The organism is Ruegeria sp. CDSC052, assembly GCF_059610685.1.
In genome coordinates, this window is sequence record NZ_JBXWOB010000010.1 from 1 (window position 1) to 53,203 (window position 53,203).

The following is a 53,203-nucleotide window of genomic DNA, read 5'->3' on the forward strand; positions in this document are numbered from 1 at the left end:
ACTGGATCATCGAAGTGGTCGACGGTCTGGCCGCAAATGGCGAGGACGGTAACGGTGAGGTCGAGGCCAAAGTCAAAGCCGAAGTCGCAAACCTCTGCGCCAGATTCCCTATCTATCCAAACTTGTAAGAATTCAGTCATCCAAGAAACAAAACGGCGCCAATCCGGCGCCGTTTTTTTGTGGTCAGATAAGCCCCTGCCACAACATGAAGATCAGCAACAAAGCAGAAAAGGCCAACAGGTTAAAAGTCAGCCCGCCCAGCATTCCCAGAAACCACCCCATCCGCCGATCCGCCAAATTGATGCCCCCCAGATGTTTTTGAACCTCTTCCGAGGCCTGGATCAGTTTTGGATTGTCCAGCACAAGTCGCAGTTTTGGATGGGCCGCCATCTGCTCTGCTTGAGCCAGGACCATTGCCTGTTTGTATATCCGGCGCGGCAGTTGCCTTTTGGCCTTTTTGACCGAGGCGGTCAGCGTTTTGTCGCGCACACCCAACTTGTCACGCAACAGCTGTATGGTCTGCGCAATTTGGGTTTGTATATCTGTGTCTTGCGGCATGCTGCGGCCTCCTGAGCTGACAGTTTACCCATGTGGAACAGGAGCCACAATGGGGCTGGCCGTTTCAGATTGCGGCGGGTATCACGGCTATATGCTGAACACGATCATACATGGTGAACCTACCGACAAGCCCCCTTTGCTGATCGCCCATGGCCTATATGGCTCGGCCCGGAACTGGGGGGTCATCGCCCGCCGGCTATCTGACGAGCGGCAAGTTGTGGCGGTTGATATGCGCAACCACGCAAACAGCATGTGGACGCATGACCATGGGTATTCCGATCTGGCGAATGATCTGGCCGAAGTTATCGACCAGTTCGGCGGACAGGCAGATGTCGTCGGACATTCGATGGGCGGCAAGGCATCCATGACTTTAGCCCTGCTGCACAGCGCAAAGCTGCGCAAACTGGTGGTGGCAGACATCGCCCCGGTGGCCTATAGCCACAGTCAGATTCAGTTTATTGAAGCAATGCGCGCGGTGGACCTTTCCCGGGTCGAGCGTCGCTCGGACGCTGAACAACAACTGGCCGACAACGGAGTCGAAAAAGCCCTTCAGAGCTTTTTCACGCAGTCACTCGACATCAACGGACAGCGTTGGCTTTTGAACCTGGATACTTTGGCCTCTGAAATGCCCAAGATCATGGGCTTTCCTGAAATAGACGCATCCTGGGGTGGTCAAACACTGTTTTTGTCCGGGGGGGAGTCCGACTATGTGCTGCCTGAACATCGCTCAGTGATCCGCGGAATGTTCCCTTCGGCACGTTTTGCAAAAATACCTGGTGCAGGACATTGGTTGCATGCGGAAAAACCGCGTGAGTTCGAGGCCGCCGTCAGGACGTTCCTCAACGCCTGACCTGACCTTTCGACCGATCACAGCTCGGGTTCTGGCGTTTCCTATTGGCTAGGCGACTTCGCCCCCGCCATTCACCCAATCGACCAAGCCACCCAGGTTATAGACCTGCTCATACCCCATGTCCTGCAACAGCTTTCCCGCAAGGGCAGCGCGGCCACCCGAGGCACAATACAAGACAATTGGGCGATCTTTGCGAAGCTCTGGATCATGTGATTGCAGAGTGTCATCGGCCCGAAATTCCAACATACCGCGCGGGATATGATGTGACCCCGAAGCACGCCCTGTCTGCTGCAATTCCGCTGCATCGCGGATGTCCAGAAGCAGGCCACCTCGCTCCAGGATCTCGACCGCTTTGGCTCTCTGGATTCGCTCGACGGTGGAGTTCGCAGCTTCCATCATTTGTTTTACGGTCAACGGCATATGGTGTCTCCTGAAGAATTTTACGGGATGCTAACATGCAGGAACTGGAAGGTGTAGCCTGACAGGCCCTCACCTTAGGCTGGATAGATATTGGACATTTAATGCACGACACCGATTTTTGCGCTGGACCAATCCCGGTATTCAATTCCCGCCGAACCCGAACCAAAGCAAATCGGGAGAGGTTCCGCTGCATCGAGACTTGAAAATCAATCAGGGTGTTAGAGGTGGTGCGGGCGGTGGGACTCGAACCCACACGGGCATACGCCCTTCAGATTTTAAGTCTGATATGTCTACCATTCCATCACGCCCGCACAGCGCGTTGGGCCAGTTTTTAGGCTGAAAGCACCAGTAAGGCCATAAGGCTATGAACACAATGCGTTTCGCCGATGCAACCTGCGGAAATTCAATCGCCGCCTTTGACCACCACCCCATTTACGCAGGCCATCAGAAAAAGTCCTCGGAGAAACTCTTCGTTGCGCAAAGCGCCTGCGCTGTCCCAAACATTGTGACTTTAGCAAAATCAAGGAACAGAAGGAATCTTAGAGTGAAATGGTGCCCCCACACGGACTCGAACCGCGGACCTACTGATTACAAATCAGTTGCTCTACCAGCTGAGCTATAGGGGCACTTGGTGTCGATTAATGCCTCTCGTTACGGACTTCAAGACAGAATTTTGCCGCCGCTTAACGATTTTCTGTATTCATGGCACTGGGTCTGGCCCAGAGATTTTACTCCGCCTGGTTTGACTGTGCGGAGTACAGCCTGTAACCCAGCAGATAATATGCACGAACGCGAGGGTAAAAACCGAATATGCAGGTTGCAATCCACGCAGGTGCTGCGTTCACCGATGAAGGTCTCATATTGCGGTCCCTTCAACGCAACACCGGCGCGTTGCATCAAAATGGTGCGTCCGTATTTGGCCCGCGCCGTTATCGGCAAATTTTCGAACCCGCCTTTGCTGCCATTGAAAACCAGGATGAAATCGGTGCCGCAATGGAAATGCTTCGGGCTGGGTTGCGATCGGCTCCGAAGGTCGATCGTTTGATTTACTCATGCGCCAGCTTTGCAGGCGATGTTGGAAATGCGCTGGACGACGGGCAGCTATACCCAAATGCGGGACGCCGAATGGAGTTGCTTGAAAAGTCCTTTCCTGACCACGAAATTGAGCTTTGTATGGGTTTTTTAAGCCCTGGCAGATTTATTCCCAAAGCTTTGATGTCGCTACCTGAACAGAGTCGCCTCGACAAAATGCGAAGTACCGATATCAGCTGCCTCAGCTGGATCAGCATGGTCGAGGACATCAGAGATCTTGCGCCCAATGTCAAAATCACACTCTGGAGCAACGAGGACGCACCACTGATCTGGGGAGATATAGTCCGTGCAATCGCGGCCCTTCCCTCGGACAACACGCTGGTTGATGAGTTTGATTTACTGCTGTCACTTCTAGACGATTCAGGCAAATCCAAAGGTCTGGCATTGATTGATCAAAGCCTGGAACAGGACGAACATTTGCGTGACGACCTTGCCACGGTTTTGGAGGAACACGCCAAAACCGAGCTCACAACAGAAGAGCTTGATCTGCCAGATTGGAGCACGGAAATCGTCGACGCGTTTGCAGAATTATATGCGCAGGACATGGACCGACTTGAGTCCATGCCCGGAGTGCAGGTTCTAAAACCTTGAGTCTATAGCGGGAAAGCAGCCGTTACATTCCCAACGCTTCCTTGTACATTTCCAACACCGCCTCTTCCTCGGCGATGTCGTCTTTGTCACGTTTGCGCAATGCGATCACTTTCCGCATGACCTTGGTGTCGTAGCCCCGCGCTTTTGCCTCGGCCATCACTTCTTTTTGTTGCTCCGCCAAATCTTTCTTTTCCGCATCCAGACGCTCGATCCGTTCGATGAACTGGCGCAACTCACCCGCGGTTACACGGTAATTCGCGGCGGCCTGATCTTCGGTATTCTCTTCCATCTAAGTCTCTCCCAGAGGCTGGTTTGTCATGCTGAAAAGGTGGGCAACAAGCGGGATACATCGGTGCGAGCCAAGCCGCAAGCATGCAAAAAACCAGTCTCGCTTGTGCGGGCCAGCGCGATCAGTTAAGCGCTCATGTCAGACGCTGAAAAATGGAAAACGATGTTCGAATTCATCACCTGGGGCGGTGCCGCCCTGTCACTTATCGGTCTGGCTGGGCTGGTTTGGTGCATTCTGCACGTAATGAAAGCGCGCAAATCCGGCCTGTCTGACGATGAACTGCGCGCCGTTGTCCAACGGGTGCTGCCCTGGAACATGGGCGCGCTCTTTTTGTCGGTGATAGGTCTTATGCTGGTTATACTTGGAATCTCGTTCGGTTGACTGCGGCTATCAAACCGGCAGATTGTCGAAACGCGCTTCCATAACGTCCTCGCACAGGGCCGCATCCAGACGGCGCAGGCGCGCAGGAACCTCAACACCCTGCAGACGCATCTTCTCGATGACCTTTGTGACACTGGGCTGAAGGGCAAGGCGGGTATCAACACTGGCGCCCTTCAGTTTTTTCTCAAGTTGTTCGGCTTCGGAATACAAATCGATCCTCGGCATATCCATCCTCCCAAATGTCATCAGTTACCTATAGTTTAGTAACGGTTTTAAGACTTACATCACTCGGTTATTCTATCGCGCGAAAATTCGCCCGATCGCCCCCAAACATCGGCGCGCTTTCGCAGGATGCCAGAATTTTAGCCCAACTTTGCCGCTTTTGCCTTGACCGGCATCAAATCACCAAATGTTGATTGCTTCACATTCCGTTATTAATATATGACTAAGACCTAACCGGCGGAGGAAACCATGACGCCCAAAGTGAAAGCATTTTTTGACGCAGAGACATTCACGGTGTCTTATCTGGTTCAGGATCCTGAAGGCGATGCCTGCGCGATCATAGATAGTGTTCTGGATTTCGATCACGCATCCGGCCGGACCAATACGCGATCTGCGGATGAGATCATCAGATATGTCCAATCCAATTCGTTGCGAACCGAATGGATTCTGGAAAGCCATGTCCATGCCGACCACCTTTCAGCAGCCCCCTATTTGCAGCAGAAACTCGGAGGCAAGATTGGCATCGGTGATCAAATCGTCGCCATCCAGGAAACTTTCGGGAAAATTTTCAACGAGGGTACCGAGTTTCAGCGCGATGGTAGCCAGTTCGACGCCTTGTTCCGCGACGGCGACGGATTTCATGTCGGTCAAATGAGAGGTGACGTCTTGCACACCCCCGGGCATACGCCCGCCTGCATGACCTATGTCATCGGCGACGCGGCATTTGTCGGAGACACGCTGTTCATGCCGGATTTTGGCACTGCGCGATGCGACTTTCCCGGCGGATCGTCCGGAGATTTGTACAACTCGATCCAGAGGATCCTTTCACTGCCGGATACGACACGCATCTTTGTCGGGCATGACTACAAAGCTCCTGGGCGGGACGAGTTTGCGTGGGAAACAACTGTTGAAGAGCAAAAATCCTTGAACGTGCATATCGGGCAAGGTCGACCTATCGAGGAATTCGTTGAAATGCGCGACGCCCGCGATGCCACTTTGGCCATGCCGCGGCTGATCCTGCCCTCTTTACAAGTCAATATGCGGGCGGGTCAGATGCCGCCTGAGGATGAGAATGGCGACGTGTTCCTGAAACTACCAGTGAACAAACTTTAGACGGCTAGAGCCGAACTTCTTGGGGGAACAAATCAGTGTATTCAGAATGGATATGGGGACTGGTAGGCGGCCTGTTGATTGGTCTTGGCGCAGCAGTTTACCTGCTTGGAAACGGTCGTGTAATGGGGGCGAGCGGTATCCTGGGAGGGCTTGTCGATCGCTCTGACCGCTCGGCCGAGCGGCTGTATTTCCTCGCTGGGATGATTGGGACGCCGTTGATGCTAAGCCTGTTTTTGTCGCCGGGGCCGCAGACAAACCTGACCTCGAATTTGACGGTTGTGATCGGGGCTGGGCTGCTTGTCGGTATCGGGACACGAATTGCCAACGGGTGCACCTCTGGACATGGGGTGTGCGGCATTTCCCGGTTTTCGGTGCGCGGGATCGTGGCAACGATCCTTTACATTGCTGCCGGGGCAGTGACGCTGGCCTTGTTTCGCCATGTTTGGGGGTTGATCTGATGCGCAATCTGATATCGCTTTTTTCGGGCTCTTTGTTCGGAGCAGGCCTGTTGATTTCCGGCATGACTGACACAACCAAGGTTCAGGGGTGGCTGGATATTTTCGGCAACTGGGATCCGACACTCGCATTTGTGATGGGGGGAGCCATTGTGCCCATGATGATCGCATGGAGGCTGGTTCCAGATCGCAAACCGCTGTCGGGTGGGAAATTCCCGACGATGGTTCAGCATGAACTGGATCGCCGCCTTATCATCGGATCGGTCATGTTTGGCATGGGATGGGGATTAGCGGGACTGTGTCCCGGTCCAGCCATAGCGTCTCTTACGTATGGCGGGACCGGAGGCGTTGTGTTTCTGGTTTCCATGCTCGCAGGGATGTATGCAGCTCCTGCCGTAAGTGCTAAACTGGACAGAACCGTAAACGCGACCTAAGCAGTAGCCATGGAGATTCGACCGATAACCCCCCGCTATGCCGTCTCGCCGCAAATTTCGGTCGAGGATGTTCCCACTATTGTCGAGGCAGGCTTTGTCAAAGTGATCTGCAACCGGCCGAACAGCGAAGTTCCCGAGGATCTCCAGTCAGATGCTATCGGACAGGCCGTGCGTGCTGCCGGGTTGGAATACGAAGTGCTAGAGCTGACGCATCAGACCATGACGCCCGAAAACGTCTCCTTGCAACGTGACCTCGCAGAATCCTGTGCCGGTCCGGTTCTCGCATATTGTGCATCGGGCACGCGTTGTTCTGTGATCTGGGCATTGGGGCAGTGCGAAAGCATGAGCACCGAAGACATCCTTCAGGCGACGACCAAGGCAGGCTATGCGTTGGACAACCTGCGTCCAACCTTGGAAGAAATACGCAGATCAGTGACTTGAGCGTCTGCTAACTGCCTTTCAGCGCGCTTTCATCCCCGGATAAACCAGCCAGTTGAGATATCTCGGCAACCATGTGTTCCGAATTCTCGAGGTTCAATTCTGTCCCCTCTTGGCCCAGCGCGCCGGGGGAAAATGGCATTATTTCCTGCCCGTGTTCGGTTGGCCCCTCTTCGTGTATACTGGCTGAACTCGCCTCAAGGAACTCATTTGCTTCGGGCTGGGAAAATGTCTGAGTTTGGTAGGTTTCGTTCAGGCGCACCGCACGCAATCCTCCGCATTGGCCGAGCCGTCCGATCGCGGCCCGGCTGCGGTCGATCGCCACAATCTCGGTACGATCCAGCCGCGCCCCGATCAATGGCAACACATCCCCCACCACCAGTTCTGTCAGCGTCGCCAGGGACAAGGGCATCCGGCAGACCACCGTATTCAAATCTGCCCTCAACACGCCCGATGCCTGATCAAGCCTGCCCTCTGGCTCATCATGAATCACCTCCGTCTCGGCCGTTTCAGCCGGTCGGATGGGCAACAGTACTGAAAGCTGACCTTGTCTCAGCCCACCGCCAAGTTCGACTGTCAGTTCAAAAACTCGGTATTCCTCTTCCACCATCGCCAGGGTCAAAGTTCGCAGATCCGCAAGGCGCGAAGCATATTCAAAACCGATCAGGCACATGCGGTCACTCGCCGTTTCGACAAGTGATGCCGCGCGGGACAGCCCCTCTTCGATCCAAGGGGACACCATGGCCGCGTCCGTATCGGTGAACCCCCGCGCAGAAGGCGCTCCCGGCATCACCTCGCCTATTGTCTGAGCCTGCACGACAGCCGACACTAACCCTATATCCATGCAGATCGCAGCCAAGCTGCTGTCAGAGCCTGAAAAGAGCAGCAATATCCATTCCTCATCCAAAGACTGTGTCAGCCCACCTGGTGGCCGACAGGATTGTTTGGCGCCGATTACCGACAACGGCAGCTGCAAACGATCTTCTGCCGCGCGAGCAAAAGCCAGACGCAGCGCACGTAGGATCGAGCGAGGCTTGTCACCCTTTTCCTCCTGACTGATCGAAAGCTTGCGCGCCAGAGCCGCGCTGACAGATTGCGTCATGCCTAAAACCGCTGATTGTTCCTGCATTCTCTTTCAGGTCTAACCCGGCGATAGTTACCAACCTGTTTATACAGCCGTCACTGCGCAGCCTGTCGGTAGGCCTGTGGCAGCCTGACCCGGAACGCAGCCCCACCATGGCCGGGCAAGTAGCTGATATCGCCCCCCAGTCTTTGCATAATCTCACGGCAGATCGCTAATCCCAGCCCCGCACCACCTGCCTTGTCGCCTCCGACGCGGGCAAATTTCTCAAAAACCATCTGCCGGGCATCCGGGGGAATGCCGGTGCCGTTATCAGCAAAATCAATGACGACTTGTCCGCCGACATCATGCGCGGAAATGGTCAGAACCGGTTCTTTGGCATCACAATATTTCTGAGCGTTCGAAATCAGGTTGATAAACACCTGCCCCAGACGGTCCAAATCCGTACGCAGGAGAACGCGTTCGGAGGTTTTCGACCGCCGGACGGTTAGTTTCTGGCTGGTTCCAGCCAAGGCACTGGACACAGCACGATCCAAAACCGACCGCAGGGTGTCACCGCTCTTGTTCAAATTGACTCGCCCACTTTCCAGAACGCTCAGGTCCAGCAAGTCATCCAGCAGCCGTGTCAACCGAAGCGCCTCGTCATGGATGATGGCAGCGTAACGCGTTCTTTCTTCGCTGGTCAGACCTTCGGTATCCCGCATGATCTCGGAAAATGCTCGGATCGAGGTCATGGGGGTTCGCAATTCGTGGCTGACTTGGCTGAGGAACCCGTCCTTCTGTTCGGAAATTTGCGTCAGCTTGGTGTTCGCCTCACGCAGTTGGCGCGCCGTACGGCTGAGTTCAGCGGATTTCGCTTCCAGTTGGCTGGAGTATTCCAACATCTGCGCGGATTCGTCGGCCACGGCGAGCAAATCCTCGACCGAAACGGAGGAACCACCAACAATCTGCCCGATCATCGCATGCGCTGTCGCCGCCCCGACCGAGCCGCTGAGTTCACGTTCCAACCGCTCCAAAAACCCAGGCGTAGGTTCGGGCAGGCTGGAACGCCCACCCTGCTGTTCCGCCTGCGCCTGAAAGAACTCTTGCGCCGGACCTGCGCCCAAAATGCGCTGGGTCATGATCATCAGGTCTTCGCTTTGCGCTACCGATCCGGTCCAACCGCGCAGCGCAACCGAATGGTCGAATACGTTGACGAATTGCGCCCCCTGCAAACGTTCGAGCGGGCTTGGAAAACTCAGCAAAGAGGCCGCGCAAAATGCCAGCGTGTTCAGCGACAGCGACCACAACACAGCGTGCACCATCGGGTCCATTCCGTCGATCCCGAACAAGGCCTGCGGGCGCAACCAGCCCCATCCGAACGGTCCGTTCTGCAGGACACTATCCGACATAATCGCGCTGCCCATGCCGGGCAACAACAGCGTGTAGATCCACAACAAGAACCCGACCGTCAGTCCGATCAGAGCCCCTGTTCGCGTCGCCCCGCGCCAGAACAGCCCGCCAACCAGCGAAGGCAAAATCTGGGAAATCCCGGCAAAGGCCACCAGACCAATCGAGGCCAGCGCGGCCCCGCCGCCGGAAATGCGGTAATACGAGAACCCAAGCACCATGATCACGGCGATTGAAATCCGCCGGGACAGCAAAACCACATTGCGGACATCACCGGATACGGCGCCAGCGCCCTCCTGCCGGCTAAACCAGATCGGCATCACGACGTGATTTGACACCATGGTCGATAGGGCCATTGCCGTGACAATCACCATCGATGTGGCGGATGAAAAGCCGCCAATAAAGGACAGCATCGCCAGCCATTCATTGCCCTGCGACAGGGGCACCGTCAGCACGAACAGATCCGGATTCGATCCTTCGGGCAAAAGGTCCAATCCTACGACCGCGATTGGCACGACAAAGAGACTCATCAACAGCAGATACAGGGGGAAGGCCCATGCGGCTGTCCTCAGATGCCCTTCATCGGCGTTCTCCACCACCATCACCTGAAACATCCTCGGCAGACACACAAAGGCCGCAGCCGATAAAAATATAAACGTGGTCCAGCGTCCGGCATTCACATTCCACTGCCCGATCTCAGAGGCATCGATGCGGTCCATCATCGGACCGACTCCTCCGGCTATACCCCAGACAACGAAAATGCCCACGGCCAGCAGCGCAAAAAGTTTAACGACAGATTCCAATGCGATGGCCGTGACAACGCCATGATGGCGTTCGTTGGCATCCAGATTGCGGGTACCGAACAGAATGGCGAACACTGCCAGCCCCGCCGCAACCCAGAACACACTGGACCCTTCGCGGTAAAGACCGCTTGGGTCGGCCTCGGCAAAGATTGAGAATGACAGCGTAATGGATTGAAGTTGCAGCGCAATATAGGGCGTCCCGCCCAACACGGCCAGAATTGTGACGCAAATCGCCAGAGTGTTCGACTTGCCATAGCGAGACGAAATCAGGTCGGCGATTGAGGTCACCCTCTGGCTGCGGCCAACCCGAACCAGCTTGCGCAATCCCCACCACCAACAGATCATGACCAACGTGGGTCCCAGATAGATCGTTACGAACTCCAGCCCCGACCGGGCGGCGTTCCCTACCGCGCCATAAAAGGTCCAGGCGGTACAATAGATCGACAGCGACAGCGTGTAGATCAACGGAGATCGCAGCCACGCCCCCCTGCCCGCCGCGGCCATTCTGTCGGCGGCAAATGCGACGCTGAACAACAGCACCACATAGCCCAAACAAACCAGGATCAGCACGTTCAGCGTTGCCATCAGTCTTGACCTGGCTCGGAATCATCGCCGGTTGATATGCGTCTTGCGGCGAACCCAAAGAGAACGCTGGCAACGATCAAAACCGCCCAGCATGTGAAGATATAGAGAATCGCAGAAGACAGCGGCACTCCGTCCGCTGCATCGCCCCCACGCGGCCACAGCAACGGAATCGCAATCAGCGCGCCCCCCAATATAGGCAATAAACGGGCGGCGTCGGTTAGCCTGCGTCGGCGGTAACTTTGGCGCTCAAGAAACAGCGACGGCCGCGCACCAGATGGTTGGCGGTCGTCCTGCATGCTCATGACCGCGAGGCCTGCGCGTGCAAATCGCGGACGGCGGTCAGAACTTCTGCATTGGAAAACGGCTTTGTCATGAACCGGCTGACCCCTGCATTCTCGGCCATCTCACGATCTTTCGATTGGCCACGAGCCGTTAGCATCAGAACCGGAAGATTTCGCAGTTCTTCGAGTTCGCGCAAGTCGCGCAAAATCTCCATCCCGCTTTTGCCCGGCAGCATCACATCCAGAATCACAAGATCGGGCTTCGCGCCCTGAATCACCAGCAGCGCATCCGTCCCTTCAGCATGCGTTTCAACCTGCCATCCCTCGCGGGTCAGCAAAAACCGAATGGCTTCAGCAATGTTCGGCTCATCCTCGATCAACAGAACCTTTCGGCTCATATATTTCATTCCTCCCCGAGACGGGCTGCACCACTGTCAACCTGTCCGAAACAGCTTATGCGCAGTGTCACGAAACTGTCAAAAACCTTCGCTCAGAATCGAGGGCTCTCGGCGCGATTCACAGTCCTTATTGGGGCAGACCCGGCAACTTGGGCCAACATGGGCAACCGCCTGACTGCCCTGAGGGCTTTCTTCGACGGATCGAACCAGCATGACAGAACGATAAACCGGCGCATCATCATAGCCGGAAATGGATTGCGGCCAGGCATAGGCATAACAATCGAATTCCGCGGCCGTTCGCCCCAACTGAACGATCCGTTTTCGGATCGGAACCAGCGGCCGGTTCAGCGCCTGAAACAGCGGCCACAGAGGACACGCCTCGCCGAACCTGGGCATGGCAAAACCGGGCACCGATTTGCTGAACAAAATGCTGCCTGAGGCATCACATATCACCAGCCCGGTCGGGCGCGACAAATACCCTTTGGGCAAGGCGGCCAGCCGCCTCAGCACGGTGGCGATGTCGACTGAATACTCTGTTGCCAAAAGCAAAGGATCTGTAACTCCCCGATCCAAAGCCCCTTTGAGCGCATCCAGAGGCAAAAGCCGAGCGTCGGATTCGTAGACGTCCAGAATATCCCGCGCCACTTTTCGCGCGGCAGAGGAATCAATCTCATTCAGATTAACATCCGCGCTTCCCCCTCCGGTTTCGATTTCCGGGAAATGGTGATCATGCCTGTCAAAAAATGCTTCGACATCTTCCAGAGGGACGCCGCGACGATCCTCGGCCCCCTCGGAATCATCCAGATAGGCCACCAGCGATTTGGAGCTATCGGCCAGCCGTTCGGCATCCTGGTGCAGGTTCCGGTGGAATCGGTCTTGCCACTCGGGTTCAATCTCTTGCGTTTCAGCAAGAATGGCAGCGGTGGAACGAATCGCGGCGGCTGTCGAAAGGACCTCGTGCATGGATGCTGCCAGATGCGGATCGTGCGTCAAACGATCCGACAGGGTTTCAATCGTTCGCTCTAACGACACCACTCGGCTGTGCATTTGCGCCAAAACGCCCGCCCACCCTGGAAACCTACTTGCGAACTCCTCAAGCCCGTCCACTTCGGCTTTCTGGCCAACAGCATCTGCCGCAGCCTCGCGCAGCGCAGAAATCAGCGTCGCCTCGATCCCCTGGGTTAGCACCGAAGGCTCAACGGTCAGGGCCGCAGCGATATCCACCAGCAGCTTTCCTCCGATCCTGCGGCGGTTATGCTCGATCAGGTTCAGATAGGATGCCGAGATTCCAACCTGCCGTGCAAGCTGGGCCTGACGCAATCCTGCGATCTGCCGCCTTTCGCGAATACGGCTGCCTGTTAACGTGTCCCGCAAAATTTTCCTCTTTTTCCGCTGGCTCCTTTGGTCAACCTCAGAAGCATTTTCAAAACTATTATTTAAATATAAGTCTTTAGCAATTAATTTTCTTGAGCAATTTACTTTCTTCACAAACGCATCCCGCAGTTCCAAACACCCGGACCACGGTGTAACCCATTTGCATATTTCGAAAATCACAGGCCTTCCCCTTCTATTTTCGGAAAAACACCTGCACCATGGACATATGAGCGACCCAGCCTTTGAATATGCGCCGATCGGATTGGTCGAGTTGGAGAACCGCGTGATCCGCCGGTGCAATCTGCAGTTCGCACGCACTTTCGGCGGTGAAGAGGCCGATTACCGCAACATGCCCCTGCTACACCTCTACCCTTCTGTCGCAGATTGGGAACGTATCGGCGCACGGAGCCTGCAAATCATGCGCGACACCGGATATTACACGGATGAAAGGGTCATGCGTCGCCGTGATAGCGACTTATTCTGGTGCCGCGCGCGCGGACGTTCGCTAACACCTGAAGATCCTTTCCGCCATGGCATCTGGAGTTTTTCGGATATTTCCGAGGAACGCCCTTTGGTCGAGCTAACCAGCCGTGAGCGCGAGGTTGCCATTCTGTCCTGCAAGGGCTTGTCGGCCAAGGAAATCGGTGCGGAACTGAACCTGAGCTATCGTACAATCGAAGCCTACCGTGCGCGGCTGCTTGAAAAATTCGGGGCACGTAAACTGCCTGAACTGGTTGCGAAACTCTCCGGAATGCCGCTGTAGCGCTGTTTACCACTGGTAATCTTCAGCAAAACCCCCATCTGACAGGCCGAGACTGTGCTTTTCATGGCCGTACGCTTAGCTTATAACGCTGCGTAATCAGACCAAAGCCCGCGCGAAACAGACGGGCCAAAGGGGAACCGTCGAGGACACTCATGACAGATACCAAACACGAAGCGGATGTGGCGTTTATCAAGGCACTGGCCGAACTGCTGCGGGAAAACGACCTGACCGAGTTGCAGGTAAAGCGCGATTATGGCGAAGATGACAGCCTGAACGTACGCGTTAGCCGCATGTCACCCGTCGCCGCTCCGGTCCAGGTTGCGGTCCCGGCGGCCGCGCCAGCCGCAGCCCCGGCAGCCGCACCTGCAGCAGCTGAAGCACCCACAGCAAGTGACGATCCAGCCAGCCATCCGGGCGCTGTGACTTCGCCCATGGTCGGCACCGTGTACATGCAGCCCGAGCCGGGTGCGCCGTCCTTCATCTCCGTCGGTGCCAGTGTTTCCGAAGGCGACACGCTGCTGATCGTCGAAGCGATGAAAACCATGAACCACATCCACGCGCCTAAATCCGGCACTATCAAGCGTATTTTGGTGGGTGATGGCGATGCTGTGGAATTCGGCACTCCTCTGGTCATTGTTGAGTAAGGCGGCCCCATGTTCGACAAGATCCTGATTGCCAACCGAGGCGAGATCGCCCTGCGCGTCATCCGCGCCGCACGCGAGATGGGGATTAAGACAGTCGCCGTCCATTCAACCGCAGACAGTGACGCGATGCATGTACGCATGGCGGACGAATCGGTCTGCATCGGCCCCCCGCCCAGCCCACAAAGCTATCTGTCAGTGCCTGCGATCATCTCAGCCTGCGAGATCACTGGCGCTCAGGCGATCCACCCAGGCTACGGCTTTTTGTCTGAAAATGCCGAGTTTGTGCAGATCGTCGAAGATCACGACATCACCTTCATTGGACCCACCGCTGAGCATATCCGCGTGATGGGTGACAAGATCACCGCCAAGGACACGATGAAGGCCTTGGGCGTTCCCTGTGTGCCTGGTTCAGATGGTGGCGTGCCGGATCTGGCCGCAGCCAAGCGGATCGGTGAAGAATTCGGCTATCCTGTAATCATCAAGGCCACCGCCGGTGGCGGCGGACGCGGCATGAAAGTCGCGATGAGTGCGGATGAGATGGAAAGCGCCTTTATGACCGCGCGCGCCGAAGGCAAAGCCGCCTTTGGTAATGACGAGGTCTATATTGAGAAATACCTGACCACGCCGCGCCACATCGAGATTCAGGTCTTTGGCGATGGCAAGGGCCAAGCGGTTCATCTGGGCGAGCGCGACTGTTCCCTGCAGCGCCGCCACCAAAAGGTATTCGAAGAGGCACCCGGCCCCTGCATCACCCCCGAAGAACGCGCAAGGATCGGTAAGGTCTGTGCCGATGCGGTTGCCAAGATCAACTATATCGGTGCAGGTACGATCGAATTTCTGTACGAAAATGGCGACTTCTATTTCATCGAGATGAACACCCGCCTACAGGTCGAACACCCGGTCACTGAGGGCATCTTTGGCGTAGATCTGGTGCGCGAACAAATCCGCGTTGCCGCTGGTCAGCCAATGTCATTCGGTCAGGATGATCTGAAAATCAATGGTCACGCCATCGAGGTTCGGATCAACGCCGAGAAATTGCCAAACTTCTCGCCCTGCCCCGGAAAAATCTCGGCCTATCATGCGCCGGGCGGTTTGGGTGTGCGGATGGATTCAGCGTTGTATGACGGGTACACGATCCCGCCCTACTACGACTCACTGATCGCCAAACTGATCGTGCAGGGCCGCGACCGGCCCGAAGCACTGGCCCGTCTCGAACGCGCATTGGGTGAGTTGATCGTGGACGGAATCGACACGACGGTTCCCTTGTTCCACGCACTTCTGCAAGAAAGTGACGTCCAAAGCGGTGATTATAACATCCACTGGCTGGAGCACTGGCTTGCGGAGAATATGGCCGACTAACTCTGCTGGGTCGGAAGGTTATCGCTTTCCGACCCTGAGGCGCCTGGCATGAGCCTTTCCCCGGAATTACTGCTCCATGGATATTCCATCGGTATCTTCCCGATGGCTGAACATCGCGATGATCCGGACCTGTTCTGGGTTGATCCTAAGTTTCGCGGCATCTTCCCTCTGGACGGATTTCACATCTCACGCAGCTTGGCCCGCAGGATTCGGAACTGTGGGTACACGGTGTCAATCAACAGGGATTTTCCCGGCGTTGTTGATGGCTGCGCTGATCGCACGGATACCTGGATCAATCAGGAACTTCGCACCCTTTACCAAAAGCTGAACCAATCCGGTCACGCCCATTCACTGGAAATCTGGGACGGCCCGAATTTGGTTGGGGGCGTTTATGGCGTTACTCTTGGCGCTGCCTTCTTTGGCGAAAGCATGTTTTCCCGACGCAAGGATGCCTCAAAAATTGCACTGGCTTATTTGGTCGACCGGTTGCGGTCCTGCGGGTTCAAACTGTTCGATACACAGTTTTTAACCGCGCATCTCGCCTCGCTCGGTGCGATTGAGGTGCCACGGGCACAGTATCGGAACGCGCTGGAAGAGGCAGTGACTATTGCAGCAGATTTCTCTGCTGATCTCGTTCAATCGCCGGATGGCGTGATACAGCGGATCACCCAGACGTCATAGCGCGAATGATCAAGCGCATTCAGGGCTGGCGAGGTGGCAATCATCCACCCATCAAAGAGCTGATCCGTTCCGCCTTGTTCCCAAATGGTCAGGTAGGCAAACGCGTCCCCTGTTGGGTTATCTGCAGGATAGCGGCAATCACCCAGTGCGACATCCAGCCCAAAGACTGTCTTGGATTGGCCGTTTTGCAGTTCGACATCAACGGTCTGGCCATTGACCTTATCCAGCCCTCTGAGCATTGCACCCGGTCCGGATTGAACCTTTTGCTGTGCCGCTACCCCAGAGGCTGCCAGTATTGCCGCGATCAGAGCATATCGCTTCATTCGCCGCCATCTCCGGCGACGAACTTAACCAAAAGCGAAATCAGGCTGACTGCGCCCTGTGTATCCTCGACCTGATCGCCCGGCTCAAAGTTAAAGAGCGATCCGCCTGGCATGACTTCTACAAAGTTACCACCCAGCAACCCTTCGGATGAGATCACGATAGCACTGTCATCGGGGACCAGAATTCCATCAGAAATCGCAAAAGTCGTGTCCGCCCGGTAGGTTTCCGGGTTCAGGGTCACCCCTGTCACGGTGCCGATTTTGACCCCGGCAAGCCGCACGTCCGTTCCGACGCCGACGCCTTCGAGCGAGCGGAAAGAGGCGTTAAGCTCATAACCAGAACCGCCCTGGGACAGGCCTGTCGACTGGCTCGCATAGACGCCAAACGCTATTGCCCCGGCCAGGACGGCGCCTCCGACCAAAACTTCTGAAACTTTGTAAGATGACATTGCTCGCCTCGTCTTATTCCGGGTTCCAGGCCTCATAATCCGAACGCTCGACCGGATCCGGGCGGCGCAAAGACCCCGCCGGTGCATAAGCAAGCGCGGTTCCTGTCAGGTTTTCCTGATGCGGTTTTTCCCAGGATTTATGTGCCAGAGGTTTGTCGGTTGGAGGTTCGTCCCAGGTGCGGTGCAACCAACCGTGCCAATCGGGATCAACCCTGCTGGCCTCGGCCTCGCCGTTGAAGATCACCCAACGCCTGCTGTCATCCGCGGTACGATAAAATATATTACCTTCATTATCTTCACCGACTTTCACGCCTTTGCGCGCGGTGTAAATCTGGGTGTTCAGGGTGGCCCCGTTCCACCAGGTCACGGCGCGCAAAAGACTGTTCAGGATTCCCATCGGCTGCCTCCGGCATTTTTGTCTCTGCAGATATGGACCAAAGGTCCGCCAAGGTCCAGTGCTAGGGTAACGTTGCGCATCAATCCGGCAAAACTGCGGTCACTTCAATCTCGATGCGGTCCTCTGGCGTGATCAGGTTGCATTCGGTCACTGTCGCCGCCGGCGGGTTTTCACCAAATGCCTCAACCAGCAAGGGCCAGCACAGTTCAAATTCTGACATGTCCGGAAGGTAGTAGTTTACCCGAACCACATGCGCCAAATTTGATCCAGCCTCATCCAAGGCCTTTTCAATCGCCTGCAGCGCGGATTTGCACTGTCCGACGATATCTTTGGGAATGATTTCGCCTTGTGCGCAGGTCCCGGCAACAAAGACAAAACCGTTTGCAACCACTGCCCGGCAATAGCCGACTTTGGCCTCATATTGGCCGCCCGAGGAAATTCGCCTTATCGTCATCCTGCCCTCCCAAACACAAAATGGCGCGGGATCACCGCGCCATCTGTTGTAATTCAAATTCAGTGATTACCCGGCCGAAGCTGATTCCGCCGCATCCGCATAGATGATCAGCGGCTGCTTGTCCGAGGATACAGCCTCTTCATTGACGACAACTTCGGTCACGTTCTTCATGCCAGGCAATTCGAACATCGTGTCCAGAAGGATGTCTTCAAGGATCGAGCGCAGCCCGCGTGCACCGGTCTTCCGTTCAATGGCGCGTTTGGCGATAGCCTTGAGCGCATCGTCGGTAAAGCCCAGCTCGGCATCTTCCAGTTCGAACAGACGCTGATACTGTTTGACCAGCGCGTTCTTGGGTTTGGTCAGAATGGTGACCAGCGCATCCTCGTCGAGATCTTCAAGCGTGGCCAGAACTGGCAGACGTCCGACAAATTCCGGGATCAGACCGAATTTCAGCAGGTCTTCAGGCTCCAGCTCTTTGAAAATCTCACCCACGCCGCGGTCATCATTGTCCCGCACATCGGCACCAAAGCCCATGGCCGAGCCTTTGCCGCGCTGTGCGATAATTCTATCCAGACCCGCAAAGGCACCACCGCAGATGAACAGGATATTCGTCGTGTCCACTTGCAGGAATTCCTGCTGCGGATGCTTGCGTCCACCTTGCGGCGGAACACTGGCGACTGTGCCTTCCATCAGCTTCAGCAGCGCCTGCTGCACGCCCTCGCCCGACACGTCGCGCGTAATCGAGGGATTCTCGGATTTGCGCGTGATCTTGTCGACCTCATCGATGTAAACGATGCCGCGCTGCGCGCGTTCGACATTGTATTCGCTGGCCTGCAACAACTTGAGGATGATATTTTCGACATCCTCGCCCACATAACCGGCTTCGGTCAGCGTGGTCGCATCGGCCATGGTAAAGGGCACATCCAGAATGCGCGCCAGAGTTTGCGCCAACAACGTCTTGCCGCAGCCTGTCGGGCCGATCAACAGGATGTTGGATTTGGCCAGCTCGATATCGCTGCCGGCCTTCTGAGAGTGATTCAATCGTTTATAGTGGTTGTGAACCGCCACTGACAGAACCCGCTTGGCCGTAGCCTGACCGATCACATAATCGTCCAGAACTTCGCAGATGTCTTTCGGCGTCGGCACTCCGTCAGAAGATTTCAGCCCGTTGGCTTTCGTCTCTTCGCGGATGATGTCCATACACAGCTCGACGCATTCATCACAGATGAACACGGTCGGACCTGCAATCAGCTTACGCACCTCATGCTGGCTTTTGCCACAGAAGCTGCAGTAGAGCGTGTTTTTGCCGTCACCGCCTGAATTCGTCGCCATGATCTACCTTTCGGGCTCCATCCTATGCCCCTTGCGGGGCCGCGCTTGCGCCTGTTCGTGCAGCTTAGGCCAGCACTGTGGCGGCTACAATCTCAAAATACCCCCCGTATCGGCGACACGAGGGGTCTGGGCTTAGCCCTCTTCGCCGCTCATCTTGGCGCGGTTTTCAACGATCTCGTCGATGTGACCCCATTCCTTAGCCTCTTCCGGGCTCATGAAGTTGTCACGGTCCAGCGCCTTTTCAACAGCCTTTTTGGTCTGTCCAGTATGGCGTACATAGATATCATACAGGCGATCCTTCAGCTTTTGCGTCTCAGCTGCGTGGATCATGATATCGCTTGCCTGCCCCTGATATCCGCCACTGGGCTGGTGCACCATGATGCGGCTGTTCGGCAGGGAAAAGCGCATGCCCTTCTCACCACCGGCCAGCAGAACCGACCCCATCGAGGCCGCTTGACCGATCACCAATGTGGAACATTTCGGTTTGATATACTGCATTGTGTCGTAAATCGACAAACCGCTGGTGACCACGCCACCCGGCGAGTTGATGTAGATCGAGATTTCCTTGTTCGGGTTCTCCGCCTCAAGGTGCAGCAGCTGAGCAACCACAAGATGGCTCATCCCGTCGTGGATCGGGCCGTTGATAAAGATGATCCGCTCTTTCAGAAGGCGCGAGAAGATATCATATGCGCGCTCACCCCTGCTGGTCTGCTCAACGACCATTGGGACAAGCGTGTTCATGTATGTGTCAACGGGATCGAACATAAGAAACCTGCCTGCTTTGCTATGGATCGGGACACTACCCGAAAATCTGTTACCTGAGTCTTAGTATCGCCACAGTGGGGCTGCAAGGGGTGCAGGAAACTTCATGCCCTGCAAATGCAAATAGATATTCAGCGGTGACTAAAGCGATACGCTCTTCAAAGTCGAAATCTGCGTCGAACTCTCACAAGTTCCCCTTTTTCCCTCACCTCATTTTGATTCATGCATATGAGAGTAAATGTTCATAACTAGCTGACTTGCGACCTTCTCCAGGCAGCAACACAAACAGGCGCCCAAAGTGTGGGCTGGTAAGGAAACAGAGGATGGCCCTTCCACAACTTTCACAGGAAACATCTCCGGAAAATTTCGACAAAATGGTTGAGAACGCAACGCATGCTGCAAATTTTCTCAAGGCCATCAGCCACGAAGGGCGTCTCATGATCCTGTGCCACCTGGTATCGGGAGAAAAGTCAGTAACAGAACTGGAAGAGCTGCTTTCGGCGCGGCAAGCCGCTGTTTCGCAACAACTGTCGCGGTTGCGACTTGAAGGGTTGGTGACGCCTCGCCGCGAAGGCAAGGCGATCTTTTATAGACTTGCCGATGAACGGCCACGCCGGATGTTAGAGGTTGTCTACGAACTCTTTTGCAACGAAGAATAAGAGCAATCCGCTGTCCCGGCTACTTACGACTTACTTTTGGAACAGTCTTGATAGCCGGCGGACATGGCCATTAGCAAACTGTCATAGTGCGAAATTCCCGTGTCAAAACTCACGCCTACGGGATCCAATTCAAAGATCGTGGCCCCGGTTCCTTCGATCGCTGTCCGCACCAGCCTTTTGTCAAATTGCGGCTCGGAAAAGGCACAAACAATTCCTTCATGCTCAACCTTTTCACGCAAAGCCGCCAATCGCGCCGGCCCGGGAGAGGACGCATCGCCAAGACTGACTGCGCCGGATGACTCCAGCCCAAATCGCTTTTCGAAATACTGATAGGCATCATGAAACGTTATGAATGACAGCGTCTGCATATCTGTCAGATCTGTCATAATTTTTTCTTTCAGTTCAACCAGCTCCCGATCTGCGGTTGCAGCGTTCTGCTGATAAACATCGGCGTTTTCAGGGTCCGCCTCTGAGAGCGTTGCGGCAATTACCTGAACCCAGATACGTGCATTTTCGGGATCCAGCCAGGCGTGGGGGTCAACCCCTTCGTGATCATGGCCATGGTCGTCTGCATGGCCCGCATGGTCGTCGTGATCGTCATGACCCGCATGATCGTCGTAATCCGCGTGATCGTCGCGGCCATCATGATCCGCACGGTCATCATGGTCATCATGATCGGTCGCATCCCGGAATTCATAGAGAATTGTTCCATCGGCATCCAACAAAGAGACGTGCAGTGCATCCGGCGACAGCGCACCCAAGGGTTTAGCCAGCCAAGGGGTCAGCTCTTCTCCAGTCCAGAATACGATCTCGGCGGACTGTAAAGACCGCGCCTCAGAAGGCCGCATAGCGTGATCATGAGGTGACGCCCCGGGCGGAATGATCAGACTGGGCTCACCCACGCCATCCATCACACGGGCGACCAGCGAATGAACAGGCGCAATATCGACGGCCACGCTTGGCGCTTCAGCAATAGCTTGGCCTGCAAACGCGATTGAGAACAAATACAGTGTGGGTCGGAACATATTCCCTCCGAAATGATATGTTATTACATTCGTTGTACGCTTGTTAATCCGGACGTTATTACATATCAAGTTGAAAATCATTGGAGTCCCGCCATGAGCACTGTTGGATTCAGACAACACGATCACGCCCACTGCGTTCACACTGCGCTGTCTCAGGCCGAAAACAAGTGCAGAACAAAGCGCCTGCAATTCACCACTGTCCGACGCCGTGTTCTTGAGATCCTGTTGGAAAAGCACCGGGCAATGGGCGCATATGACATTCTGGCTGTGCTAGCTGCAGAAGGGCTCGGGTCGCAACCTCCGGTCGCGTATCGTGCACTGGATTTCCTTGTGCAAAACGGGTTCGTGCATCGTATCGAGCAACTGAATGCCTATACAGCCTGCGCCCACCCGACCCATGACCATGTCCCCGCGTTTCTGATCTGCAGGTCCTGCAAAGCGGTGGCTGAAACGGAAACCGAGCTGACACAGGGCCGATTGGGCGCTGCGGCGAACACCTCGGGGTTTCAAATCGAACGTGTAGTGGTCGAGGCCGAAGGCCTATGTCCCGAATGTGTAGGGTCGGCGGCATGAATACCCCCCTTATTTCATTGAAAAACATGTCCATTCGGATCGACGGCCGCACGATCCTTGAACATGTGAATGCGGCAGTTTCCGAAGCAGAGATCGTGACCATTGTGGGGCCCAACGGATCTGGTAAGTCGACTCTTTTACGGGCGATCATTGGGGCCATTGCCCCATCAGAAGGCCAGGTAAGCCGCGCACCCGGCCTGCGCATCGGTTATGTCCCGCAAAAACTGGCTTTGGACGCCGCTTTACCGATGACCGTGCAACGTTTCCTGGGCTTACCCAAACGGATCTCGGCCCGCAAAGCGCTGGATGCCCTAGAACGAGCGGGCGTCCCGGATCTGCGCAACCGGCAAATGACCCAGCTTTCGGGCGGTCAATTTCAACGAGTTCTGCTGGCGCGCGCACTCCTTGACGATCCTCAGGTCTTGCTTTTGGATGAAGCGACGCAAGGCCTGGATCAACCGGGTGCAGCTGCCTTCTATCAACGCATTGAGCAGGTCAGACGCGACCTTGGTTGCGCGATCGTGATGGTCAGTCACGATCTGCACGTTGTCATGGCGGCCTCAGACCGTGTGCTATGTCTGAACGGACATATATGCTGCGAGGGGTCGCCTCATACCGTCGCGGACGCACCTGAATACCGGGCCTTATTTGGCAGCGGAACCAAGGGCATGATGGCCCTTTACCAACATCAACACAGCCATTCGCACGACCATGACCACCACCACGACCAGGAAACAACCAACTGATGTTAGACGATTTTATGGTTCGTGCGGCGCTGGCGGGTATTGGCGTTGCACTCGCGGCGGCCCCTTTGGGGTGCTTTGTGGTATGGCGCCGGATGGCCTATCTGGGCGAGGCCACAGCGCACGCGGCTGTTCTGGGTGTGGCACTGTCTCTGGCGTTTTCGCTTCCGATGCTGCCGTCGATTGTGGCGTCAGCGCTTGCCATGGGGCTTACCGTCACGCTTTTGCGTGGCAAGGGGTTGGCGATGGATACATTACTAGGCGTAATAGCGCATACAGCCCTGGCCGCCGGGCTGGTCACCGTCGCCTTTCTGTCCGACGTCCGGCTGGATCTAAATGCCTTTCTGTTTGGTGATATCCTGGCTGTCACCAAAGGCGATTTGGCAACCATTTGGGGTGGAGGCGCGTTGATCCTGGCAGTCATGATCTGGCGCTGGTCAGCCCTACTTGTCGCCACGCTGAACCCGGACATGGCCTATGCATCCGGCATTGACCCAAAGCGCGAGGAGGTGTGGTTGACGCTGACCATGGCGCTGGCCGTTGCCGTGGCAATCAAAGTGGTAGGGGTTCTGTTGATTGCCGCCCTGCTCGTCATCCCGGCAGCCGGCGCGCGGTCTTTAGTGAGAACCCCCGAAAATATGGCGTTCGGGGCCGCCATCATCGGATCAGCTGCCGCCCTTGTCGGGCTGTGCGGTGCGTATCTTGCCGACACTCCGGCCGGGCCCAGCATCGTCTGCGCCGCAGCTGTGATCTTTCTGGTAACCGCCGCCATCGGGCCGCTTTTTCGTAAAGAATAGATTGCCGGTTCAAAACTCTGGTTCACCATTAGCAAAACTGATACGAAAATCGGGATTTATACAAAAGGAGAGACCTATGATCCGAGCCGCACTTATTGGACTGGCCCTTTGCACACTCGCCGCATGTGAAACCGCTAAAGGCGCCGGTAAAGATATTGAAAAAGCAGGTGACGCAATTCAGGGCGCAGCCACCGAGGTTCAGGAAAACATCTGATTCTTTTCGGAATGTAGCGATCAAGATCGGGCGACATACAAGATATGGTTGCCCTCTGCACCCACACCCGCTATCCTTGCGGACACAGGTGCATAGACGCGGCATTGCATTTCTGACACGATCACGGGGTTCTTGCTTAAACGCAAGAACCCCGTTCCCCTTTTAGGGGGAATTAAATCGCTGCCTGTATGAATCCGGGGCCCGGAAAAAGGAAAAGGCGTCAGGTGCGCAGACGCGGTCTTTGCACGTGCCCAAAGGACACCCCTGACGCCTTACCGGTTCGACACGCCCGAGGGACGTCCCGATCCAGTTGCTTTGTCCCCCTAAGGGGCCACAGCCGCTGAACAGAGCCCGAGGGCCCCGCACAGCACGCATTAACCTTCTGAGAGCTTGATCACCTGTTTCAAACTTGACGCCCAAATCAGCGGATCACGCACCGGTAAGTCTTTGCAGTAGAAAAAAATCCTAAGATTTCCCTTTACCGCAGCGACCCCCTTGGCCTTTGCGTCCCACCCAGGATCCTAAGAACCTCTGCGGTAACCTGACTGTTACATCGCGGTCATAATCGGGCAAGAAAATAGCACTGCAGCATAAAAAATAGTCGGGGATAAACTGTTGATATCTCGCTGGAGAGTGATGTGGATAACTCTAGATTTTACGTTCTTGCGCAGAGTTGCGATTGGACAAGTGAAATTGCGTGCTTGGCCCGGGATTTTGGACTCTTTCTGCAGGCGCAAACGGGCTGCACGACCCTTCTGGGGGTTTTGGTGAGCGATTGCGCCGATCCGATCCCTGATATTTCGAATCAAACCCGCCTTGAACGGGTCGCTCTTTGGCCACGGCCTCCGAGGACCGAGGCATTTTCTGACCAATCAAGGCCACCTGCCCGCATTTTGCGCTGAAAGCCTGTTCTGAATTTGAGAAGCGCTCCGACCCGGTTGGGTTACCTACTAAGCGCTGCGGCAATTCGCAGCCAGTACCCCCTAAATTCCAACCGGACCAGAGACGCTTCAGTTCACCTGGAGACCAGAGACGAGCCCGGAACTCGTTCGATCGCGCAGGCTACGCAAATTCAAAATTACATACAGCCCAAGGATCTTGCGCCAGCCCACGCAGCCAACCTAAATGAAGGGGCATTTACCGCTTCGATAGTTGAATTTGCTGTCACTGGCTCACCTCCTGCACTGGGCCTTTCGTTGGCCTTTTACACAGATTGGGTGGCTGAGGGCCGGTTGCAACTTACCTGAAGGAAGCTTCATGAAGGCTTTAAAAAAGCCTAACCAGTTTGTCGCGCTTAGGCCCAGGCCAGCGCGGTGCCGATCACGACCAGGGAAATGCCAAACACTTCGCGATGCGAGAAGTTTTCGCCAAACAGAAAGAATGAGGCGATGGCGATCAGAACAACCTCGGCCCCCAGAATTCCAGTATAGATTATGCCCAACCGTTCGTCGCGCAGCGCGGCGAGTTCGAGCGTCGCCCCGGCCAGCAGGGTCGCGACGATCAGCAGGCCAAGCCCCAGGCCAGGGATTTTCCACCAGAACTTCATCGCGACCATGGCAACGGAATAGAGACCCGCTGACCCGAGGGCAATGAAGGGGATCATGGATGTGGACATCTGCGCCTCCTGCTAGGGTTCCGCTGGGTAAACTCTAGCAGGCCAGCCGGGATGCGGCTGTGAGGTTGGTCACAATGGGTCGAACAGGCCTTATCCCGCGATCTTTCGGGTCACCAGATACGAAACCGGAAACGCCGCAATAAAGCCAGCTCCGGCAGCGATCAGGATAGGGTATAGCGTCGTATACCCCATCGACAAAACCGCAATCACAGCGGACCCGGCAAAGGTAGAGCCAAGGAAGATATGTACGATCAGCATCAGGGGAAGCATGGGGGCCTCATTTCAGGGATTCAACTTTCGCGGATCCTAGGATTGAGCGCGCACGCGGTCTTTGATCTGGGTCAGAGTGAGCAGTGTCTTGGGACGCAAACGCGCTTGCAACGGTCGATTAGCAGAACGGAGGGCAGCGCCGACCCGAGGGGTGGCGCAAACGCGCCGCCCCATGGGGGCGGGTCGGCGCGGCCCGGCGGTGCCACCGGGCGGGTGGTTTGAGTTCGCAAGAAAGTATTGAATTCGTTTGCTCAACGAAGTCTCAAAATAATTCTTATTCAATATCTTGAACGTTACAAGCTGATACCCAAATTGCATTTACGCGCGCAATTTTAAGGAGACTGCATGGAGTACACAGAAGCCCAAATACGACGCGAAGTACTATTTGAACTCGCGTCTTCAAAAACCGGAACCCTGTCCATTACAGATTTGATTGACTTACTAGAAGCACGACTGAAGCCGACTGGCCACGATGCGGACATTATTGATAATCGATCAGATACATTTTTCTCGCAGAAGGTGCGGAACACGGTCAGCCACCGAGACAACGGAACTGGCTTACAAGCGAATGGTCTTGCAAACTACAGCTCTGATTTTGAAAGCTGGACAATCACTGACAAAGGCCGCTCTGCAGTTAACAAGTAAACCAGTGCTACCTTTGCTTGTATCCAACGGGCAACCAATTCAATTGTGTGGGGCCACAATATTGTTTGTCCCACACAAACCAAGCATATGCGGTAGTACCGCTGCCCTTTCTTACCGCGCCTTTCGGGTAAAATGTAATTCGTTCGCTGAACACCCAAACTGTACTTGGCGGATGTACAGAAAAGATCGTTTTTTGACGCCCTGCACTCTCTAAGAAAGCAAGACGCAGAAGAAGCGCGAATTTACGTCGGCATTGAGAAAGGCCTGCGTGCACAAAGTCTTCTGCACTATGAAAAGGCGGATTTGTAACGATATTGTCTTCCAAGCGATTTTCACACGTGAAATCGATCCCAGCCTCTCCGTAGTCCCTGTCGTACAAGTCGGACGAAATTACCTCGAATCCGTTTTCGACAAACACTTCAGACATAGCCCCGTCACCGCAAGCTGGTTCCCAGATCTTTCCAGAGAACTGCTCGCAATCAATCAATACCTGTGTCGCCCAACTCGGTGTCGGGTAAAAATCAGGTCCGTCTAAATCGGCGATACGTTTAAGGGTTGGCTGAGGAGCCAACACGAATTGGTCTTTCATTGATTTGCTCGCTTTTTTCTCACTGTATCAGATCAACGAAGCCTAGCAATCGACCTGTGAATCGCGTTTGTTTTCTGTGAGTTAAGCCATGCTGGGCTTTATGGAGCTATCCTCTCCCATTCCGCCGTGTGGGCACGCAGTTGGCTACGCCAACCGCTTTCGCCCACCGTCACTTAAAATTGTCAGCCTCAGCTGTCCATTTTAAGTGCGGAAATGAACGCCTCCTGCGGGATATCCACCTTCCCGAACTGGCGCATCTTCTTCTTACCCGCCTTCTGCTTGTCCAGCAGTTTGCGTTTCCGCGTGGCGTCGCCTCCGTAGCACTTCGCGGTCACGTCCTTGCGCAGCGCCGAGAGGGTCTCGCGGGCGATGACCTTGCCTCCGATGGCGGCCTGGATCGGGATTTTGAACATGTGGCGCGGGATCAGGTCCTTGAGCTTTTCGCACATCGCCCGGCCCCGCATCTCGGCCCGGTCGCGATGCACCATGGTTGACAGCGCATCGACCGGCTCGTCATTCACCAGCACCGACATCTTGACCAGCGCGTCCTCGGTATAGCCGGTCATCTGATAGTCAAACGAGGCATAGCCCTTGGTCACCGATTTCAGGCGGTCGTAGAAGTCAAAGACGACCTCATTCAGTGGCAGGTCATAGACGACCATGGCGCGGCTGCCCGCATAGGTCAGGTCCATCTGGATGCCACGGCGGTCCTGGCACAGTTTCAGCACGTCGCCCAGGAATTCATCCGGCACAAGGATGGTCGCCTTGATGCGTGGTTCCTCGATATGGTCGACCTTTGACGGGTCGGGCATGTCGGCGGGGTTGTGCAGTTCGATCATCTCGCCGTCTTTCATGAAGACGTGATAGATCACCGAGGGCGCGGTGGTGATCAGCTCGATATCATATTCGCGTTCGATGCGGTCGCGAATGACCTCAAGGTGCAACAGGCCAAGGAAACCGCAGCGGAAGCCAAAGCCCAAAGCGGCCGAGGTTTCCATCTCAAAGCTGAAGCTGGCGTCGTTCAGCGCCAGTTTGTCAATCGCATCGCGCAGGTCTTCGAATTCGGAACTGTCGACGGGGAAGAGGCCACAGAACACCACCGGCTGCGCGGGTTTAAAGCCGTCCAGCGCGATTTCTGCGCCATTGCGGTCATTGGTGATCGTGTCACCAACGCGGGTGTCGCGGACCTGTTTGATCGAGGCGGTGAGAAAGCCGATTTCGCCGGGACCGAGGCTGTCGACCATCTCCATCTCAGGCCGGAAGACGCCGACGCGGTCGACATGGTGCAGGGTGTTGTTCGACATGAACTTGACGCGCATGCCCTTTTTCAGGGTGCCGTCCATGATGCGGACCAGAACGATGACGCCGAGATAGGCGTCGTACCAGCTATCGACCAGCATCGCCTTGAGCGGTGCATCCAGATTACCCTTGGGGGCCGGCAGATGGGTGACAATGGCCTCCAACGTCTCATGGATGCCCTGCCCGGTCTTGGCGCTGACCTGAATCGCCTCAGACGCGTCGATGCCGATCACATCCTCGATCTGTTCGGCCACGCGGTCACAATCGGACGCAGGCAGGTCGATCTTGTTCAGCACCGGCACGATGTCATGATCGGCGTCGATGGCTTGATACACATTGGCCAGCGTCTGCGCCTCGACCCCTTGGGTCGAGTCCACAACCAGCAGAGAGCCTTCGACCGCACGCATCGACCGCGAAACCTCATAGGCAAAGTCCACGTGGCCGGGGGTGTCGATCAGGTTCAGCACGTAATGCTCGCCATTGTCAGCGGTATAGTCGATGCGGACCGTGTTGGCCTTGATGGTGATGCCGCGCTCGCGCTCGATATCCATGCTGTCGAGCAGCTGTTCCTTCATGTCACGATCCTTGACTGTCCCGGTCTCTTGGATGAGCCGGTCAGCAAGGGTGGATTTGCCATGGTCGATATGCGCGACGATGGAGAAATTGCGGATGTGAGCGAGGTCTGTCATGGGTTGGGGATATGCGTCGGAAATGGGCTGCGGTCAAGGTAGGACGAGACCCGACGAAACCCTTTAGTTGCTAGGCTTCGATCCGATCAGACCAGCCCATTTCTAACCAGTTCAGCATTCATCCAATGCGTCTCACTTTGCACATGACCTTCACGTACGTACTTCGCGAGATGAGTGGGCATGTTTTCTTCCTCGAATGCTGCTGTTGTGCGAACGACAAACCCCTCTTGTGTGTCTAGATCTAGGGCTGCAATTACATCAGCGACGACCTGAGCTGAGAGCCGTCCCCGATACAGTTCGGAAACAGGGCTGATTCCAAGTTTTGTAAAGCGTGACAGCGTCGCATCCCATGGCTGAACGACGCCAGCTTTGATCCACGCGAATCCCAAAAAATAAGTCGGCAATTCCAAATACGCGATGGAATGACGTGCGAATAGATATTCGCCAACAATGCGCTCATCCTAAGTAAGTTGCGGTGCGATACCAGCTGCGAAAGCCTTCACCCAGTCTCGCGACGGGTGATATCTTGCGTCGATGCTGCGAGGGTGGCAGCCTTGGCTGTGAATTGTCGTATTCTCGCCGTCCATCTTTTCGGTAAAGACGACTTCGTCCGCTGATGCCAACTCATCAACACTCGACATGATCTTGTCATCGCTTGTAGCACCGGGAGATTGCGGCAAGTGGAATGTACGCCCGTATTTCTTTAGCATTTTGGTCTCACGATATAGTTCTAAGCGAAGTCAGGCCAGAAAACGCGACATCAATTATGTGCGCAATCACTTTTTCGCAGCACATGATTGATCCGAAATCCACTTTGATTCATACTCCGCCACAGACCAAGAGGGGCATCAGACCCGTCCGGGCAGGCAAAAACGAGGCAAGAGCATGAAACAGTTCCTCCTAATCGCATTTTGTGCGGCATCGCTGACGGCGATGGCTCCGGCACCCAGCGAGGCTGCGCAGATCAAACGGGCGTGTCTGGCGTCTGATCGGTCGGCGGCGACGCGGGCGCGGTGCAGCTGCATTCAGCGCGTCGCGGATCAGGCGTTGACGCGTGGTGATCAGAAGACCGTCGCCAAGTGGTTCACCGACCCCCATCAGGCGCAGGAGTTGAAGATGTCGCAGACTTCGCGCGATGATGCGCTGTGGGATCGGTATAAGAACTTTGGCCAGATGGCGCAGGCAATCTGCAACTAAGCCGGTCACGCTGCTTGACCTGATGCGCACTGCACCTCAGATATGGCGCAGCGAAAGGTGTATCAGATGGTAATGAAAGGGCTGACCCTGCGGGGCCTTGAGGTGTTCGAGGCTTTGGCGCGGACAGGATCGGTGGCACAGGCCGCCGAGATCACGGGGCTCAGCCAGCCGTCGGTTTCTCAGCAGTTGCGCAATCTGGAAAAGGCATTGGGCACTGATCTGGTCGATCACGGGCGACGACCAATGCGTTTAACGCAAGCCGGCCGCAGCTTTCTGGCGCGGGCCGAGGTCGTGCTGGCCGAACTGCAAATGGCCCAAAGCGAACTGACCGTGATGGATCTGGGGCATCTGACCACCCTCTCCATCGGTTTGATAGACGATTTCGACAACGATCTGACCCCGCGGCTGGCGACTTTGCTGGCCGACAGCCTGACCCGGTCGAAATTCAAACTGATCACGTTGCCCAGCCTAAACCTGTTCGCCGAGCTAGAGGCGCAGAGGCTGCATATGGCTGTATCCGCGCATTCCGGAGAGGTCCTGAAGGGTGTGATTGAATACCCTCTGGTTCAGGACCCTTTCATTCTGGTGACCCCAAAGGGTGTGGGGAATTCAATACAGGACCTGCCCTTTCTGCGATACGCCCGAGATCAGCTGATCAGCCGCCAGATCGAGGCGCATCTGGCGCGCCAGCAAATGGAGTTCGAGGAACGGTTTGAAATCGGCTCGCACCAGGCGCTGATGGCAATGGTCGCACAGGGGCTTGGCTGGGCGATCACAACACCACTGGGATATATGCGTGCGACCCGGTTTCATGACGGGATGGAGGCGCATCCGGTCCCGTTCGGTGACTTCGCCCGCACAATTTCGCTGTTCACCCGCTCTGACTGGTCGGACCAAGTACCCAAAGAGGTTGCAGACATGATCCGACGGCTGATGCGGACCCAGATTGTTGATCCGGCAGTCGCGCAGGTGCCGTGGCTGGGCGGGCAGTTGAAGGTGATGAGTTAGTGTAGGGCACCGCAGATATTGGAAGCATAATTACCAACGCGCCGTGTGTTTCTGCCACCATCTTCATACAGAACTGAACTAGGGTTAGCTTTGCGAACCGAAGCAACCGCTCGACGAATCTCTGCTACAGCAATCGCAAACCTGTGATAGCAAATTGGAATGGCAACGATATCAACACAGACGAGACCAACTATTCCCTATCCGCTTGCGGTTGCGGGCGTTCTTTTCGCCTCAATTTGTTTCGGGTTGGTTCCCTTTTTTAGCCGAGGGCTGACCGAGCAAGGCGTCGCGCCTTATGCCGTCGCGTTCTATCGCTACATCGTTACGGCAATTCTGCTGCTGCCTGTTCTTATTATACACCGAAACGCTTGGCGCGAGATTGCTTGGGGGCTTTCGGCAGGCGCTGTAATGGGCCTTGGATGGATTGGATATGTGACGGCGCTGGAGACATTACCCGCATCGACTGTGGGCGTTCTCTATATGACCTATCCGGTTTTCACGCTGATCATTGCCTGGGCTTTGTTCGCCGATACTCCCACAAGGCGCGCATTGTTCGCCTCGGGCCTCATTACGTTGGCGGCACTCATTGCAGGATCGCCCGCATCCGTTCCTATACAGCACATACCAACGCTTCTGATGTCGCTAGCAGCCCCAATCGGGTTCGGCTTCGGCATATGTGTCTTGGTTCACAGGTTGTCCCGCATCGCACCGCTTGCGCGCATTGCTTCGGTTTCCTTGGGATCGGTTCTCGGGCTGTTGCCGCTGATGTTGAACGCCGATGTTGCCAAGTTGCTCCCGCAGGGGCAATCCGACTGGATTTTGATCGTCGGAATTGGCCTGGTCACAGCGCTTGTGCCACAGCTCATTTATACGATCTGCTCGCCGTTGATCGGCGCTTCTCAAACTGCGGTCGTCGGCAGCATTGAATTGCCGACAATGTTTGCTGTGGGCTTTCTTGCCTTTGGCGAAGCAATCACAACACCACAGGCCGTAGCCTGCGCTTTGGTTTTGGGTGCGATTGCGATCACCAGAAGCCGGACGACACGCACCTTATCCACTGTGATTGCGAAAGAACCAAACAGGTGAGCTTGGCCCCGATGCAGGCGTCGATTGATTTTACACCTGAATGTCGAAGACATCAGAGCATTTACAACTAAGCCCTCAGATGTGCGTCAAGACCTGCGACGGCCTTTTCGATCAAATCCAGCGTGCCCTCGAAATCACGGGTGTAATACGGATCGGGCACATGATCCGCGCCTGTCTCAGTAGCGAAATCAGTCAGCAAGCGAACCGGAGTTTTGTTGCCACGGGGACGCAAGTTTTCAATATTGGTAAGGTTCTCTGCATCCATTCCGATGATCAGGTCAAAGCGGTCAAAATCTTCGGCCACGAATTTGCGCGCGCGCAGATCGCTGATGTCGATACTACGGTCATGAGCAGTCTGCTGCATTGGGCCATAAGGCGGGTCTCCGATGTGCCAGCCAGAGGTTCCGGCGCTGTCGGTGGCATGATGCGGCGCACGGGCGCGAAAGGCACCTTCGGCGGCCGGAGACCGGCAGATATTGCCCAAACAGACGAAAAGGATACGGTGTGTCATACAACCGGGTGTAACGCGTGAGGCGGAAATGGAAAAGATCGTCATTCTGACCGGTGCCGGGATTTCCGCCGAAAGCGGGCTGGGCACATTCCGCGACGAAGGAGGTCTGTGGGCGCAGCACAGGATCGAGGATGTCGCCACGCCCGAAGGCTTTGCCCGCAATCCGGCGGTGGTGCAAAAGTTCTACAACGCGCGCCGTGTGCAGGCTGCACAGGCGCAACCCAATCCGGCCCATACCGCGCTGACCCATCTGCAACGCAACTGGCCCGGCGAGGTTATCATCGTGACCCAGAATGTCGACGGCCTCCACGAAGCCGCAGGATCCGAGAATGTGATCCATATGCACGGCACCCTCGCTGGGGCCTTATGCACCACCTGCGATCACCGCTGGGTCGCCCCGCCCGAGATGTCGGTGGGTGAACCCTGCCCCGCCTGCGGTGGCCCAACCGCCCGACCCGATGTTGTATGGTTCGGTGAGATGCCCTATTTTATGGACCTGATCTACGATCACCTGGCCAATGCTGCAATCTTCGCTTCAATCGGCACCTCGGGTCAGGTCTACCCCGCCGCAGCATTTGTGCACGAGGCGACAATGTCAGGCGCACGAACCGTCGAGTTGAACCTAGATCCGTCATCCGGCGCCTCGAGTTTCGATCAGGTGATACTTGGCCCTGCATCCGAAACCGTGCCACGCTGGGTTCAAAAGCTGCTGCGCGAATCTTAGCCCGCCAGACCGGCACCAAAATTATTGATACGACAATCGAAATAAGAGGCTCCCATGACCGACCCCCACCACACGCGCGAAGAAATCCTGGACGATTCCAGTATGGAGGGCCGCGATACATTTGGCGACCAACTGGCAAATCTGTGGTGGACCTTCCTGTTGCGCGGATGTCTGGCCGGAGCATTGGGGATCGCCGCGCTGTTTTGGCCAACGGGCAGTATCTCATTGCTGTTGCGACTGGTCGGCCTGCTTTTGGTTCTAGATGGCGGCCTGACCCTACTAGGCTTTGGACGGCGCGGATTGATCGGCGGCGTCGGCATCGGGGCACTGTTGATCGGTCTTGTCCTGCTGATCTGGCCCGAGGGTATTGCGCGGCTGACATTTTTCCTGCTGGGTGCTTGGGCGCTGATCGTCGGCATCGGTTCGTTGCTGGCATGGCGGCAGATACCCAGCAACAACCCGGATGCCGTGATGGTGCGAAACTCGGGGATCATTGCGCTGATCATTGGGTTGGTGCTGTTGTTCTGGCCCGGCAGTGGCATGGTCGCACTGGGGTGGGCCATTGCCTTTTCCGCTCTGGCTTTCGCCGCCGTGATGTTCTTTCTGGCAGCGCGCTTCAAACGGGCGCATGACCGCGTTTCGATGCGGGTTGTTAACCGTTGAAGCGATAGGCAAACAGGCCGGGCAAAGCCCGGCCTGACGCGTGGATGACGGCCGCATAGCGGCTTGAAGGATGACGTGGCCTTAGTTCGAGTGGGCGCCCATGTCTTTTCGTTCCAGATCAACCGGCACGTCGATCTCAACCTCACCGGCTTTTTCAAAAACCAGCGTTACAGGCACAGTTGCACCATGTTCAAACGGAGCAACCAATCCCATGAACATCACGTGATCGCCCCCGCGCTTGAGCGCATGCGCACCACCGGCTGGGATGACGAATCCCTCTTCGACATGGGTCATCTGCGCCACGCCGTTGGCATCGATCAGATGCGTGTGCAGCTCAACCCGTGCAGCCGCCTCCGATTCCGCACGAACAAGACGGTCATCCGCCTCGCCCGTGTTCTGAATCACCATAAAGGCCGCGCCCGCTTTCGCCGTTTTGCCGGCGGAGCGCGCATAGGCATCTTCTAGTGTGATGGTTTCCTGCGCCATTGCAGTGGTGGCAAATGCGGCCGCAGCCAGGGTTGCCAAAAGTTTGGAAGTGAGGGACATTGCGCCTCTCCTATGTCAAGTGTCTGAAAAAGTTAAATTTAATCAGGCTCTTGCAGGTGGCGCGCGGGCGGGCTGAAACGGAACGGGCGCTGCTATTAGGCTCCTGTCGCCGCGCTCTAAAAATGGCCCGGCATAACTTGGTGCATCGGGCAGCACATGTGAAACGACAGCAATAGCACCCAGCAACGTCAGCGCATAGTCGGGGCAGAAATGCGGGGGCTTTGCCGGTTGCCCCTCGGCATCCATATAGATCACAACAGGACCAACACCAGTACACAGCACCATCTGCCCGACTGCGGTATCAACGCCACGCGACGCAGCCACCCCTTGACCGGTCAGAATGACCAGCAGCGACAGGGCAAATGATAGAAATCTGTTCCGAAAGTGTTTCATCCTGCCTTCGGTATACGCCCGAGACAAAAAGGGCTTCAAGCACAATCGAATGCGCCAGAAGCCCTCGGGTCATTTTGGTCAGTACGAGGTCAGTTGTCCAATCCAGGACGTTTGACAGACCCTTTGGTCAGGCTGGTATGCAACCTGTTCACCTGACGCTGCATCCGCACACATGTCCCAAACGTCTTGCCAAAAAAGGCCGCCAACAGGGAGAGGGAATCAAAGGATTTGAAAGACATGAGATCGAACTCCGCCAATAGAATATGAACAAACATATTCAAACATCAGAACACTGTATGTGAACAAGATCACGCTCTGACGGCGAAATCGTCTAAACTCAATCAGACAAAAGAAAAGACCCTGCACCGTTCGGGTACAGGGTCGAAATCTTTGATGAAAAAGAACGTTTAGACCGCAGCTTGAGCCTTGGCGATTTCTTTTTTCACTTTCATTGCGTTGGTGGACAGCTCGTCATCCTTGGCTTTGGCCAGGAACGCATCCAGACCACCACGGTGGTCAACTGAACGCAGGGCAGCGGCCGAGATACGCAGCTTGACGCCACGACCCAGGGTTTCCGACTGCAGGGTTACGTCGTTCAGGTTGGGCAGAAAACGACGACGAGTTCTGTTTTTGGCGTGGCTGACATTGTTGCCAGTCATCGGGCCTTTTCCGGTCAGTTCGCAACGGCGCGACATGGTTTCTTCCTTTGTATCTGCGGGCTGGGTACAGGACCCGTGGCCAAATCACAAGGGGCGCAACCCGAAGTCGCGCCCGAAAACTGGTTGGATGCGTTTAGTGGGAATCACAGGAAGGGTCAAGACGGGCCGTGCGAAATCTTTGCACCCATCTTAAACTCTATAAGACCTAGGCGCCATTGCGTTGAAGCAAGGGTTTGTTGTTCTTCAAATGCCGCTGGATCAGGTGGGACTGTTGGCGTCCACATGGTATGAACCGGGCCGGGTTTTCACCATGATTTTCGATCAGTTCCGGAAAGATTTCGAAAATTTCTTGCCGCGCCTCCGATCCGAGGGATTTCAGGGCCTCGACTCCGGTGAACAGGCTTTCGGTTGGGGCATCTTCGGCAAAGATGACATGATGGCGATCAAATAGCAGGTGAAAATACTCAACCGATTGCACGGCCTCATCGATATAGATTCCCGGCAGTGCGGTCAGTTTGATCGCCGGAATCAGAACTTCGGTGGTGCCGAACATGCGTTCCGCGATTCTGGACTGCACCAGCATCCTGTGCTGGCGTGAGACCAGAAGATTGCGATGCGGCAAACCCTCGCCCAGCGCACCTGCAAGGATTCGTACCGGCAAGAGCCTGGGATTTACCAGCAAGGCGGCGCGGTCAAACTGTCGACGACCGATCCAGCGTATAGGCTGAGGGTCGCACCCCATGGTCGGGACCATGTCCCCGATCCGCAGCGCTTGGATTGCTTTCATGCCGTCCTGCGTCAGGATGTGCGTGTCACGGGTAAAACAAGGAACGCCACTTCCGTTCTCAAAGGCAGAATATGTGACCGTGATACCGGATGGTAGGGTGAATGTCCCGCTGGACAGGGTATAGCCTACGCCATCTACGACGTTAATGACGCCAAAATTGGTATCGGTGATGACGGTACCCACAGGCAAGTTCAACGTGTCGGTCCCGCCACCACCCCGCAAATCGCCACTAACGCTGGTGCTGGTGAAATTCAGGGTATCGTTGCCGCTCCCCAGCCGGATGTTTCCAACACTCGAGCCACTGATATCGACAGTGTCGTCATCCGACCCGCTGGCAATCCTGCCACCAATGGTGCTGCTGGTGACGGTGATCGTGTCGGAGCCGGCATTGCCGATGACATTCCCGGTAATCGTGCTGTTATTGATGTCGACGTCGTCGTCGCCACCCAGGCCGCGGATATTATCAATCGGAGTTCCAGCCGGTGAACCGTTCAGGGTCCCCGTGTCATTGTTAACGTCGATATCGTCGTTGCCGTTGGTCCCAGTAATATCGGGCATAGCTGACGGTTCCCGCATATCCGGCCTGGCGACAGATGCGCGGCCTTAACCTGAGTTTGCATCAAGTTTGGGTCAACTTGCAACCTATGGGCGATAACCCACCGATCCGAAATCAGAAAGAGAATGAGATCAAAGGCTTGAATAAGGACTTAGCCAGCGACTAAAGCAGACAACATATGTTCCGCCGCAACCGACGGACTGAGCTGACCAGTGCTGACCTGCGAGCCCAGACGCTCCATTTCCGAGCGCGCTTGTGGAGTCGCCAGACGCGCCAGAAGGGCAGACCGAACCTCTTGTTCGAACCAATATTGTGCTTGCGTGGCGCGGTTGACCTCCCAGTGGCCATTTTCACGGCGCCATTTGCTGAGGGACTGCATCTCCTCCCAGGCTTGAGCCAGCCCATGTTCCTCGACCGCTGAGACAGTCATCGCCTTGGGAAACCCTTCCGGGTCCTGGGGTCGTTTACGCAACAGACGCAGCGCCCCGGAATAGTCGGCGCAGGTGCGAGTGGCGGCAGATTTCAGGTCACCATCCGCCTTGTTGACCAAGATCATGTCGGCCATTTCCATGATACCGCGCTTGACGCCTTGCAGTTCGTCACCGCCCGCCGGGGCAAGCAACAGCATAAACAGATCCGACAACTCGGAGACAACCGTCTCCGATTGCCCGACACCAACCGTTTCGATCAAAACAACATCGAACCCTGCGGCCTCACATAAAGCGATGGCCTCACGTGTGCGGCGGGCAACACCGCCCAGGTGCGACTGGCTGGGTGATGGACGGATAAAGGCGTTTTTCTCGCGGCTCAGGCGTTCCATCCGGGTCTTGTCCCCCAGAATGGACCCGCCCGACCGAGTCGAGCTGGGATCAACCGCAAGAACCGCAACGCGCAGCCCCTGCCCTGTCAGCATCATGCCAAAGCTCTCGATGAACGTGGACTTGCCGACGCCGGGCGTCCCTGACAATCCGATCCGCAGGGCCTGGCGGCCCTCTTTGGTCAATCTGGTCAGCAGTTCCGTCGCCTGCGCACGATGATCGGCGCGACCGCTTTCCACCAGCGTGATACCACGGGCCAGCGCGCGCCGGTCTCCGTTCAAAATCCTGTCACTCAGGCTGTCCAGTTCCATTTCGCCCCCAATCAGTTGCGGCAGTTCTAGTTGCCGTTCCAATGAGGGGTTTGTCCAGACCAGAGCGCACAAGAATTTACCTCTGGGATATGCGCTCTCCGGGCATAAGAGACGGAACTGGACCTTGTCGTACCGTTGGCGGATAAAGCCCGCATGATACGCCTGCCCATCGACAACGCCATTCCTGACCTTCTTGCCGCCCTAAAGGCTTCGGGCCGCGCAGTGCTGCAGGCACCTCCGGGCGCGGGGAAAACAACACGAGTGCCGCTGGCGATATTCGAGGCGGGGCTATGCGATGGCAAGATCGTGATGCTGGAACCCCGCCGCTTGGCGGCCCGGGCTGCTGCTGAGCGCATGGCCGATACGCTGGGACAGCGCGTGGGCGACACAGTTGGTTATCGCGTGCGGGGCGAGGCGAAGGTATCGAAATCGACCCGGATCGAGGTCGTCACCGAAGGTATCCTGACCCGGATGCTGCAAGTCAAACCCGATCTGCCCGGCATTAGTGCGGTGATTTTCGATGAATTCCATGAACGGTCCCTGAACGCGGATCTCGGCCTGGCCTTGTGCCTTGAGGTCGCCGGGGCATTGCGGGACGATCTGATCCTGCTGGCAATGTCGGCAACGCTGGACGCTGAACCCGTGGGGCGGTTGATGGAGGCCCCCGTTGTGACGTCGCAAGGGCGCGGCTATCCGGTCGAAACACGTTGGCTGGACCGACCGCTAGGACAACAGGCGCGAAAGCTGGACGCATTGGTCGATCTTGTGGTTCAGGCCGAACGCGAAACAGAAGGTGGGATGTTGGTGTTCCTGCCCGGAGAAGGCGAAATCCGCCGGGCAGAGGCCGCCTTGGCTGGCCGGCTATCCAGCAAAGCTACGGTGCGACCACTATTCGGCGCGATGCCTTTTGCTGCCCAGCGCCAAGCGATTGCACCGGTCGAAACCGGTCGCAAAGTGGTTTTGGCTACGTCCATTGCCGAGACCTCGTTGACCATTCCAGACATTCGCGTGGTCTTGGACATGGGACAGGCTCGGCGGGCGCGTTTCGATCCGGGTTCGGGTATGTCCAGACTAGTGACCGAGCGGGTGACGCGCGCCGAGGCAACGCAGCGCGCTGGCCGCGCTGGTCGTGTCGCCGAAGGCAAGTGCTATCGCTTATGGTCGAAGGGCGAAGAAGGCGCGCTGGCCGCCTATCCCCCGGCCGAGATCGAGGCAACCGACCTGACCGGGCTGGCGCTGGAACTGGCATTTTGGGGGGCGGGCCCCGAAGAACTGTCTTTCCTGACCCCTCCACCCGAGGGCACGATGACAGAGGCACGCACGTTGCTGATGATGCTGGGCGCGCTGGATGGGAAGGGACGGATCACCGACCACGGGCGGTCACTAGCGGCGCTACCTCTGCACCCGCGATTGGGACATATGCTGGAACAGGTCGGCCCCGCCGCCGCACCTTTGGCCGCTCTCATGGCCGAACGCGATCCCTTACGGGGTGCTCCGGTGGATATGTTGCTTAGGCTCGAAGCCATGCGAGATATGCGCGCCTTTCAACGCAACCGTGTCTGGCAGGTCAACATTGGTGCGTTAGAACGGATAAAAACCGAGACCAAGCGGCTGCAAACCAAAGGCAACCTGTCCGACTTCAGCCCAGCGGCAACAGCTGCACTCGCCTATCCCGATCGCATTGGACAACGGCGCAAAGGGGATGAGCCGCGTTATGTGTTGTCAGGAGGGAAGGGTGTTGTGCTGGATGGCAGCGATACGCTGGCTGCCGCGCCTTATCTGGTTGTGACCGATACCGATGGCAATCCCCGTGAAGCAAAGGTGCGCATGGCCGCACAAATCTCGGAAAAGGAAATTCGCGACCTGTTCAAGGATCAGATCACCTGGACCGAGGTCTGCGACTGGTCAAAACGCGACCGCCGTGTCGTTGCGCGCAAACAAGAACGGCTAGGCGCAATCACGCTGAGTGATCGTGTTTGGAAAGAGGTTCCTGACGAAGCAGTTGCATTGGCGATGCTGGATGGCGCCCGTGATCTTGGCCTGCGACTGAACGGGGCCGCTGCGCGATTGGCGGCACGGGTGGAACTGGTCCGGACCGAAGGCGCAGAGCTGCCTGATTTCTCGATCGAGGGGTTGACCGACACGCTGCAAGAATGGCTGTTGCCGATGCTTTCCGGCGTCCGCAATGCTGAAGACTGGAAACGGTTCGACCTGTTGCCAGCGTTGCGCGCCCGACTGGACTGGGCCCAGACGCAGGAACTGGACCGGCGCGCTCCAGGGTCGTTTGAAACTCCTCTCGGGCGAAAGGTGCCGATAGACTATGGCGGTGCAGTACCGGAAATCTCGGTGCGGTTGCAGGAACTGTTTGGCGTCACGCACCATCCGGTCATCGGCGGTGAGGCCCTTAAGATCACGCTTCTTTCCCCGGCCCAACGACCCATCCAGATCACGCGCGACCTGCCCGGTTTCTGGGCTGGATCATACGCGGATGTGCGCAAAGACATGCGCGCGCAATATCCCAGACACCCTTGGCCCGAAGATCCGACCATGGCCGACCCCACCTTGCGCGCAAAACGTCGTAATTAGGCGGCCGTCGGGAATTTTCGTCGAAAATTCTTGGCATGAAGATGCGGAAAGCATGGTGATTCCGGGCGTTCATTGAAGATTATCTGTTTCATTGCTATGTGGGCTGCTCAGGTAAAACCCGGGTTCGCGAACGACAAACATGACAAAATGGCTGCGAAATATTTGGGAAGAGGTCGCCCGGCCTCTGTTCCTGCGCCCCCATCGGGTGCAGTTTGGCGCCTTGTGCACCCGCGAAACACAGGACGGGCTGCAGGTTCTTTTGATCACCAGCCGGGACACCGGACGCTGGATCATCCCCAAAGGTTGGCCGATTGATGGCCTGGATGGCGCCGAGGCTGCCCGGCAAGAGGCCTGGGAAGAAGCCGGCGTGCGCGCCCAATCCCTATCCAAAGACCCAGTTGGGCAATATACTTATGACAAGATCCTGAAAGACGGGGCCAGCCAGACTGTGGTGACCAATGTCTATCGGATCGAAGTGCAGGAACTGGCCGATATCTACCCCGAGGCCGAGGAAAGGACCCGCGAGTGGGTTTCGCCCGTGATAGCGGCCGGACGTGTTCAGGAGCCCGAACTGCGCGCTTTGCTGCTGCAGCTGTGACACCTCCACAAAAAGTGATGACGCCACGGTTGCTCGTCTGAGCGAAACCGTATAGCCGCGGGTGTTCTTTTGGAAACCGCCCGCAATAGCCTGATGTCGAACCCAAGCTCCAAACCCCGTTGGCAATCGCTGGACAGCGATCTGGCGCGCATCTCGCGCGTTGAGTATGCCAATGCCCATGTGGCACGCCCCATGCTGGCGCCGGGTATCGCCTTCGCCTTTATTGCGCTGGCCGGGCTGACGGCCGCAGTGGTTTTTGGGCGGGCTGATGGCGGGTTGATCGTTGTCGCGGCAGCGGGTTTTGGGGCCTATATGGCCATCAATATCGGCGCAAATGACGTTGCCAATAACATGGGCCCCGCTGTCGGGGCCAACGCGCTGACCATGACCGGCGCAATCGTCATCGCCGCCATCGCAGAAAGCGCGGGGGCCTTGCTGGCAGGTGGGGATGTAGTGTCGACGATTTCGAAAGGGATTATAGACCCGGCATCGGTTCACGACAGCACCGTCTTTATCTGGGCGATGATGGCGGCTCTGATTTCTTCAGCCATGTGGGTCAACTTGGCCACCTGGGTCGGCGCGCCTGTTTCGACCACACATTCGGTGGTAGGGGGCGTCATGGGGGCGGGCATCGCGGCAGCTGGCCTAAGCGCGGTCAGTTGGACCACGATGAGCGCCATTGCCGCCAGTTGGATCATCTCTCCTGTGTTAGGTGGAATTATTGCCGCTGGCTTTCTGGCTTTGATCAATGCCAAAATTCAGTATCAAGACGACAAGATCGCCGCTGCCCGCCGTTGGGTGCCGATACTCGTTGCTGTCATGGCTGGTGCCTTTACCACCTATTTGGCCGTCAAAGGCCTGAACAAGCTTGTCAAAGTTGAGCTTGAAGTCGCTTTGCTGTTCGGTCTGGCCACAGGATTTCTGACATGGCTGGTGACAGTCCCTTGGGTGCATCGCAGATCAGAAGGACTTGAAAACAGAACGAAGTCTCTGAAAACGCTGTTTGGGCTACCACTTATTATCTCAGCAACATTTCTTAGCTTTGCCCACGGCGCCAATGACGTGGCAAATGCGGTTGGTCCGTTGGCGGCAATCGTGCATACGGCGCAATTCGGGGATTTCGCTGCACAAGTCGCAATTCCAACCTGGGTTATGGTGATCGGAGCGCTGGGAATTTCCTTTGGGCTGTTCCTGTTTGGCCCAAAATTGATCAGGATGGTCGGCAGTCAGATCACCAAGCTCAACCCAATGCGCGCATTCTGTGTCGCCCTTTCTGCGGCGATCACTGTGATCCTGGCCAGTTGGCTGGGCCTGCCCGTCAGTTCCACCCATATCGCAGTGGGAGCGGTCTTCGGAGTGGGCTTCTATCGCGAATGGCATGCCGAGCGGCGCAGAAAGAACGCGAACCACCAACGCCTGCCCGAACGGCGCCAGGCACAGGAAGAGAAAAAACGCCGGAAACTCGTCCGTCGCTCGCATTTCATGACGATCGTGGCTGCCTGGATCATAACGGTCCCCGCTACCGCAGTGTTATCAGCCGCTATCTTCTGGACACTGACGGCTTTTCTCTAACCCATCAGCTTCGGATTTGCTCGGGAGTAAGCGGGGATTTTGGGTTCTGTGCAATCTTTTCGCGAACCTGCGCGCAGATTGGGGTCGCAATGCCTTGCTGCTCGCCCAAACGGATGATCTCGCCTTGCAGACTGTCGATTTCCGTTGGGCGCCCTGCCATCAGGTCATAGGCCATAGAGGTGCGCGCCGAAGGGTCAATGATCAGCATCCGGGATGCGACCCGCGAAAACAAAGGCGTAGGCAGACGCAGGATATACGGTGTCATCCATGCAGGCAGCGGCGTCATTGACACAATCGGTTGTCCTGCGGATCGCAACACGGTCAGAGCCTCGGACATCTGATCTGCCATCAGTTGGCGCCAGTTGCGGTCCAGCAACTGCTGTTTCAACGACAACCCGGACAGCGCATTCAGCGCGTTATTGAGATTGATCACCAGCTTGCCCCATTGGACGGCTTCGATCTGGTCACTCTCTGACACCGGTAGGTCGGGACCAGTCAGCTTTGCGCCCAAATCGCCGAGGCCGGATTGGATAACGATTTCACCAGAAGTCGCGCGATGAAATCCGCCAGTATCTGTCGGGACGACGTTGAAGGGCACCATACCGGCGCGGACATCGTGGTGCGGAAGCATCGTACGTAAGGTGCCTGCGTTTTCCAGTCCATTTTGCCAGGAGAGGATCACAGCGTCTGGAGCGTGTTTCCCGATATCCTTCGCCATCTCTTCCGTCGCGCCGGTCTTTACCGTGACAATGACTATTTCAGCATCACTCAGTTCCGCCGGATCTTCGGTCAGGGACAGGTTGGTCACATGACACCGCAGGCCTGAAAAATCTGTGACCATCAGCCCCTTATCCCGGATCGGGTCGAGGATTCGTGCCCGCCCCAACAGGGTGACATCGTGACCGGATCGGGCCAGCAAAGCCCCGCAGTAACATCCAATGCTGCCCGCCCCCGCGATTGCGATCCTCATGACGCCCCTCCCCTTCGGTCAAAGATTGCCGCGATCCGCCTGTCAGACAAGGCCAACTGACGCGAGGTCAGCGCGCGCGCCTCGGACGGGTGCGTTCAAGGTCTTCTGAAATCGGGATGAAGTCTTGATCGTCCCCCGGAGGCAGTTGAAAAGCCCCTTTGGCCCAGTCCGCCGTTTTCCATTCGCGGGTGGCTGCTTCTATCTTTTCCTTTGAGGACGACACGAAGTTCCACCAGATATAACGATCCTCGTTCAACGTCGCACCTCCAAGCAACATTAGCCGCGCACCCTGCGGCCCTGCCTGAACGGAAAGGCGATCCCTTGGCCGAAACACCATCATACGACCTTGGGTGAACTGATCGCCGGCGATCTCAACCGTTCCTTCCGTCACATAAACACCGCGGTCTTCTTGATCATCAGGCAAAGGAAAAGAGGCCCCGGGGGCAAGCTGCACGTCCAGATAGAAGGTTTCAGACAGTGTCGTGACCGGGCTGCTTTCACCATAAGCCGAGCCAAGGATGAGACGAGCGCTGATCCCAGCATCCTGAATATGGGGCAGCGCAGATTGTTTATGATGTTCGAAGTCCGGTGCAATATCTTCCTGTTCCTCTGGCAGCGCGATCCAGGTCTGAATGCCAAAAAGACTGTGTCTTTTGCTGCGCGTTTCCTTGCTGGTGCGTTCAGAATGGGTCACGCCACGTCCTGCAATCATCCAGTTGACCTCACCGGGATAGATCATCTGATGGGTGCCCAAGCTATCACGATGCTCAAATTCCCCTTTATACAGGTAGGTGACCGTGCCCAACCCGATATGAGGGTGTGGCCGAACGTCTATACCGCCTTCTGTGATGAATTCTGCAGGACCGACCTGGTCAAAGAAAATGAACGGGCCAACAAGCTGTCGTTTGACCGAGGGTAGCGCGCGGCGCACCTCGAACCCACCCAGATCACGTGCACGAGGAATGATCAGTGCCTCTAAAGACGGGTTCTCAGTCAAACGATCGGGGTTGTGAGACGGGTTCCAGCTCATTCCAGTTTCTCCCTTTTTCGGCAGGCAACGGTTCGCCCCTGCAAGATGCAGGCCGCTGCACCTGAAAGAAACCTCAAAAATTGCACAACTCCGGTGGATTTTTGTCCGTTATGACATATCATTAATGTTATTACATAACAATTCTAACAGAAGTTCCACCTGAGAAAAGAACCATCCAAACAGCTCGCTATCCGATCACCTGTTTGACGGGGAATGCAGGGCATTTTTGCTGCCCTGCAAAGGAATGTTGCTTGCGGCCAAAGAATGTGTCAGTCGCCGTGCTTCAGATAGACAAATTGCCAAACACAATCACGCCAGGCGTTTGGCATAAGACGCACGGTTCAGTTCGACCTCTTGCACCGTGATGCTGCCAACCTCGGGCATGGCAACAGTCAGAACATCCAAAACGGTAGCGTTCAGTTCAGCTCGCGTGGCCTCATCCCGGCCCTGCATCAATAAAAGCGTCGCATGGACAAAGGTCTGCGGTTCGGTCCCGATCCGAAAATAGGTGACCGGATTGGCACGGATCTTAAGGGCCGGTGCATCAAACTCAGCATGTTCAGAAAGCACCGCAAACAACTTCTCGCAGACCGCATGGAAATCATGTTTCTCTTCAAGGCCCTGAGAGAATTCGAGGACTAAATGGGGCATTGTGCACTCCGGAAATCATGAGAGAGCACGCGGCTCTCTCTTGCCATTTTCATGTGTTCAGACACCCAGACACCAACGCATAACGGCCTTCTGGGCGTGCAGTCGGTTTTCGGCCTCGTCAAAAATGACCGAGTTCGGCCCATCCATGACATCGGATGTCGCTTCTTCTTCGCGGTGCGCAGGAAGGCAATGCATGAACAGCGCATCGGGTTTGGCATGGGCCATCAATTCGGCGTTTACCTGATAAGGACGCAGCAGGTTATGGCGCCGTTCTTTCGCGGATTGAGAGTCGTGCATCGAAACCCAGGTATCGGCGACAACTAGATCGGCCCCATCTACAGCCTTGTAGGGGTCCCGTTCCACAACAATCTTGGACCCTTTTTGACGGGCAAAACCCATGAAATCCTCTTCGGGGTCGAATTGCGCCGGGCCCGTAAAAGTCAGATCAAACCCGAACTGGCCCGCCGCGTGAAGGAACGAGGCACACACATTGTTTCCATCGCCAGTCCAAACGACTTTCTTCCCAGCGATCGGGCCTCGGTGCTCTTCGAACGTCAGAACATCGGCCATGATTTGGCAAGGATGGGTGCGATCGGTCAGGCCGTTGATCACCGGCACGTCCGAGTATTCCGCCATTTCGGTTAGGATGGTTTCGTCAAATGTCCGGATCATGATCATATCGACATAGCGCGACAGCACGCGGGCGGTGTCAGCGATGGTTTCGCCGTGGCCCAACTGCATGTCCTTGCCCGAAAGGACCATCGTCTGACCACCCATCTGGCGCACGCCCACATCAAAGGACACGCGCGTCCGGGTTGACGGTTTTTCAAAGATCAGGGCGACCATGCGGTCTTTGAGTGCCAATTCGTCATCCGGTGCCGCCTTTGGCTGCCCCAGACGCGCCTGCTTCATGGCAGCAGCCTGGTCGATCATGCCCCGCAAAGCGGCGGCATTGGTTTTGTGAATGTCGAGGAAGTGCTTCATGTCGTTTCGCTTTTCTAATCGGGTGGGCTCAGGCAGACGCCAGATTGCTATCGACCTGCGCGGCCGTTTTCTCCAGACGAATAACCGCCTGTGCAATGTCGTCCTCTGTCAGGGTCAAAGGCGGCAATAGGCGGATCACATTGTCAGCGGCGGGAACGGTGATGAGGCCGTTATCATATCCCGCATTCACCACGTCCAAGTTGGTCGCCTTGCATTTCAGACCCAGCATGAGCCCTGCGCCGCGCACCTCTTCGAACACGTCCGGATGATTTGCAATCAATCCTTCGAGCTTCTGGCGCAACATGCCCGCCTTGCGATTGACCCCGTCCAGAAAGGCGGGGGTTGCAACCTGGTCGATCACCGCGCAGCCCACCGCGCAACCGAGAGGGTTTCCGCCATAGGTCGACCCGTGCGTACCTGCCGTCATGCCGCTGGCCGCGTCTTCGGTGGCCAGCACCGCACCCAGAGGGAACCCTCCACCGATGCCCTTGGCGACCATCATGATGTCAGGCGTGATGCCCGCCCATTCATGGGCAAAAAGTTTACCGGTACGCCCAACGCCGCATTGGACCTCGTCGAGGATCAGCAACAGGCCATTGTCGTTGCAGATCTGACGCAGCGCTTTGAGCTCGGCATCAGGGACGGGGCGAATACCGCCCTCGCCCTGAATGGGTTCGATCAAGATCGCCGCGGTCTTGTCCGAGATCGCATTGGTGACGCCGTCAAGATCACCAAATGTCAGGTGTACAAAGCCGGGCAGCAGCGGGCCAAAGCCTTTGGTCATTTTCTCGGACCCCGCAGCGGCGATACCTGCCGAAGACCGACCGTGAAACGAACCGTCAAAGGTGATGATGTCGACCCGTTCGGGCTGATCTTTATCGTAGAAATATTTGCGTGCCATTTTCACAGCCAGCTCGCAGGCTTCCGTGCCTGAATTGGTAAAGAACACCGTGTCGGCAAAGGTATGTTCAACCAGCTTATCAGCCAGCGCCTGCTGCTGAGGGATGTTATAAAGGTTCGACACATGCCACAGCGCGTGGGCCTGTTCCGTCAGCGCGTTCACCAGCGCCGGATGCGCATGGCCCAGTGCATTCACAGCAATCCCCGCGCCCATATCCAGAAAACGTCGGCCATCCGCCTCGGTCAGCCAAGCGCCTTCGCCCTTCACAAAGGTCAGGGGCGCACGATTATAGGTCGGCAGAACGGACGGGATCATCGGATCATCCTTTTCGATATGTTGAGCCCCGTGAGTGATACACGAGGGCCATGTTCGTCAACTGATTTGGTGGGAGATGCGCCGATTTGGGCAGCGCAAAAGGATCAAACGGGCCGGTTACGCGGCAAAGCGTCGGCGTCGAAGTCGCAGGATATCAGCGTGTTTGATCATGGATGCCGTATAGCGCCGAAGATTTGCGATGAAAAGGGCTTTGTTGCTGCAACGCTGCAACCCCCGTATCAGCCTTCGCTCCAGCGGTCTAATCGACCCATACCGCGCGTAAAAGCCCAGGCCAGAATGCGGGGCATGCCCTTGTTCACCAGCGCATCCAGACAATGGGACTGAAATTCCTCGAACGAGGCATCGGGATGTCGAAACGCACCGTCAGCGTAACAGAGTGAACAATACCGTGTGCTGCGGGTTCCGTCCGCTTCGCTGCCTCCCCCTTCGGTATCCTTGCTAAGAGGCATGCCGCAGCTTTGACATTTGGATCCCATCATCTTTCCCCTTGCAGGCTTTGACCACGGGCCATAAGATCAAAACCATAGAGTATAGTCAATGGTTTTACAGATGCGTATCGGAGAACTGTCCCGCCGAAGCGGGCTGCCCCGCGACACATTGCGGTTTTACGAACGGCACGGATTGATTGCCTCGCGCCCCGGGCCAGAAGCGACAAACAGCTATCGCGACTACCCGGATGACACGCTGATCACGCTGGAACAGATCGGCGATGCTCAGGCGGCGGGGATCAGTATCGCCCAACTTGCAACTCTGCTGGGGCAACTTGGTGCGGCTGATCCCGAAACCTTTGACGGCGTAGCATTTCTTCAGGAACGGATCGAAGAGGTTGAGGCGCGGATCGGGCGCGCAAATCGTTTTCTGGACAGCTTGCGACAGGCCAAACAGGCTCTTGCAACACCGTCGGGACAACCCTGACCGTTTTACCCCTTGCCTTTCGTCCACCCGTACATCACCGCTTACGCATGTTCGTTCCCAAAGCGCATAACCCGCCCCTTGCGGCACTGTTGATTTTTGTCGCCAGTGCATTCCTTGCGGCAACCACCCTGCTGGCCAAAGCTTTGGGGACAGATACGCTAGGTGCTCCTTTGCACCCAATGCAGATCAGCCACGGGCGGTTTCTATTCGCCTTCCTGGTCATCGTTTCGGCAGTGGGCATCATGCGCCCTACCCTGCGGCGGCCCCATTGGGGGCTGCATATCGGTAGGACAAGCTTTGGCTGGCTGGGAATCACGCTGATGTTTGCATCGGTCGCGTTCATACCGATGGCGGATGCGACGGCGATTTCGTTCTTGAACCCGGTCTTTGCGATGGTTCTGGCCATTCCCTTGCTGAAAGAAGGCGTCGGCCCCTGGCGCTGGCTGGCGGCGGCGGTGGCCCTGATCGGGGCTATGGTTCTGCTGCGCCCGACACCTGCGAGCTTCCAACCTGCGGCGTTACTGGCGCTGGCGGCGGCGGTCGTCATCGGGATGGAGCTGATCTTTATCAAAAAGCTGTCAGGGCGAGAGAGCCCGATCCAAATTCTATTGGTGAACAACGCTATGGGCCTGACTATCGCGTCGGTCGCGGTGAGTTTCGTGTTTCAGATGCCCAGCCCGGCGCAATGGGCGGCCCTTGCGGGGATCGGCGCATTGATGGCTTGCGCACAGGCCTGTTTCGTTAACGGCATGGCGCGGGCAGATGCGTCTTTCGTAGCGCCGATAAGCTATGCGACACTGCTGTTCGCTGCGCTATATGATTTTGCGATATTCGATGTGGTCCCCGACGCGGTCAGCCTGATTGGATCTGCCATCATCTTGGCCGGAGGGCTGATTCTTGTGTGGCGCGAGGCGCGGCACCGTCAGGCCTTGAGCCGATAGCCCGTTCGCAGCATCTGCCAGGTCAGTGCACCGACCACCAGTGTTGCAGCCGTGCAGATCAACATCCCAAGGTAGGGCGAGCTGTCCGAAACCCCAATCATACCATAGCGCAGCCCGTCGATCAGATAGAAAACCGGGTTGGCGTGGCTTAGCCGGTACAAAACCGGCGGCAATGCCTCGACCGAGTAAAAGGTTCCAGAAAGAAACGCCAAAGGCGTGACGATGAAGTTGGTAATCGCAGCCATCTGGTCGAACTTATTGGCGAATATCCCGGCAAAAAGGCCCAGCGCGCCCATAAAGGCCCCTCCCAGCACTACAAAGATCATGGCGATCAGTGGGTTCTGCGGGACAATACCCAGCACCAGCGCCAGCGCGGTTGCAACGACAACAGCGATCAGAAAGCCACGGGCAATGCCGCCCGCAAGGTATCCCAGCAGAATCTCTAACGGCGAAAGCGGCGGCATAAGGGTATCGACGATGTTGCCCTGTACTTTCGAGATCACCATCGAGGACGAAGTATTGGCAAACGCATTCTGGATCACCGTCATCATCATGATGCCCGGCGCCAGGAAGGTCAAAAATGGCACGCCCATCACATCAGACCGGCTGGGCCCGATAGCGATGTTGAAGATCAGCAGAAACAGCCCCGCAGTCACCAGCGGTGCCAAAAGTGTCTGCGTCCACACCGCCATAAACCGCAAAGTTTCCCGCCGGGCCAGCGTATAGAGACCCATCCAGTTCACCGCACCAAAGCGGCGTGCCTCCTGATCCATGAGATTCTGCATGATCTGCCCTCTACCTGATTCGAAGACCGCTTGTAACTCGGACCGCAGTGTTTAAAATAGGGGGCTGAGACGAATTCCCAAGGCGGCCCGAATCCGGGGCCGCTTTCCGCTTTTGAAAGGCAAATGATGTCCTGGACTGACGAGCGTGTAGAGCTGCTTAAAAAGATGTGGGGCGAGGGCCAGTCGGCCAGCCAGATCGCCAAGGAACTGGGCGGTGTGACCCGCAATGCGGTTATCGGCAAAGTCCACCGGCTGGGCCTGTCGAATCGCGCAACCGGCGCGACCCCCGCCAAGGCTGAGCCAAAGGAAAAACCAGCGCCCGCGCCCAAGGCCGAGGCCAAGCCCAAACCCACGCCCAAGACGGAACCGGCACGTCCAGCCGCAGCGCCGGCAGCCGAGGCCAAGCCCGCTGTTCCGGCCCGCCGTCAGATCATCCCGGCCGGTCAACCGCTGCCGCCGCAACCTTCAGCGAACGAGATCAGCCCCGAGGCGCTGGCCAAGGTCAACGAGGTTGAGAAGAAAGCCAAAAAGCTGACGCTGATGGAACTGACCGAGAAGACCTGCAAATGGCCCGTCGGCGACCCCGCGACCGAGGATTTCTGGTTTTGCGGTCTGCCCGTTGAGGCAGGCAAACCTTATTGCGAAGCGCATGTGGGTGTGGCGTTCCAGCCTATGAGCTCACGTCGCGACCGGCGGCGGTAAGGCTTTGACGACGGCAGGCACCTAGCAACAGAACGCGGTGCCCGCAGCAGGCCGGAATGTAGGCAATACACCTGTTTTGGCTCTGCGTCATCTAAGAGCGATCACACTGGAATCGAAGAAGAGTCGTAATCTGCCAAAAGCGGCCGCCGGTTCCGTGCATGCCGAGCGATCAATCGCTTTTGCCGCCCCCCCTCTGGGATTTTGTAGTTGGTCTTTTGCATCGGGGTTTCGACAAGATCGGGGAACAGCGTAAAAAGCTCTTCCATGGCTGCTGCCGGTAGAGATTTCAGTGCTTCATCGCCAAGCAAAAGGCTCTCGGTCGGGGCGCCATCTGCAAAAATTACCTCATGTTCAGAAAACACCAGGTGGAAATAAGTAACTTCTGTAATTCTGTCGTCGACGTATATCCCCGGAAGCTCGACCAACTTTATAGCTGAGACCAGAACCTCGGGGCACTCAAACATGCGCTTAACGATCGCCGAGGATATCAGCATCCGGTGCTGACGGGACACGAGCAGGTTGCGTCTGGGCAGGCCCTGCCCTAGCGCGCCAGTGCAAATGCGTACTGGGTAAAGCTTGGGATTGCGGCGCAAATCCCGCGCGCTGACATGTCGCCGAATGAGTTGTGACAAAGGCTGTGTGCAACCATGATCCGTCAAGACACGATCACCTTGCTTCAAACTCTCGATCAGGACAGGGCCCTGATCGGTCGCAATCAACGTTCCTGCCGTCAGGCACGGTATGGTGCCCGGTGTCGGAGTGGTGTTCAGAGTATAGGTTCCACCATTGTCGGTGGAAATAAGTGAATCTCCCGCCCCGGCCTCGCCGATAACCGTCGAGCTCATCCCATTGGCGGGGCCAGCTGTCGCCGTTATCGGGCCGGGGCTGGGGGGATCGCTGAAAGAGCTGAACTGATAAACCGTTGACACGTCGGATAAAGAGATACCATTGGTTTTACCGAGCCCGGTAAAGGTGGCGGAACTGGCTGAGTCAATTACATAGACGTCCCGGCCTGCGACTGTCGTCGGGGTTATCCCATCAAGCGTGTTAGTGCTGCGGATAGATCCGTCAGAGTTGTAGATCGTAACAACAAGCCCAGAAACATCCGCACCCGCGTCAACAGCGACCTCGATAAAGTCCTGTGGTGGACCTCCTAGGTACTTGAGTTCGGAAAAATATGGGTCTGCCATATGTCAATTCGCCTTTGTGTTCGGCGTGAGTATGATGATCCGATACTTGTTTCAATATATGAGTATTAGGGTCTCACTAACCAGTAAATGTTCCCAGTGATTTTTGTTCGCAGCTGGAACCGAATTACTGCGCTGGATGCGATGGCAAATCCAGCATTGGCACCCAACCGGGCAGTTCGTTTGGCGAAACCGAGACATGCAACCGCTCGGATCGGTCGCGGCCTACTTTGCGGTGCTTGCGCAGTAGGAAAATCTTACCCCAACCGCGCCATGTGCCGACCGAACGCGCATGAGGGTCGATCACAAAGCGGTCTCTCCATCCCTCCGGCAATGGCAGGCCGTGCAGCTCTGCCTTATCCAGCATCCAAACCAGCGAGATGTTGCTAAGAGGGCGGGCTTCTTCAAACCCGTTCAACTGGCCACCCACATCGCCATGGGTGCCTCGGAACCAGACTTGCTCGATATGGCCTTTAAAATCGGGAGTACATTTCCACAGGACCGGCTCGAATACCTCGCGCGTTTCATCCAGCGCCATCGCGTGGTAGCCGTGGCGCGTAGCGGGACCAAGCTGATGGTTGTGGAAGGCGTGGCGATCCTCGGCCCAACGCCAAAGCAGCGGTAGACGCAAGCCCAGCGCTTTTACTGTATCCCACACGCCGATCATTTCGATTGCAACATCTTCATGGCAGAACTGCCGGCGAAACGCAGCAGCAGCGCTACCATTGGCATTGCATTCATAGTGGCGGT

63 protein-coding genes, 2 tRNA genes and 1 pseudogene (1 of these 66 cut by a window edge) are annotated in these 53,203 nt (G+C 56.4%); 28 read left to right on the forward strand and 38 right to left on the reverse strand.

Annotated features, from left to right (window positions below):
* Positions 1-183: 183 nt before the first annotated feature.
* Positions 184-558, reverse strand: coding sequence for a hypothetical protein (locus tag AC2FIM_RS14970; protein WP_142638198.1), 375 nt, complete (start codon positions 556-558; stop codon positions 184-186).
* A gap of 49 nt (positions 559-607) precedes the next feature.
* Between AC2FIM_RS14970 and AC2FIM_RS14975 the strand changes: the two genes are divergently transcribed.
* A complete protein-coding gene (locus tag AC2FIM_RS14975; protein WP_399171133.1) occupies positions 608-1,408 on the forward strand; it encodes an alpha/beta fold hydrolase in 801 nt (266 codons plus the stop codon).
* Between the two features lie 48 nt (positions 1,409-1,456).
* On the opposite strand, the gene AC2FIM_RS14980 is transcribed toward AC2FIM_RS14975, so the two are convergent.
* The 3 genes from AC2FIM_RS14980 to AC2FIM_RS14990 all read right to left on the reverse strand — a co-directional run bounded on the left by AC2FIM_RS14980 (position 1,457) and on the right by AC2FIM_RS14990 (position 2,454).
* Complete coding sequence (locus AC2FIM_RS14980; RefSeq protein ID WP_142638196.1) at positions 1,457-1,828, reverse strand: rhodanese-like domain-containing protein; 372 nt, start codon at positions 1,826-1,828, stop codon at positions 1,457-1,459.
* Positions 1,829-2,053: 225 nt separating this feature from the next.
* Positions 2,054-2,139: transfer RNA gene (locus tag AC2FIM_RS14985), tRNA-Leu, on the reverse strand.
* A gap of 239 nt (positions 2,140-2,378) precedes the next feature.
* A tRNA-Thr gene (locus tag AC2FIM_RS14990) sits at positions 2,379-2,454 on the reverse strand.
* A gap of 499 nt (positions 2,455-2,953) precedes the next feature.
* On the opposite strand from AC2FIM_RS14990, the gene AC2FIM_RS14995 reads away from it, so the two are divergent.
* Positions 2,954-3,511: a hypothetical protein gene (locus AC2FIM_RS14995; RefSeq protein ID WP_496678370.1), complete on the forward strand. Its 558-nt coding sequence runs from the start codon at positions 2,954-2,956 to the stop codon at positions 3,509-3,511.
* Positions 3,512-3,533: 22 nt separating this feature from the next.
* Here AC2FIM_RS14995 and AC2FIM_RS15000 read toward each other — a convergent pair whose 3' ends face one another.
* Complete coding sequence (locus tag AC2FIM_RS15000) at positions 3,534-3,800, reverse strand: DUF2312 domain-containing protein (RefSeq protein ID WP_142638157.1); 267 nt, start codon at positions 3,798-3,800, stop codon at positions 3,534-3,536.
* Positions 3,801-3,962: 162 nt separating this feature from the next.
* Between AC2FIM_RS15000 and AC2FIM_RS15005 the strand changes: the two genes are divergently transcribed.
* Entirely contained in the window at positions 3,963-4,181 is a 219-nt protein-coding gene (locus AC2FIM_RS15005; protein ID WP_142638212.1) for a carboxymuconolactone decarboxylase family protein, read from the forward strand.
* 9 nt (positions 4,182-4,190) lie between these two features.
* On the opposite strand, the gene AC2FIM_RS15010 is transcribed toward AC2FIM_RS15005, so the two are convergent.
* Entirely contained in the window at positions 4,191-4,406 is a 216-nt protein-coding gene (locus AC2FIM_RS15010) for a hypothetical protein (protein ID WP_142638155.1), read from the reverse strand.
* Between the two features lie 246 nt (positions 4,407-4,652).
* Here AC2FIM_RS15010 and AC2FIM_RS15015 point away from each other — a divergent pair, with 246 nt between their 5' ends.
* Genes AC2FIM_RS15015 through AC2FIM_RS15030 form a run of 4 tightly spaced genes read left to right on the forward strand, consistent with a single transcriptional unit; the run spans position 4,653 to position 6,846 of the window.
* Positions 4,653-5,516, forward strand: a complete 864-nt coding sequence (locus tag AC2FIM_RS15015) for an MBL fold metallo-hydrolase (RefSeq protein WP_496708235.1) — start codon at positions 4,653-4,655, stop codon at positions 5,514-5,516.
* 35 nt (positions 5,517-5,551) lie between these two features.
* Positions 5,552-5,974 (forward strand): YeeE/YedE family protein, encoded by a 423-nt coding sequence (locus AC2FIM_RS15020; RefSeq protein ID WP_142638151.1) that lies wholly within the window; start codon positions 5,552-5,554, stop codon positions 5,972-5,974.
* Positions 5,974-6,405, forward strand: a complete 432-nt coding sequence (locus AC2FIM_RS15025) for a DUF6691 family protein (RefSeq protein ID WP_496678368.1) — start codon at positions 5,974-5,976, stop codon at positions 6,403-6,405. Before AC2FIM_RS15020 ends, AC2FIM_RS15025 begins: the two co-directional genes overlap by 1 nt.
* Before the next feature lie 9 nt (positions 6,406-6,414).
* Positions 6,415-6,846, forward strand: coding sequence for a protein tyrosine phosphatase family protein (locus tag AC2FIM_RS15030; RefSeq protein ID WP_142638147.1), 432 nt, complete (start codon positions 6,415-6,417; stop codon positions 6,844-6,846).
* A gap of 7 nt (positions 6,847-6,853) precedes the next feature.
* On the opposite strand, the gene AC2FIM_RS15035 is transcribed toward AC2FIM_RS15030, so the two are convergent.
* From AC2FIM_RS15035 to AC2FIM_RS15055, 5 genes are all read right to left on the reverse strand, one after another.
* Complete coding sequence (locus tag AC2FIM_RS15035) at positions 6,854-7,972, reverse strand: FliM/FliN family flagellar motor C-terminal domain-containing protein (RefSeq protein WP_496678366.1); 1,119 nt, start codon at positions 7,970-7,972, stop codon at positions 6,854-6,856.
* A gap of 50 nt (positions 7,973-8,022) precedes the next feature.
* Positions 8,023-10,701 (reverse strand): ATP-binding protein, encoded by a 2,679-nt coding sequence (locus AC2FIM_RS15040; RefSeq protein ID WP_496708233.1) that lies wholly within the window; start codon positions 10,699-10,701, stop codon positions 8,023-8,025.
* On the reverse strand, positions 10,701-11,003 hold the full coding sequence (locus AC2FIM_RS15045; protein WP_496690133.1) for a hypothetical protein: 303 nt from the start codon (positions 11,001-11,003) through the stop codon (positions 10,701-10,703). The genes AC2FIM_RS15040 and AC2FIM_RS15045 overlap by 1 nt, the downstream gene beginning before the upstream one ends.
* Complete coding sequence (locus tag AC2FIM_RS15050; RefSeq protein WP_142638139.1) at positions 11,000-11,380, reverse strand: response regulator transcription factor; 381 nt, start codon at positions 11,378-11,380, stop codon at positions 11,000-11,002. The genes AC2FIM_RS15045 and AC2FIM_RS15050 overlap by 4 nt, the downstream gene beginning before the upstream one ends.
* A gap of 78 nt (positions 11,381-11,458) precedes the next feature.
* Complete coding sequence (locus AC2FIM_RS15055; protein WP_281995802.1) at positions 11,459-12,757, reverse strand: helix-turn-helix domain-containing protein; 1,299 nt, start codon at positions 12,755-12,757, stop codon at positions 11,459-11,461.
* Between the two features lie 223 nt (positions 12,758-12,980).
* On the opposite strand from AC2FIM_RS15055, the gene AC2FIM_RS15060 reads away from it, so the two are divergent.
* The 4 genes from AC2FIM_RS15060 (at position 12,981) to aat (ending at position 16,201) form a co-directional block, all read left to right on the forward strand.
* Positions 12,981-13,517 carry a helix-turn-helix domain-containing protein gene (locus AC2FIM_RS15060; RefSeq protein ID WP_142638135.1) on the forward strand — a complete coding sequence of 179 codons (537 nt, stop codon included), beginning with the start codon at positions 12,981-12,983 and terminating at the stop codon, positions 13,515-13,517.
* 152 nt (positions 13,518-13,669) lie between these two features.
* Positions 13,670-14,161 (forward strand): acetyl-CoA carboxylase biotin carboxyl carrier protein, encoded by a 492-nt coding sequence (gene accB, locus AC2FIM_RS15065; protein WP_142638133.1) that lies wholly within the window; start codon positions 13,670-13,672, stop codon positions 14,159-14,161.
* A gap of 9 nt (positions 14,162-14,170) precedes the next feature.
* The gene (gene accC / locus AC2FIM_RS15070) at positions 14,171-15,520 is read left to right on the forward strand and encodes an acetyl-CoA carboxylase biotin carboxylase subunit (RefSeq protein ID WP_271950374.1); all 1,350 of its coding nucleotides are present in this window, start codon (positions 14,171-14,173) and stop codon (positions 15,518-15,520) included.
* A gap of 48 nt (positions 15,521-15,568) precedes the next feature.
* On the forward strand, positions 15,569-16,201 hold the full coding sequence (gene aat / locus AC2FIM_RS15075) for a leucyl/phenylalanyl-tRNA--protein transferase (RefSeq protein WP_496678363.1): 633 nt from the start codon (positions 15,569-15,571) through the stop codon (positions 16,199-16,201).
* Here the strand turns inward: aat and AC2FIM_RS15080 are convergent.
* From AC2FIM_RS15080 to AC2FIM_RS15105, 6 genes are all read right to left on the reverse strand, one after another.
* The gene (locus AC2FIM_RS15080; RefSeq protein WP_142638127.1) at positions 16,156-16,524 is read right to left on the reverse strand and encodes a DUF2155 domain-containing protein; all 369 of its coding nucleotides are present in this window, start codon (positions 16,522-16,524) and stop codon (positions 16,156-16,158) included. The two genes, aat and AC2FIM_RS15080, sit on opposite strands and share 46 nt — an antisense overlap.
* The gene (gene mlaD / locus AC2FIM_RS15085; RefSeq protein WP_142638125.1) at positions 16,521-16,973 is read right to left on the reverse strand and encodes an outer membrane lipid asymmetry maintenance protein MlaD; all 453 of its coding nucleotides are present in this window, start codon (positions 16,971-16,973) and stop codon (positions 16,521-16,523) included. Before mlaD ends, AC2FIM_RS15080 begins: the two co-directional genes overlap by 4 nt.
* A 13-nt stretch (positions 16,974-16,986) precedes the next feature.
* Positions 16,987-17,370, reverse strand: a complete 384-nt coding sequence (locus AC2FIM_RS15090) for an NADH:ubiquinone oxidoreductase subunit NDUFA12 (protein WP_142638122.1) — start codon at positions 17,368-17,370, stop codon at positions 16,987-16,989.
* Positions 17,371-17,449: 79 nt separating this feature from the next.
* A complete protein-coding gene (locus tag AC2FIM_RS15095) occupies positions 17,450-17,824 on the reverse strand; it encodes a Rid family hydrolase (protein WP_142638120.1) in 375 nt (124 codons plus the stop codon).
* Between the two features lie 66 nt (positions 17,825-17,890).
* Positions 17,891-19,156 carry an ATP-dependent Clp protease ATP-binding subunit ClpX gene (gene clpX / locus AC2FIM_RS15100; RefSeq protein WP_496678359.1) on the reverse strand — a complete coding sequence of 422 codons (1,266 nt, stop codon included), beginning with the start codon at positions 19,154-19,156 and terminating at the stop codon, positions 17,891-17,893.
* 132 nt (positions 19,157-19,288) lie between these two features.
* The gene (locus tag AC2FIM_RS15105) at positions 19,289-19,921 is read right to left on the reverse strand and encodes an ATP-dependent Clp protease proteolytic subunit (RefSeq protein WP_142638117.1); all 633 of its coding nucleotides are present in this window, start codon (positions 19,919-19,921) and stop codon (positions 19,289-19,291) included.
* Between the two features lie 320 nt (positions 19,922-20,241).
* Here AC2FIM_RS15105 and AC2FIM_RS15110 point away from each other — a divergent pair, with 320 nt between their 5' ends.
* Positions 20,242-20,577: an ArsR/SmtB family transcription factor gene (locus tag AC2FIM_RS15110; protein WP_142638116.1), complete on the forward strand. Its 336-nt coding sequence runs from the start codon at positions 20,242-20,244 to the stop codon at positions 20,575-20,577.
* Between the two features lie 23 nt (positions 20,578-20,600).
* Here the strand turns inward: AC2FIM_RS15110 and AC2FIM_RS15115 are convergent, their stop codons facing one another.
* Positions 20,601-21,602 (reverse strand): zinc ABC transporter substrate-binding protein, encoded by a 1,002-nt coding sequence (locus AC2FIM_RS15115; protein WP_496678356.1) that lies wholly within the window; start codon positions 21,600-21,602, stop codon positions 20,601-20,603.
* Positions 21,603-21,695: 93 nt separating this feature from the next.
* On the opposite strand from AC2FIM_RS15115, the gene AC2FIM_RS15120 reads away from it, so the two are divergent.
* The 4 genes from AC2FIM_RS15120 (at position 21,696) to AC2FIM_RS15135 (ending at position 23,929) form a co-directional block, all read left to right on the forward strand.
* On the forward strand, positions 21,696-22,175 hold the full coding sequence (locus AC2FIM_RS15120; RefSeq protein ID WP_142638114.1) for a Fur family transcriptional regulator: 480 nt from the start codon (positions 21,696-21,698) through the stop codon (positions 22,173-22,175).
* A complete protein-coding gene (locus tag AC2FIM_RS15125) occupies positions 22,172-22,921 on the forward strand; it encodes a metal ABC transporter ATP-binding protein (RefSeq protein WP_496678354.1) in 750 nt (249 codons plus the stop codon). The genes AC2FIM_RS15120 and AC2FIM_RS15125 overlap by 4 nt, the downstream gene beginning before the upstream one ends.
* Positions 22,921-23,715, forward strand: coding sequence for a metal ABC transporter permease (locus tag AC2FIM_RS15130; protein ID WP_496678352.1), 795 nt, complete (start codon positions 22,921-22,923; stop codon positions 23,713-23,715). Before AC2FIM_RS15125 ends, AC2FIM_RS15130 begins: the two co-directional genes overlap by 1 nt.
* 76 nt (positions 23,716-23,791) lie before the next feature.
* Entirely contained in the window at positions 23,792-23,929 is a 138-nt protein-coding gene (locus AC2FIM_RS15135; protein ID WP_142638111.1) for an entericidin A/B family lipoprotein, read from the forward strand.
* Between the two features lie 1,294 nt (positions 23,930-25,223).
* Here AC2FIM_RS15135 and AC2FIM_RS15140 read toward each other — a convergent pair.
* Together AC2FIM_RS15140 and AC2FIM_RS15145 are read right to left on the reverse strand one after the other, a co-directional pair.
* On the reverse strand, positions 25,224-25,544 hold the full coding sequence (locus AC2FIM_RS15140) for a hypothetical protein (protein WP_142638110.1): 321 nt from the start codon (positions 25,542-25,544) through the stop codon (positions 25,224-25,226).
* Between the two features lie 90 nt (positions 25,545-25,634).
* Complete coding sequence (locus AC2FIM_RS15145; protein ID WP_142638109.1) at positions 25,635-25,814, reverse strand: CTP synthetase; 180 nt, start codon at positions 25,812-25,814, stop codon at positions 25,635-25,637.
* A 345-nt stretch (positions 25,815-26,159) separates the two neighbouring features.
* On the opposite strand from AC2FIM_RS15145, the gene AC2FIM_RS15150 reads away from it, so the two are divergent.
* A complete protein-coding gene (locus tag AC2FIM_RS15150) occupies positions 26,160-26,459 on the forward strand; it encodes a hypothetical protein (RefSeq protein ID WP_496732138.1) in 300 nt (99 codons plus the stop codon).
* Positions 26,460-26,466: 7 nt separating this feature from the next.
* Here the strand turns inward: AC2FIM_RS15150 and AC2FIM_RS15155 are convergent, their stop codons facing one another.
* The 3 genes and pseudogenes from AC2FIM_RS15155 to AC2FIM_RS15165 all read right to left on the reverse strand — a co-directional run bounded on the left by AC2FIM_RS15155 (position 26,467) and on the right by AC2FIM_RS15165 (position 29,746).
* Positions 26,467-27,048 carry a class I SAM-dependent methyltransferase gene (locus tag AC2FIM_RS15155; RefSeq protein WP_496732140.1) on the reverse strand — a complete coding sequence of 194 codons (582 nt, stop codon included), beginning with the start codon at positions 27,046-27,048 and terminating at the stop codon, positions 26,467-26,469.
* 188 nt (positions 27,049-27,236) lie between these two features.
* Positions 27,237-29,036 carry a translation elongation factor 4 gene (gene lepA, locus AC2FIM_RS15160; protein WP_496678344.1) on the reverse strand — a complete coding sequence of 600 codons (1,800 nt, stop codon included), beginning with the start codon at positions 29,034-29,036 and terminating at the stop codon, positions 27,237-27,239.
* Positions 29,037-29,122: 86 nt separating this feature from the next.
* Positions 29,123-29,746 (reverse strand): annotated as a pseudogene (locus AC2FIM_RS15165) (RNA ligase family protein).
* Positions 29,747-29,921: 175 nt separating this feature from the next.
* On the opposite strand from AC2FIM_RS15165, the gene AC2FIM_RS15170 reads away from it, so the two are divergent.
* The 3 genes from AC2FIM_RS15170 to AC2FIM_RS15180 all read left to right on the forward strand — a co-directional run bounded on the left by AC2FIM_RS15170 (position 29,922) and on the right by AC2FIM_RS15180 (position 32,327).
* Positions 29,922-30,233 (forward strand): hypothetical protein, encoded by a 312-nt coding sequence (locus tag AC2FIM_RS15170; RefSeq protein ID WP_142638101.1) that lies wholly within the window; start codon positions 29,922-29,924, stop codon positions 30,231-30,233.
* 66 nt (positions 30,234-30,299) lie between these two features.
* A complete protein-coding gene (locus AC2FIM_RS15175) occupies positions 30,300-31,241 on the forward strand; it encodes a LysR family transcriptional regulator (protein WP_142638210.1) in 942 nt (313 codons plus the stop codon).
* 159 nt (positions 31,242-31,400) lie between these two features.
* Entirely contained in the window at positions 31,401-32,327 is a 927-nt protein-coding gene (locus tag AC2FIM_RS15180) for a DMT family transporter (RefSeq protein ID WP_496708231.1), read from the forward strand.
* A 67-nt stretch (positions 32,328-32,394) separates the two neighbouring features.
* Here AC2FIM_RS15180 and AC2FIM_RS15185 read toward each other — a convergent pair whose 3' ends face one another.
* Positions 32,395-32,838, reverse strand: coding sequence for a low molecular weight protein-tyrosine-phosphatase (locus AC2FIM_RS15185; protein ID WP_496708230.1), 444 nt, complete (start codon positions 32,836-32,838; stop codon positions 32,395-32,397).
* 28 nt (positions 32,839-32,866) lie between these two features.
* Here AC2FIM_RS15185 and AC2FIM_RS15190 point away from each other — a divergent pair, with 28 nt between their 5' ends.
* Positions 32,867-33,562, forward strand: a complete 696-nt coding sequence (locus AC2FIM_RS15190) for an NAD-dependent deacylase (RefSeq protein WP_496703375.1) — start codon at positions 32,867-32,869, stop codon at positions 33,560-33,562.
* A gap of 54 nt (positions 33,563-33,616) precedes the next feature.
* Positions 33,617-34,225: an HdeD family acid-resistance protein gene (locus AC2FIM_RS15195; protein ID WP_496732143.1), complete on the forward strand. Its 609-nt coding sequence runs from the start codon at positions 33,617-33,619 to the stop codon at positions 34,223-34,225.
* 81 nt (positions 34,226-34,306) lie between these two features.
* Here AC2FIM_RS15195 and AC2FIM_RS15200 read toward each other — a convergent pair whose 3' ends face one another.
* The 5 genes from AC2FIM_RS15200 to meaB form a co-directional block, all read right to left on the reverse strand.
* Positions 34,307-34,771, reverse strand: coding sequence for a copper chaperone PCu(A)C (locus AC2FIM_RS15200; RefSeq protein ID WP_142638090.1), 465 nt, complete (start codon positions 34,769-34,771; stop codon positions 34,307-34,309).
* A gap of 42 nt (positions 34,772-34,813) precedes the next feature.
* Positions 34,814-35,164, reverse strand: a complete 351-nt coding sequence (locus tag AC2FIM_RS15205; protein ID WP_142638088.1) for a hypothetical protein — start codon at positions 35,162-35,164, stop codon at positions 34,814-34,816.
* Between the two features lie 407 nt (positions 35,165-35,571).
* Positions 35,572-35,859 carry a 50S ribosomal protein L28 gene (gene rpmB / locus AC2FIM_RS15210; RefSeq protein ID WP_496732145.1) on the reverse strand — a complete coding sequence of 96 codons (288 nt, stop codon included), beginning with the start codon at positions 35,857-35,859 and terminating at the stop codon, positions 35,572-35,574.
* Positions 35,860-36,028: 169 nt separating this feature from the next.
* Positions 36,029-37,168: a Hint domain-containing protein gene (locus AC2FIM_RS15215; RefSeq protein ID WP_271950405.1), complete on the reverse strand. Its 1,140-nt coding sequence runs from the start codon at positions 37,166-37,168 to the stop codon at positions 36,029-36,031.
* Positions 37,169-37,317: 149 nt separating this feature from the next.
* Complete coding sequence (gene meaB / locus AC2FIM_RS15220; protein ID WP_142638208.1) at positions 37,318-38,295, reverse strand: methylmalonyl Co-A mutase-associated GTPase MeaB; 978 nt, start codon at positions 38,293-38,295, stop codon at positions 37,318-37,320.
* A gap of 153 nt (positions 38,296-38,448) precedes the next feature.
* Between meaB and hrpB the strand changes: the two genes are divergently transcribed.
* The 3 genes from hrpB (at position 38,449) to AC2FIM_RS15235 (ending at position 43,051) form a co-directional block, all read left to right on the forward strand.
* Entirely contained in the window at positions 38,449-40,881 is a 2,433-nt protein-coding gene (gene hrpB, locus AC2FIM_RS15225) for an ATP-dependent helicase HrpB (protein WP_496708229.1), read from the forward strand.
* Positions 40,882-41,020: 139 nt separating this feature from the next.
* Positions 41,021-41,479: an NUDIX hydrolase gene (locus AC2FIM_RS15230; RefSeq protein ID WP_282027762.1), complete on the forward strand. Its 459-nt coding sequence runs from the start codon at positions 41,021-41,023 to the stop codon at positions 41,477-41,479.
* 93 nt (positions 41,480-41,572) lie between these two features.
* Positions 41,573-43,051: an inorganic phosphate transporter gene (locus tag AC2FIM_RS15235; RefSeq protein WP_142638078.1), complete on the forward strand. Its 1,479-nt coding sequence runs from the start codon at positions 41,573-41,575 to the stop codon at positions 43,049-43,051.
* A 4-nt stretch (positions 43,052-43,055) separates the two neighbouring features.
* Here the strand turns inward: AC2FIM_RS15235 and AC2FIM_RS15240 are convergent, their stop codons facing one another.
* From AC2FIM_RS15240 to AC2FIM_RS15265, 6 genes are all read right to left on the reverse strand, one after another.
* Positions 43,056-44,021, reverse strand: a complete 966-nt coding sequence (locus AC2FIM_RS15240; protein ID WP_496678334.1) for a 2-dehydropantoate 2-reductase — start codon at positions 44,019-44,021, stop codon at positions 43,056-43,058.
* 67 nt (positions 44,022-44,088) lie between these two features.
* Positions 44,089-45,051: a pirin family protein gene (locus AC2FIM_RS15245; RefSeq protein ID WP_142638074.1), complete on the reverse strand. Its 963-nt coding sequence runs from the start codon at positions 45,049-45,051 to the stop codon at positions 44,089-44,091.
* Positions 45,052-45,360: 309 nt separating this feature from the next.
* On the reverse strand, positions 45,361-45,702 hold the full coding sequence (locus tag AC2FIM_RS15250) for a 5-carboxymethyl-2-hydroxymuconate Delta-isomerase (protein WP_142638071.1): 342 nt from the start codon (positions 45,700-45,702) through the stop codon (positions 45,361-45,363).
* Positions 45,703-45,759: 57 nt separating this feature from the next.
* Complete coding sequence (gene argF, locus AC2FIM_RS15255; protein WP_271950442.1) at positions 45,760-46,686, reverse strand: ornithine carbamoyltransferase; 927 nt, start codon at positions 46,684-46,686, stop codon at positions 45,760-45,762.
* Between the two features lie 28 nt (positions 46,687-46,714).
* Positions 46,715-47,902 carry an aspartate aminotransferase family protein gene (locus AC2FIM_RS15260; protein ID WP_142638068.1) on the reverse strand — a complete coding sequence of 396 codons (1,188 nt, stop codon included), beginning with the start codon at positions 47,900-47,902 and terminating at the stop codon, positions 46,715-46,717.
* Positions 47,903-48,141: 239 nt separating this feature from the next.
* Positions 48,142-48,399, reverse strand: a complete 258-nt coding sequence (locus AC2FIM_RS15265) for a zinc ribbon domain-containing protein (protein ID WP_142638066.1) — start codon at positions 48,397-48,399, stop codon at positions 48,142-48,144.
* Between the two features lie 61 nt (positions 48,400-48,460).
* Between AC2FIM_RS15265 and AC2FIM_RS15270 the strand changes: the two genes are divergently transcribed.
* Both AC2FIM_RS15270 and AC2FIM_RS15275 read left to right on the forward strand, forming a co-directional pair.
* Positions 48,461-48,838: a MerR family transcriptional regulator gene (locus tag AC2FIM_RS15270; RefSeq protein ID WP_246097248.1), complete on the forward strand. Its 378-nt coding sequence runs from the start codon at positions 48,461-48,463 to the stop codon at positions 48,836-48,838.
* 47 nt (positions 48,839-48,885) lie between these two features.
* A complete protein-coding gene (locus AC2FIM_RS15275) occupies positions 48,886-49,779 on the forward strand; it encodes a DMT family transporter (protein WP_142638064.1) in 894 nt (297 codons plus the stop codon).
* Here the strand turns inward: AC2FIM_RS15275 and AC2FIM_RS15280 are convergent.
* Entirely contained in the window at positions 49,761-50,564 is an 804-nt protein-coding gene (locus AC2FIM_RS15280; protein ID WP_142638062.1) for an ABC transporter permease, read from the reverse strand. The genes AC2FIM_RS15275 and AC2FIM_RS15280 overlap by 19 nt on opposite strands.
* A 126-nt stretch (positions 50,565-50,690) precedes the next feature.
* Here AC2FIM_RS15280 and AC2FIM_RS15285 point away from each other — a divergent pair, with 126 nt between their 5' ends.
* Positions 50,691-51,266, forward strand: coding sequence for a GcrA family cell cycle regulator (locus AC2FIM_RS15285; RefSeq protein ID WP_142638060.1), 576 nt, complete (start codon positions 50,691-50,693; stop codon positions 51,264-51,266).
* 101 nt (positions 51,267-51,367) lie between these two features.
* Here the strand turns inward: AC2FIM_RS15285 and AC2FIM_RS15290 are convergent, their stop codons facing one another.
* Both AC2FIM_RS15290 and AC2FIM_RS15295 read right to left on the reverse strand, forming a co-directional pair.
* Positions 51,368-52,456: a Hint domain-containing protein gene (locus tag AC2FIM_RS15290; RefSeq protein ID WP_271950448.1), complete on the reverse strand. Its 1,089-nt coding sequence runs from the start codon at positions 52,454-52,456 to the stop codon at positions 51,368-51,370.
* Positions 52,457-52,580: 124 nt separating this feature from the next.
* Positions 52,581-53,203: the 3' portion of a T6SS phospholipase effector Tle1-like catalytic domain-containing protein gene (locus AC2FIM_RS15295; protein WP_142638056.1), read on the reverse strand. It continues 454 nt past the right edge of the window; the window shows 623 of its 1,077 coding nt (coding positions 455-1,077); the start codon falls outside the window, past its right edge — the gene reads right to left on this strand; the stop codon is at positions 52,581-52,583.

Coding starts and splice junctions, on each gene's coding strand:
- AC2FIM_RS14970 (WP_142638198.1), bottom strand. CDS start 558: ATGCCGCAAGACACAGATATACAAACCCAAATTGCGCAGACCATACAG.
- AC2FIM_RS14975 (WP_399171133.1), top strand. CDS start 608: ATGGGGCTGGCCGTTTCAGATTGCGGCGGGTATCACGGCTATATGCTG.
- AC2FIM_RS14980 (WP_142638196.1), bottom strand. CDS start 1,828: ATGCCGTTGACCGTAAAACAAATGATGGAAGCTGCGAACTCCACCGTC.
- AC2FIM_RS14995 (WP_496678370.1), top strand. CDS start 2,954: ATGGAGTTGCTTGAAAAGTCCTTTCCTGACCACGAAATTGAGCTTTGT.
- AC2FIM_RS15000 (WP_142638157.1), bottom strand. CDS start 3,800: ATGGAAGAGAATACCGAAGATCAGGCCGCCGCGAATTACCGTGTAACC.
- AC2FIM_RS15005 (WP_142638212.1), top strand. CDS start 3,963: ATGTTCGAATTCATCACCTGGGGCGGTGCCGCCCTGTCACTTATCGGT.
- AC2FIM_RS15010 (WP_142638155.1), bottom strand. CDS start 4,406: ATGCCGAGGATCGATTTGTATTCCGAAGCCGAACAACTTGAGAAAAAA.
- AC2FIM_RS15015 (WP_496708235.1), top strand. CDS start 4,653: ATGACGCCCAAAGTGAAAGCATTTTTTGACGCAGAGACATTCACGGTG.
- AC2FIM_RS15025 (WP_496678368.1), top strand. CDS start 5,974: ATGCGCAATCTGATATCGCTTTTTTCGGGCTCTTTGTTCGGAGCAGGC.
- AC2FIM_RS15030 (WP_142638147.1), top strand. CDS start 6,415: ATGGAGATTCGACCGATAACCCCCCGCTATGCCGTCTCGCCGCAAATT.
- AC2FIM_RS15035 (WP_496678366.1), bottom strand. CDS start 7,972: ATGCAGGAACAATCAGCGGTTTTAGGCATGACGCAATCTGTCAGCGCG.
- AC2FIM_RS15040 (WP_496708233.1), bottom strand. CDS start 10,701: ATGGCAACGCTGAACGTGCTGATCCTGGTTTGTTTGGGCTATGTGGTG.
- AC2FIM_RS15045 (WP_496690133.1), bottom strand. CDS start 11,003: ATGAGCATGCAGGACGACCGCCAACCATCTGGTGCGCGGCCGTCGCTG.
- AC2FIM_RS15050 (WP_142638139.1), bottom strand. CDS start 11,380: ATGAGCCGAAAGGTTCTGTTGATCGAGGATGAGCCGAACATTGCTGAA.
- AC2FIM_RS15060 (WP_142638135.1), top strand. CDS start 12,981: ATGAGCGACCCAGCCTTTGAATATGCGCCGATCGGATTGGTCGAGTTG.
- accB (WP_142638133.1), top strand. CDS start 13,670: ATGACAGATACCAAACACGAAGCGGATGTGGCGTTTATCAAGGCACTG.
- accC (WP_271950374.1), top strand. CDS start 14,171: ATGTTCGACAAGATCCTGATTGCCAACCGAGGCGAGATCGCCCTGCGC.
- aat (WP_496678363.1), top strand. CDS start 15,569: ATGAGCCTTTCCCCGGAATTACTGCTCCATGGATATTCCATCGGTATC.
- AC2FIM_RS15080 (WP_142638127.1), bottom strand. CDS start 16,524: ATGAAGCGATATGCTCTGATCGCGGCAATACTGGCAGCCTCTGGGGTA.
- mlaD (WP_142638125.1), bottom strand. CDS start 16,973: ATGTCATCTTACAAAGTTTCAGAAGTTTTGGTCGGAGGCGCCGTCCTG.
- AC2FIM_RS15090 (WP_142638122.1), bottom strand. CDS start 17,370: ATGGGAATCCTGAACAGTCTTTTGCGCGCCGTGACCTGGTGGAACGGG.
- AC2FIM_RS15095 (WP_142638120.1), bottom strand. CDS start 17,824: ATGACGATAAGGCGAATTTCCTCGGGCGGCCAATATGAGGCCAAAGTC.
- clpX (WP_496678359.1), bottom strand. CDS start 19,156: ATGGCGACGAATTCAGGCGGTGACGGCAAAAACACGCTCTACTGCAGC.
- AC2FIM_RS15105 (WP_142638117.1), bottom strand. CDS start 19,921: ATGTTCGATCCCGTTGACACATACATGAACACGCTTGTCCCAATGGTC.
- AC2FIM_RS15110 (WP_142638116.1), top strand. CDS start 20,242: ATGGCCCTTCCACAACTTTCACAGGAAACATCTCCGGAAAATTTCGAC.
- AC2FIM_RS15115 (WP_496678356.1), bottom strand. CDS start 21,602: ATGTTCCGACCCACACTGTATTTGTTCTCAATCGCGTTTGCAGGCCAA.
- AC2FIM_RS15120 (WP_142638114.1), top strand. CDS start 21,696: ATGAGCACTGTTGGATTCAGACAACACGATCACGCCCACTGCGTTCAC.
- AC2FIM_RS15125 (WP_496678354.1), top strand. CDS start 22,172: ATGAATACCCCCCTTATTTCATTGAAAAACATGTCCATTCGGATCGAC.
- AC2FIM_RS15130 (WP_496678352.1), top strand. CDS start 22,921: ATGTTAGACGATTTTATGGTTCGTGCGGCGCTGGCGGGTATTGGCGTT.
- AC2FIM_RS15135 (WP_142638111.1), top strand. CDS start 23,792: ATGATCCGAGCCGCACTTATTGGACTGGCCCTTTGCACACTCGCCGCA.
- AC2FIM_RS15140 (WP_142638110.1), bottom strand. CDS start 25,544: ATGTCCACATCCATGATCCCCTTCATTGCCCTCGGGTCAGCGGGTCTC.
- AC2FIM_RS15145 (WP_142638109.1), bottom strand. CDS start 25,814: ATGCTTCCCCTGATGCTGATCGTACATATCTTCCTTGGCTCTACCTTT.
- AC2FIM_RS15150 (WP_496732138.1), top strand. CDS start 26,160: ATGGAGTACACAGAAGCCCAAATACGACGCGAAGTACTATTTGAACTC.
- AC2FIM_RS15155 (WP_496732140.1), bottom strand. CDS start 27,048: ATGAAAGACCAATTCGTGTTGGCTCCTCAGCCAACCCTTAAACGTATC.
- lepA (WP_496678344.1), bottom strand. CDS start 29,036: ATGACAGACCTCGCTCACATCCGCAATTTCTCCATCGTCGCGCATATC.
- AC2FIM_RS15170 (WP_142638101.1), top strand. CDS start 29,922: ATGAAACAGTTCCTCCTAATCGCATTTTGTGCGGCATCGCTGACGGCG.
- AC2FIM_RS15175 (WP_142638210.1), top strand. CDS start 30,300: ATGGTAATGAAAGGGCTGACCCTGCGGGGCCTTGAGGTGTTCGAGGCT.
- AC2FIM_RS15180 (WP_496708231.1), top strand. CDS start 31,401: ATGGCAACGATATCAACACAGACGAGACCAACTATTCCCTATCCGCTT.
- AC2FIM_RS15185 (WP_496708230.1), bottom strand. CDS start 32,838: ATGACACACCGTATCCTTTTCGTCTGTTTGGGCAATATCTGCCGGTCT.
- AC2FIM_RS15190 (WP_496703375.1), top strand. CDS start 32,867: ATGGAAAAGATCGTCATTCTGACCGGTGCCGGGATTTCCGCCGAAAGC.
- AC2FIM_RS15195 (WP_496732143.1), top strand. CDS start 33,617: ATGACCGACCCCCACCACACGCGCGAAGAAATCCTGGACGATTCCAGT.
- AC2FIM_RS15200 (WP_142638090.1), bottom strand. CDS start 34,771: ATGTCCCTCACTTCCAAACTTTTGGCAACCCTGGCTGCGGCCGCATTT.
- AC2FIM_RS15205 (WP_142638088.1), bottom strand. CDS start 35,164: ATGAAACACTTTCGGAACAGATTTCTATCATTTGCCCTGTCGCTGCTG.
- rpmB (WP_496732145.1), bottom strand. CDS start 35,859: ATGTCGCGCCGTTGCGAACTGACCGGAAAAGGCCCGATGACTGGCAAC.
- AC2FIM_RS15215 (WP_271950405.1), bottom strand. CDS start 37,168: ATGCCCGATATTACTGGGACCAACGGCAACGACGATATCGACGTTAAC.
- meaB (WP_142638208.1), bottom strand. CDS start 38,295: ATGGAACTGGACAGCCTGAGTGACAGGATTTTGAACGGAGACCGGCGC.
- hrpB (WP_496708229.1), top strand. CDS start 38,449: ATGATACGCCTGCCCATCGACAACGCCATTCCTGACCTTCTTGCCGCC.
- AC2FIM_RS15230 (WP_282027762.1), top strand. CDS start 41,021: ATGACAAAATGGCTGCGAAATATTTGGGAAGAGGTCGCCCGGCCTCTG.
- AC2FIM_RS15235 (WP_142638078.1), top strand. CDS start 41,573: ATGTCGAACCCAAGCTCCAAACCCCGTTGGCAATCGCTGGACAGCGAT.
- AC2FIM_RS15240 (WP_496678334.1), bottom strand. CDS start 44,021: ATGAGGATCGCAATCGCGGGGGCGGGCAGCATTGGATGTTACTGCGGG.
- AC2FIM_RS15245 (WP_142638074.1), bottom strand. CDS start 45,051: ATGAGCTGGAACCCGTCTCACAACCCCGATCGTTTGACTGAGAACCCG.
- AC2FIM_RS15250 (WP_142638071.1), bottom strand. CDS start 45,702: ATGCCCCATTTAGTCCTCGAATTCTCTCAGGGCCTTGAAGAGAAACAT.
- argF (WP_271950442.1), bottom strand. CDS start 46,686: ATGAAGCACTTCCTCGACATTCACAAAACCAATGCCGCCGCTTTGCGG.
- AC2FIM_RS15260 (WP_142638068.1), bottom strand. CDS start 47,902: ATGATCCCGTCCGTTCTGCCGACCTATAATCGTGCGCCCCTGACCTTT.
- AC2FIM_RS15265 (WP_142638066.1), bottom strand. CDS start 48,399: ATGGGATCCAAATGTCAAAGCTGCGGCATGCCTCTTAGCAAGGATACC.
- AC2FIM_RS15270 (WP_246097248.1), top strand. CDS start 48,461: ATGGTTTTACAGATGCGTATCGGAGAACTGTCCCGCCGAAGCGGGCTG.
- AC2FIM_RS15275 (WP_142638064.1), top strand. CDS start 48,886: ATGTTCGTTCCCAAAGCGCATAACCCGCCCCTTGCGGCACTGTTGATT.
- AC2FIM_RS15280 (WP_142638062.1), bottom strand. CDS start 50,564: ATGCAGAATCTCATGGATCAGGAGGCACGCCGCTTTGGTGCGGTGAAC.
- AC2FIM_RS15285 (WP_142638060.1), top strand. CDS start 50,691: ATGTCCTGGACTGACGAGCGTGTAGAGCTGCTTAAAAAGATGTGGGGC.
- AC2FIM_RS15290 (WP_271950448.1), bottom strand. CDS start 52,456: ATGGCAGACCCATATTTTTCCGAACTCAAGTACCTAGGAGGTCCACCA.